We start from the raw sequence: 46,794 nt of genomic DNA on the forward strand, positions 1-46,794 counted from the left end.
CTTTTCCTGGCAAAAGATGCGCAATCCGCTCCCATTGGTCAGCCCTCAGCCCATAACGCCCCATCGATCAGCCTTTCGGAATGCTGATCTGCTATGAATCAGGAAAACGGTCGCGCCGGAATCCCCCCGGTCAAATGACGACACACCCTAGCTGCCGCTGACTCTCCCGTTCCAAGAGACGCCACCACATGCGTCCGGCCAAGAATGGGAACGATTTCGCGGGGCAACCGAACCCGGAAATAATACCTCTGTCGTCGTCTTTCGACGAAGGAACACAACGTCATCGTGGCTTCCCGTGTGTGGCACAAGCGTGTGTCACATCAGCGGGACGGCACAAAATAAATCGTGGTTTTTCAATAGGTTGTAGGTACTGGTATCCCGTAGGGGATTCGAACCCCTGTTATCGCCGTGAGAGGGCGTAAAAACTGTCCATTATCGTCCGCCCGTGTCTGCAAAAACTGTAGGAATATCACCATATGTTGCCGCCGTGTCTATGCTTGTCTAATACGAATTACCCGCGTATATTGGACAAATCATGGATGGACGGTCGGAGCCTAAGCCTTTGAATTGCGGGCGAGGTTTTCCAGCCGAACAAAGCGGTAACGGAGGCTTGGATGGCTCGCACGGTTCGCGATACGAAGCTGGAAAGCAGGACGGCACGGGGCGCACTTAAGGCTTCCGGCAAGCCCTATTGGCGAGCGATCGAGGGAGGGCTGCACCTCGGCTATCGAAAGGGCCGGACCTCCGGCAAATGGGTGCTCCGCGTGCATATGGGGGGCGCCAAGGCATACGAGACGGAGACCATCGCAACCGCCGATGACACGATAGACGCGGACGGCGACATCGTGCTGACTTTCCAGCAGGCGCAGGGCGAGGCGCGTAAGCGGTTCATCGCGCTCCGCCGGGCAGCGGCTGGTCTGCCTGCCGAGGCCGGCCCCTACACCGTCCGCTCCGCGATCGAGGATTATCTGACATGGATCGAGGCGGAAGGGCGGAAATCAGTGAAGGATGCCCGCGTTCGGGCTGCCGCGATGATCCTGCCGCGCCTCGGCGGCGTCGAGTGCGCCAAGCTCACCTCTAAGATGATCCGCGCGTGGCGGGATGCAATTGCGGCCGAGCCGGCAAGGTTGCGGACGAAGAAGGGAAAGCCACAGCAGCATCGGCAGATAATCGCCGATGACGACCCCGAAACCGTTGGCCGTCGTCGGAAGGCCACAACCAACCGCACCCTAACAGTCCTGAAAGCGGCCCTGAATCATGCTTGGCGGGAACGGCGGGTAGCATCCGATGAGGCGTGGCGGGCGGTTCAGCCGTTCCGCGAAGCCGATGCAGCGCGCTCCCGCTATCTGACGGCCGATGAGTGCCGACGCATCATCAACGCGGCTGCTGCGGAGTTCCGGCCGCTTGTCGTCGCTGCGCTCCAAACCGGCGCCCGCTTCGGCGAGCTGGGGGCTCTAACTGTGCGGGACTTCAACCCCGACAGCGGAACCCTGCATATTCGCAAGAGCAAGTCCGGCAAGGAACGCGACATCGTTCTCACCGATGAGGGCACCACGTTCTTTCGCGGATTGACTGCCGGTCGGTCCGCCGCTGATCGGCTCCTAGTAAAGGCGAACGGCGAGCGATGGGGCACATCCCATCAATCCCGCCCGATGCGTAATGCCTGCGAACACGCCCGCATTGATCCTCCGGTTTCGTTCCACACGCTTCGCCACACCTGGGCGAGCCTCGCGGTAATGGCGGGGATGTCGCTCATGGTTGTGGCCCGCAACCTCGGTCATGCCGATACGCGGATGGTCGAGAAGCACTATGGACACCTCGCGAAATCGTGGATCGCCGAGGCAGTGCGGGCTGCGGCGCCGAGGTTTGGGATTGAGGGGGGGAATGTTGCTGCGATGGCAGACCACCGGTGACACGCCCTCGCAAAAAACCACGGCAATCTCTTACCGAGAACATTTCCTTGGCCGATGTTCAGGATTTGTGGAAAGCGGCAGGATGGCGCGACGGAGGCTTAGATACAGCGGTGTGCACCGAACTCGCCGATCTGTTGAATACCCAGCGCGGGGATGCGCCCGATCCCGACGTGGAGAGGCTGCAAGCCGCCGCTCGCGCCGCTCATACCGTGCTGCTCGCCTGGTGCGCCGGCGCTTGGTATGAAGACGGCACACAACTGGCGCGGAACGGAACCATACATGAACTCGAAACTGCGCTAACTAAAGCAGCGCCTCTTCTGTGCTCCCCTTCACTGTCCCAGCAAAAGAAGCCCGACTGGTTCATTGCGGCGATCCGCATTTGGGCTGTTGCCGCTGGGCTACTGGAGCGGCATGGCCGAACCGGAGGAAAGACAGCCAATTCTGTTGCTGTTCGCTTTACCAGTGCGGCGCTCAGGTGTATCGGCTTCCCGCTTGTCACCGACAACGCGGTGTCCATCACCATCAAGAAGGCAGTCCGCAAGGTCTGACTCCCACAAGGAGGGTCAAATGCACAAGTGCAATCGACCTTCCTGACCGCCCTATCATCATAGGCCTAATCCATCGCCATCAACTTGTGCATAGGAGCACTTAGATGGACGACGAAAGAGATGCTTACGGGGTCGAGGAATTTTGCAAGCGGCACGCGATCAGCCGCGCTTACCTCTACCTATTGTGGAAGCGTGGCGATGGCCCGCGTTTCATGCAGGTTGGCGGCCGGCGCTTGATCTCGAAAGAGGCCGCGACGGACTGGCGCAAGGCAATGGAGCACGCGCCCGCTCATCAATGCGTTGCCGCCTGATACAGCAACTCCGCCGGCCGAGATGGCGCGACGGAGTTGGAAAATCTGTGAACCGCTGACACCTGTTCACTTAGCATTTTTCCGCTTCAGGTCAAGCAAATTCTTCGTCGGCGTTCCAAAAGGAACGACCCATGACCAAAGATTTCATAGCGATCCGAGATCGTATCGAAAATGCCATAATTGCCGGCATCGACCGGGCTGCTGCGAAGCGCCGGCGGCGCGATGCAATCACTTGGATCACCCCGACCGCCCGCGAATTCAATGCCGGCCCGGTAACGCCAGAAATGGCGAGGCACGCTGAATCCGTCTCGCAATTCCATTATCGGAAGCGGCTTGCCCGCGCGGCGGTGGCGCGATGACCGACACCATCACCATTCTGCGTTCACGCGGCCCTCGCCTCACGAAACTGATCCGCGCGGACGGGTCAATCGTCGGATACGACGAAGCGCGGACCTATCACGGCATCGAGCATGAAATCGAAAATCTCGACGACCTGCTCGCCGCGCTAACGTGGCTTTCATCGCGGGCAGATCGCTGCATCGTGCGCGCCGCGCTGGTCGATCCGGGCCGCACATCGCCGATCAGGCGATTGCTCTACCGTGATCCCGTCACCGGCGATGAACCGACGCTGCGGGAAGTACCGCATCACTGGTTAGCGACCGATTGGGATACGTTAGAGCGGCCTGACGACCTCGACGTAACCGATCTCCCTGGCTGCGCCGGCGTGGCACTGGCGCGGCTTCCAGCCTCGTTCCATGGCGCCGCCTGCATCGTGCAGGCCACAGGCAGCCACGGCGTCAAGCCCGGCATCCGCATCCGCATGTGGCACTGGCTGGTGCGCCCTCTCACGGGAGCCGAGGTGGGGCGCTGGCTGGACAGCGTCACGGGGATTGACCGTTCCGTCTTTCGACCGGCGCAGATCATCTACGCCGCTGCGCCCGTATTCGAGACCGGCCGCGACCATCTGCCGTACCGCATCGCCATGATCCCGGGCGTGCCGCACGTGGAACCACCATCGGCCGCAGCCCTGGCACCGCTTCCACCGAAGCCAACGGCGCCGCTCCCGCAGCCCGGAGACGCGAAAGCGGACCGATACGCCTGGGCCGCGCTCCGTAATGCCGCTGCCCGCGTCGCATCGTCCGGCGAAGGCGATCGGCACCCGACAATCTTCCGCGAGGCCCGCTCGCTGGCCCGGTTCATCGCGGCCGGCCTGCTGAGCCGGCAGGCGGTGATGCAGACACTCGAAACCGCCGCTCAGTGCGCCGGCAAGCCGCAGGGCGAAGCCTCGGCGGTGCTCGCCTGGGCAATCGCTCACCCATCGCCCGCCGACCTCAAGATTGCCTCATGATGAACGACATATCGAAGATCGAGTTGCCCGAACTGCCGCCGGTCGAGGCTTACGAAGACTTCGCGGATTACGAGATGAGCGGGGCAGACGCGCGCAAAACCGAAGCCGCAGCCCTGGCGCGCGACGCTGTGACCATCGCCCGGCTCGCGGCGATGACCGACATGGAGTTCGACCGCGCACGCAAAACCGAAGCCGCAGCCCTGGGGATCTCCGTCAACACCTTGACGAAGGAACGCAAGGCCGCCCGCAGGGCCGCTCGAAAGCCGCTCGCCGCCCCGCCCGGCTGCCAGTCGCCCCCGCTGGTCCTTCACCCCGATTCACCCCTGGAAACCGCGCGCGAATTGGTCTCGCGGCAGTTTCGGTCGGATGCAGGCCGCGCGCTCCACCATCAGCAGGGCGAGTTCTTCCGCTGGCGCGGTAGTCACTACGAGGCGGAGGGATACGAGACGATCAAGGCGAAGATCTACGAATTCCTCGATGGCGCCTCTTATGAGGTGAAGGGCGAAACGCTGCCGTTCAATCCGAACAAAACCAAGGTCGCTAACGTCCTGGAAGCCCTTGCCGCAGTGACACAGCTTCCATCCGGCACCCGCACCCCCTCCTGGCTGGACGATGCCGAACATCCGCCAGCGGCGGAAATCCTGTCATGCTCGAACGGCCTGCTGCACCTGCCAACGCGCAAGATGCTGCCGCATACCTCTCAGTTTTTTGGTCTGAACACGGTGGACTACGCCTTCGATCCCGACGCGGGAAAGCCCCTCGAATGGCTCGCTTTTCTGCACTCTCTGTGGGGGGACGATCAGGAATCAATCGACACGCTACAGGAACTTTTCGGGCTGCTACTGACGGCAGACACGTCGCACCAGAAGGCGTTTCTCGTCGTCGGACCAAAACGCAGCGGCAAGGGCACCATCGCGCGGGTTCAGACCGGCTTACTCGGCAAGGAAAACGTCGCCGGTCCAACCCTCAGCAGTCTATCGCAGAACTTCGGCCTCGCCCCGCTGATCGGCAAACCGCTCGCGATCATCTCCGACGCACGGCTAAGCGGCCGGGCGGATGCCCACACCCTGGCCGAACGTGTTCTCGCAATCACCGGCGAGGATAGCCTGACGATCGACCGTAAATTCCGCGAAGCCTGGACCGGGCACCTGCCGACGCGCTTCCTCATCCTGACGAACGAACTTCCGCGTCTGACCGACGCCAGCGGCGCCCTCGCGGGCCGCTTCATCATCCTGACGATGACCAATTCCTTCTATGGGCGCGAAGACCCCGGTCTCACGGCGCGACTGCTGCGGGAACTGCCCGCCATCTTACTGTGGGCAATGGACGGCCGCGACAGGCTCGCCGAGCGGGGGCATTTCATCCAACCGAAATCCGCAGCGGAAGCAGTCGAGGAACTCGGCAACCTCGCTAGCCCGATTGGTGCCTTCCTCCGCGACAGATGCGTCATCGACCCCTGCCGCTGCGTTGAATGCACCCGGCTTTATGAGGCTTGGGTGACATGGTGCAGCGAGCAGGGGCGCGACCATCCCGGCAACGTGCAGACTTTCGGGCGCGACCTGCGGGCAGCCGTGGCGGGGTTGAGCGTCACGCAAGTCAGAGACGATGATGGCGTTCGCTCCCGCTACTACCGCTCTCTCGATTTGGCTTGAAGGGGGGGGGCTGACACGCGCTGGCACGCGTTTCGCACCATTGCACCTCTATGTATGCGCCTATTAACGCGGATGGAAATTCGTTTCTCTCACGATATTATAAATAGTTACGGCTACAATGCAGTGGACCGCGTGTCACTGCGTGTCGGTAAGCAACCGCGACCGGCATGGACTCCCCCCCCGAAATTTTGTTACTCTCCTGTTTTTATTAAATCCATCACTGCCCGCGACGCGCCGGCCAAACTCGGCTTTTGCCGCGCCGGATGGTCACCGTCCCTCAAAAAAATCTTCGCCCATCTCCGCCACATAACGCCGCATCGCAATTGTGTGTAGCCGCTTATACACAGCGGTAAACAGCAATAAATGCTAGTAGATATAGCATTGTTTTTACACGTTTTTTTGCATTTTCCCTGCATTATGTCTAATATCTGCGAGATATCTGCTGCTGGAACAGGTCAAAACGATGCAAAACGGTTCGAAAAATACCCCAACGCTGGGCCCGCATTCGAGGCCCACTGCGCTGGCAAAACTGGACGGAAGGCGGCGCGAAGCACGCTTGATGCGCGATGCCGTGACCGCCTTGACCCGCCATGTCGGCGGCGTGCCTTCCGAGGTGCAGCGCGCGCTGATCCACCGGGCGGCCGTGCTGGCACTCCGCCTTGCGCTTATGGACGCCAAAACGGCGGACGGCATCATGCCGGAGCGCGACACACGCGAGTATCTAGCCTGGAACAATTCGTATGTGCGGACGCTCCGCCAACTCGGCCTGAAGGGCGCGGCGCAACGCGGACCCGATCTCGCCTCCTATCTGGCGTCCAAAACCGCCGCGTCGCAGCCGAGTGCCGGCGCGTGATCTATATCGGCATTGATCCTGGCGCGTCCGGTGCTATCGCCGTGCTGGACGCCGGCGGCCAGATAGTGAGCATAGCCGACATGCCGACGATCATGGTCCGCGTCGGCAAGACCGAGCGGCATCGTGTCTCACCGGCCATGCTCGCTCACCTCTTCGAGATGGATCAGCACGCCGTGCAAATGGTCGTGCTGGAAAAGGTTGGCGGGATGACCGGTCAATCCGCCAGCGCCGCCTTCACCTTCGGTTATGGGGCCGGCATCGTCGAAGGGGTGCTGGCGGCGCTGAAATTGCCCGTTGCCCTGGTCACACCGCAATCGTGGAAGCGCAGCGCCGGCATTGCCACGGACAAGGGGGCGGCGCGAGAGGCGGCGATGAGGCTATGGCCTGCACACGCAAGCCGTTTCGCCCGGGTGAAGGATGATGGACGTGCCGAGGCCGCACTAATCGCCCGCCATGGATGGCTGAGGGTGGCGAGGGTGGCGGCATGATTGCACCGGCCGTTGCCATCGATGACCCGCATTTGCTCGGTCCGTCCTTTCAGGGACCGTCATGGGACTTGTGGCGGGCAATCCTAAAGGCCGCGTTCGGCGAGCCGATGACGGACGATGAACGAGCGCGGTTTCGCGAGGTTGCCGAGCGTGATCCGCCGAAGCGCCGGGTTCGCGAGTTATGGGTGATTGCCGGGCGGCGCAGCGGCAAGGATAGCGTCGCGGCTGCCATCGCCACGGTTGCCGCCATGGGCGAGTACCGGGCGCATCTGCGCCCTGGCGAGCGGGCTTCCATCATGTGTCTGGCCAGTGATCGTGGGCAGTCGAAGATCGTTCACCGCTACATCCTGGGCAATTTTACCACAGTTCCGTTGCTTTCACCGCTGATCGAGCGATCGACCGAGGAAACCATCGAACTGAGCAACCGTGTCGAGGTCATCGTTTCGACCAATTCCTATCGAGCGGTGCGCGGTCGCAGCATCGTCTGCGCCATCTTCGATGAGGTCGCTTTCTGGCGCGATGAAGCATCCGCAACGCCGGATATCGAGACCTACAACGCGATCGAGCCGAGCCTTGTGACACTGCCGGGCTCGATGCTGATCGGCATTTCATCGCCCTATCGCCGCTCCGGTTTGCTGTTCGAGCGCTGGCAGCGGTTCTATGGCACCGATGACGATGACATTCTGGTGGTGCGTGGTCCGTCCAAGCTGTTCAACCCGACGCTTCCGCAGTCGATCATCGACCGAGCGCTGGAACGTGACCCTGAAGCGGCGGCGGCTGAATGGCTGGCCGAGTGGCGCAGCGATATTGCCGATTTCGTGAGCCGCGAGGTAGTGGACGCGGTAGTGGCGCATGGCGTGTTTGAGCGCTCGCCAGGGCCGGGCGTCACCTATTGCGGTTTCGTCGATCCGAGCGGCGGCAGTTCCGATGCCATGACCTTGGGTATCGCCCATCTCGACCGCGACGGTATCGCCATCCTCGACGCGATCCGCGAGGTGAGGCCGCCGTTTTCGCCGGAAAGCGTGGTGACTGACTTTTCGACCCTGCTGAAGGGATATGGCATCACCACGGTCTACGGCGACCGCTATGCAGGCGAGTGGCCGCGCGAGCGGTTTGCGCTTCAAGGTATCCGATACGCGACGGCGGATAAGCCCAAGAACGACCTATACCGCGATGCACTGCCGTTGCTGAACAGCGCGAAGGTGCAACTACTCGACCATACTCGCCTCGCGGCGCAACTCTGCGCTTTGGAACGTCGCACGTCGCGCGGCGGCAGGGATTCGATCGACCATCCGCCAGGCGGCCATGACGACGTCGCGAATGCCGCAATGGGCGCTTTGCTGCACGCCAAGGTGAAACCACCGCAACCGGCGCGGATGGTGCGGCTCAATATCATGGCGAGATAAGTTGTCTCTTGTCGTCTAAAGTTATCTATTGTTGTCGTCTGGTATATAGCTGAATAAATTTCACTTTTTATTGTATCCTATGCTGTTCTTTGCTATATATGGCAAAGATGAATGAGGAATAACGACTTTGGCCAAGCCGTTTTCAGAAATGACGCCAGTTGAAGCGGCCGTGAATCGCCACAGGCTTCGCCATGGATTCGACGCCGGCTGGACCGAGGATATTGGCGTGCGCCACCTGCCCGGCCGCGAGGGCGACGTGGTGCAGGCCGCCATCCTCGATCACGTCAACAAGACCATGAGCGCGACGAATGCTGCCCATGCGCGTGAGCGGGCCCTTGGCGACACACTGCGCCGGCTTGGCCTCGACACGTGAAAGGAACGGCGATGAATCTGCAAAATATTCTCAACCTTCGGGATCCCGCCGTGCCCCAGCGGGCACGCGGCGATTTCGATGAAGCTCATGGCCGTGTGCAGGCGGCACAACAGGCCGTCGCGGACGCCGAACAGGCGGTTGCCGCCGCACGCGATGCACGCTCCGCGCTGGTCCGGCGGGCCGGCGCTGGTGAGGCGGTCGAGGCCGCCGCACTGGCGGAAGCCGAGACGGCCATTCGGGATGCCGGGGACCGCGTTCTGTTCTGCCGTGACGCCGTCGCCGCTGCCGAAGCGACTAAGCGCGCCGCCGATGAAGCCCTGCGCACCGCCGAACGCCGCGCATGGGAACCAGTCCTTCGCGCGGGCATCCACTTGCGAATCGAGGGCGCCGAGATGATCGTGCAAGCCAAGAAACATCTCGCCGATGGCGAAGCGGTTTTTGGGGCCGGGCTTGAAGCTGTAGGGCGCGCGATCGCCGCGGGCGTCGAACTTAGACTTGGCTTTCACCCGTCCGCGAACCCGGAAATGTTCGCTGGCGTGCTTCGGCCCGAACACCCATTCCCGGACGCCGAGCGGCGCACCTGGGCGGCGCATCTCGACGCCCGCGGCGACGTGATCCTGCCCGAATCCGCCCGCAAGCTGCTGGAAGCCACCGAATGACCGTAGGCAGCGTCAGCCCGTTCACTCCCGCAGGAACCGTCGCGATTGCGGTTTCCCATCGGCGCGCGCTCACTGGCCCGGCGAGTTTCTCCATCGACTCGCCGGGCGCTTTTCTGAGGCAGCCCATAAATGACTCGGCTGCTCCTACACGTCCGAAACAAGGCAAGCGGTGAACTGACATGTCATCCACCCTCGGGACGCCTGTTCCGCTTTCGACCGTCGCGCAGCAGATCGCGCCGCTTCGCCTAACCAAGAAGGAGATTCCAATTTTTACGGCATCCAAAATCAGCAACGAAGTCGGTAAGCTGAATGGCATCGACCGGATTCTGCAAGCCAAACTGCTGAGCGGCAAGAACTCAGTGACAGCAATTGCCGCAGTCGTCGCCCCACACTTCCACGATCGGCGGAAGGCTGCCTGTCCGCGCATTCCGGCTCGTGAACTATCCCCTCAAGTCAAGCACAGGATCAAGGGAAAATGGCTGAAACATTGCTGAACGAAACCAAGGACGAGACGATCACGGATACGCTCGGGCGTTCGATCGTCATGCGACTGCTCGACTTCAAGGGGCGGCATAGGCTGTTCAAGGTCGTGGGACGCGCCGCGCAAGGGAATGAAGCATTCCTGGCGGACTGCATGATGTTCGCATCGGTGGTATCGATCGATGGCACCCCGGTCCCCCCGCCGACCGAAAGATCGGACGTGGAACCGATCATCGACGCCCTTGGCGAGGCTGGCGGCAATGCGGTGCAGGATTGGTTCGCCAATCGCGCGAGCGCTGAAAACGAAGTGGTCACCACCGCAAAAAACTGAGTGAAAGCCCGGACTTTACCGGGCGCTGCTACATCCTGTCGAAGGGCGTGCCTTGGGATGTGGCCTTTGAGATGGGCGAAGCTGAATTGCTCGCCTTCGTGGTGACGATGGGCGGCTTCGACGGCAATGAATGGGATTGGCGCTCCCTTCGGTGGAAGGACCGAAAGTGATGGGGTTAGTTAGTTTGGCCACGGCGATGGAGCGGATCGAGCGGTCTGCCCTGGCCATGGAAGAGATGGAGCATCGCGTTCTCACCGAAGCGGCCAAGGCGATTCAGAAGGGCGCGAAAGAGCAGATCGGTCATTATCTGACCGAGGATGACGGTAAATTCGGGTCCTGGTTACCGCTCGCGGAATCGACCGTCGAAGACAAGGAAAAGCAGGGCTATGCGCCGCCCGATAACCCACTGTTGCGCGAAGGGGATGTCCGCGAGAGCATTGAATACACCGTGTCCGGTGCTGAAGCGCAGATCGGTTCGAATTCCGACATCGCGCTTTACCAGGAGCTTGGCACGCGCGGTCCTGGCGTGGGTGCGAGCGGCTTTCACGTGCCACCCCGCTCCTTCCTCGGCTCAACCGCCTTCCGGCTGAAAGACAAGATCGGCCAGCAAGTCGGCTATTCGATAGTGTCGGCGCTGATCGAAGGAAAGCAGACAGTCGTGCACATCAAAGACTGAAAAGGAACCCAGCAGAGAATGGACGTTTACAAAATCGGAGTCTCCCTAACGCTCCGCAATGGTGTGTCCGCCGGCCTCCGGCTGCTCCGCCACGACCTCGGCGGCGTCATGAAGGCGCTGGACAAGGCGAAGAACGGCACCGGGGCTATGGCGACCAACTTCATCAAGATGGGCGCGGCGGCTACGACGGCTGGCGTTGCGATCCTCGGCGTCTACGACAAGCTTGCGACGGCCGGCGCGGCATTTGTCCATCAACAAACCCTCGCACTCGAAATGGCCGTCCGACACGCCACCCAAGCGAAGCTGACCGGGCAGGCGTGGCGCACCGCCTATGCGATCCCCGGCACGTCGGTTGCCGGAAACTACCGGCGCGGACTTGAGGCGCGCAGCGCCGTGGGCGGTTCGCGCGCCGTGGCGCTCAATCCTACGATGGGCGCGGCGCATGTCGTCATGGCGGTCGCCGGGTATCACGGCGAAAAGGCAACCAACTACCTGATGAAGTCGATCGAACTGCTCGGCGCGACAGTGGCTCGCAAGACGGGCAAGTTCTCGGTCCCGCAGACGCAAAAGGCGTTCACCCAAGCGCTTTCGGCGATGCTGCTGACCGGCTTCCGGTTCAACCCCAATGAACTATTTGCCATGCTGAAGCGGTCGAGCACCTATGCCAGGATGATGACACCGGGCGCGTTCTTCCGGTCGATGATGACGCCGGCGCAGGAAATGGGTGGCGCGGCGGCCGGTACGGCGCTAACGAGCCTGATGATGCAGCTCATGGGTGGCCGGATGAGCAAGGCGGTGGCTGACAACCTGGCGCATATCGGCATCCTGACCGCGGGCAGCTACAAGGCGATCGGGGGTGGTTATGTCGAGATCAGGAACCCGTTGAAAGACGTGAAGGGATTGCCGCTGCTAGCGAAACGCGGCGCGGCGGACTGGACCCATGATGTCCTGCGGCCGGCGCTGCTCGCGCACGGCTACAAGTCCCAGATGGAGCAGATGGTCGAACTGTCGCGCATCACGTCCGGCCGCACTCAGGCGCGTCTACTCGCCACCTATCTGACCATGTGGCCGCAATATCTGAAGGATGTTGCGCAGAAGCGCCGAATCGATGCCCTGGGGCTGATGGGTGTGCTCAGGTTCGTCGAGAAGCACGACCCCTACGCGGCGCAGCGCGGCGTCTCGAAAGCCTGGGGCAATTTCACCACCGCGCTCGGGGTTGCGGCGACCAAGACGCTGGTGCCCGTGTTGCACGACCTGACTCGCGGTTTGAACCACCTGTCGCAATGGGCGAACGCGCATCCGCACACCGTCCGCAAGATCGACACCGCTCTTGTCGATGTCGGGGCTGGGTTGGCGACGTTCGGCGCGGTGCTGGCGGGTGCCGGCCTGACAATGCTCGTGGGTCCAGAGGGACTGCTCGTCGGACTCGCATCTTCGATCTTCGCGGTTCACACCGCACTGAACCAGAACTGGGTTGCACCGGCCAAGGGCATCAAGACCGCCACCGGCGGCCTCAAGGCCCTGTTCGCCGAGATCGAGCGCATCGCCAAGTTTCTGGGCCATGCCGACGCGATCCTGAACGGGATCAACAAGAACGTGTCGGGCGCGGGCAAATGGGGATACACCCATATCACCAAGCCGATCGAGCGCCTGCCCGGCGCCGTGATGCGTTACTTTGACGGCAACGGTGGCCGGCGGGTCCATCACGGGAGCGCAATCGGCGGTTACGATACGTGGGGACCCGGCGCACCTCCATCGGCGCACAGCAGCGCCGACAACGGCCTGATCCCCACGGTGAATATTGGGAACTGGGGCGAAGGCCAGCGCGCCATCAAGCACGGCCTTGCCGCCTCCCTGAACCAAAACCAGTCCAGCACCACCGGCTTCAACGGGCGCGTCTCGCCCTACGGCACCCCGGCATTCACCGGGCCATGAGCGGTGCTTTCGTCACCGTCTTGCCGGGCCAGTTTGGCTTCATCCGGCCTGATGGCGGGACCGGAAACATCCTTGCATGCGCCGCCGCTATGGCTGCCCTGCCTGAACCGCCCTGCCGTGGCGAGCGGGTGCGCTTCCGCGTTGTTATGACACCGGACGGCAGGCGCCGGGCGATCGACCTGGTGTTGATCGAGAAGGAAACCACGCGATGAATACCCTTCACAATTCGCAGGGTAATCCCGCCGCGCAGACCGTCCTACGCGAAGGCAATGACATTATTTCGCCAATGCTTGACTGGCAGGATTTGCGGGCTTGATGTCATTCAGTTTGCAGTCTTTCATCACGGTTGCCATGGCTGCCGTTGATCCGCTGGCACCGAAATTGTCGGATTGCTTGTTCCCCAAGAAACTGACGCCAACAGAGACTATGCGGGCCGCTTTGGAGATCGCTTCTACCGCTTCGACGGTGGCATAATCGCGACCATCGACCACGAAACCGGCAAAATGATTGTTCCAAGGTCGAAGGGAGGCACCAAGCTTCATCACCTTCCCGCCATCAACTTTTAGTAGGAGATCAACCGGGATTGATGCCGCGCCGCCCGACATTTCATCCAAATCTTTGCGCGATGCCTGGAAGATATATGCCAGATCCAGCGTGTTCTTTTGGTCGCACTGGACTATAAGCCCGTCGCCAGACGGCGCGATAGATGCTGCCTCTACCGTTCGCTGGCCGAATACATCCGGTTGAGAGACATGGGCGAACCATTGTGCCGTCGCTGCAGGCGACATGGCACAAAGGATAAATGTCAGCATGGCTGCGAGATAATGGGATTTCTTCATGACAGCCTCCCTGTCTTGCCCGCAGTCTATGCCCGCGTTTGGTGGGGAGTCGAATCATTTTCACCACCGCACGAAGTCTTGGCTCTGGAAAATCGCGGAAAACCTGCACTGCGCCGAAACTTTCGCCACGCGGTCGCATAGGAGAAGGAAGGCCTAAAAGCGGCATCAACGCGGCGGTCCCCGAACTTGGCATAGACCGGACGGAAGCGCAGCACGCGATGAAGATCGCCTCCCTCACCCCGGAAGCGAAAGCGGTGGCTATTCGGCCGCGACCTGCGCCGGTGGTAGTTCCCTTACACGACTGCGGACATCCAGGATTTCGATGCCAATCACGTTTCCGTCTTTGTCGTAATCCAGCATGATGCCGGGCGCGACCTCGCGGGTATCCGCCGAAACGGCATTCTCCCGAGCAAGCCACACGAACATCGCATCCGCTGTCGGATCGTAGCTGGTCTTCAACATCATAGTGCCCTTCGCTTCAAAGCGTCGCGATCAGGATAGGCGGTCAGAACGACAATATCGTCATCCTCGGGCCAATGCACAACACGCAGTATGCGACCATCAATCTCATCAATCGCCTTGTAGGACCGGGTGCGGCTCGGCTTTGCCGGGTCTGTATCCGTCCAATCCGGGCGCTCGATCGCCGCCGCAACCCAATCACGCTTGATACCGCGCTTCGCAAGCGCTTCCTCAGCATGGGGAAGATAGCGGATCATGGGCCGGACTGACCAACACTATTTTTAGCTTGCTTCCTCAACCTCACGCCTGCCCCGCCGCCGTTTTCCGCGATGAACTCGACGCCGGCCGCTTCTAGGGCGGTGCGGATGGCTAGTAAGTTATTCTGATAAGGAGTTCGCGCCCCCCTCTCAAAATCTACAATCGTTTGCCGAGCGGTCTTAGCGAGTTTTGCCAATTCTGTTTGAGATAGGCCAAGCAACGCCCGCCCCGCCCTGCATTGCGATGGATGTAGGACGATATCAGCCAAGTTCGTTCTTTCTAATTGACGTTTGCATCATGATGTGTCAGATTAATTGAGGTTGGGCATTTATACAACCAAAATCGGCCGAGCGGAGTGGTCACGCACCACGCCCGGCCTAACCCTCAACATGGAAGGCCCATGCAGATGGCTACCGACGACCATACTCCCGTTCGCACCGCCGCGAACAGCACCCACCCCATCACCCTCGACCTGCCGGCGATTCATACGGCTGCGGCGGATATCTGGGATATCCGCCGCATCGTTCACCGCCTCGATATCGAACTGCTCGCCTTCACCGACGAACTGCCGCCCGATGAACTGGCCCGGTGCGGCGTGATGGCCCGCGAGATCGAGCGGGTATTTGACCAAGCGACCGAGAAGGAGGCACGGCCATGAACGGCCACCACCTGGCCGGCCTCGCGGCCGGCGTCGCCGCTGTCCTGGTTGCGCCGATCGCCGCGGAGGCAGCACCGAACGCCGATGCCGAACTGATTGCGTTGTGCGCCCGGTTCGATGCGCTGACACGCTATAAGGGGGCGGTAATGGCTATTCCTGGCCTCACGATCGCCGAAGAAAAGGAGCGCGACAGAACGTTGGCCCCTCTCAGGGCCGAGCAGGAACGCTTGCTCGACCAGATCACCGACACCGATATGGCGGCGAAGACGCTGGAAGGCGTCAAGGCGCGCTATCGCATGATCATGCTCTACGGGCCGGAGTGCATCGAATCGGCGTCCGACTGGGAGGAAATGATGATCGGCGCTTTCCTGCTCGACCTGGGGAAGAGTGAAATCATGGGCATGATCGGAGCCGGCACCCCCGAGAAGCCTGAGACGGCTCTAGCGTCTATCCCTGACCGGCTGCGCCCAGGCGAGGTTTCCGCGGATTCGATCGCCAGCGTTCGCGATGATCTGCATGGCTTGGCGCTGCTGGCGGTTGCCACTGCTGGACTTGATGAAGCAGGGCACCAGATCGAGGCCGAGGCGGTCCAGGGGCTTGGAGACCTCGCCCGGCAGGCGCGGGACCGGCTCGACAAGGCGCTGGCCGATGCGAAGGCGCGAACGTAAGCGCCGGCAACATGTTGACAGGTCAGTGTTCCTGGCCCAACAATCGCCCATTATCATCAAACGCTTGATACAGACCCTCGGCCCCGATCCACACCGGGGCCGTTCTTTTGTGGGGTGTCGGAATTAACGACACCCTTGAGGGTGTGCGAGTTCTGCACACCCTCAAGGGGTATATACATCTCATGCCCCCTTCACTCAATCTCTGACGGGTCCGTTTTTGGACCCGAGCGCGCATGGTCTCCGCAATTTTGCGGCGTTCAAAATCAATGGCTTAGGCATTCCGCGAATTTGCGGAATCAAGTCGCTGCAGCGGAGGGGTTGGAGATCGCCCCCGAAGCTTTCGAACCGCTGCTTGCCACCCTTACACCTCGGCGGGGTCGGGTGCAGAAGGCGCGGGGTCGGGTGCAAGCCGAATAGCACGCGGCACACCGGGAACGAGGCGCGCGGCCCTGGGGCAACCTGGGGCCGTTTTCGTTCGGGCACCGCGTTCACAACCACGTGATGGGCAATGTCCAAAAGAGGCTAGCCGCGTCTACGGCAATCCATCCCCATATATCAGCCAGACATTAGACATGGATTGGAGGGATATCGTGTAAGTGTTTGAAATCGCTGGTATCCCGTAGGGGATTCGAACCCCTGTTATCGCCGTGAGAGGGCGACGTCCTAGGCCTCTAGACGAACGGGACGGCGGAAGGTTGGGTAGCCGAGCCGGGATATCGGGTCAAGCGGGAGCCGCGTCCACCACGATAAAGCTTATGCTGGTCCTGCCATTCCAGCGATCGGCGCGGAGGTGTCCGGCGAGGTGAAGCGGCGCGCCGCCGGCGGTCAGGAGGGTCTTGGCCAAGGCGTCGTCCTTGGCGCGGAACAGCATGGCTTTCAGGCGTCCGCCGGCCTCGCCCTCGACATAGGCGCGGATGGTGGTTTCGGTTCGGCCGATGCGGTCGGATTTGACGATGCGGGCGCGGGGGATGACGAAAACCGGCTCCTCGTTGCCCGCACCGAACGGGCCGATGCGCTCGATCTGGGCGGCGATGTCGGACGTGGCACCGGCGACGGCGATCGATCCCTCGATCGGCAGTTCCGCCGTGCTGGGCAGTGAGGCCGCGGCGGCGAGGCGGTCGCACAGGAAATTGCGCAGCGCGTCGATTCCGGTTGCCTCCAGCGTAAACCCGGCCGCCATGGCATGGCCGCCACCCTTGATGAGCAGGCCAGTCTGGTGCGCGGCGATGATCGCGGCGCCGAGATCGATGCCGGGAATCGAGCGGCCGGAGCCGGTCGCGCGTCCGGCCTCGATGCCGGCGACCAGGGCAGGGCGATTGAACGCCTCCTTGATCCGGCCGGCGACGATGCCCACGACGCCGGGATGCCACCCCTCACCGGCGATGACCGCGACGGCGGCGCCGGCCGTGAATTGCGCCTCGGCAAGGCGCATCGCTTCGTCGAGCAGGCCGGCCTCGACCGTCTGACGCTGGCGGTTGATGTCATCAAGCGTGCGGGCGAATGCGGTGGCACTGGCCTGATCCTCGGCGAGCAGGGTGCGCAGACCGAGATCGGATTCGGCGATGCGTCCGGCGGCGTTGATGCGCGGGCCGAGTACGAACCCGCAGGTCATCGCCCCCGGCGGCTCGCTGATCTGGGCGACCTCGAGCAGGGCGGCGATCCCGAGGCGCGTGCGGCGGCCCATGATTTTCAGGCCCTGGGCGACGAGGGCGCGGTTCAGCCCGGTGAGCGGCATCACGTCGCACACCGTGGCCAGGGCGACGAGATCGAGCATCGCGAGCAGGTCGGGTTCCTCGCGGTTTGCGAAAAAGCCGCGTTTGCGCAGGGTTCTTTGCGTGGCGATCAAGGTAAGGAACGCGACGGTGGCGGCGCAGACCGAGCCGAGGCCGGAGCGGTCGTCGAGCCGGTTGGGGTTGACGGTGGCCAGAATGTCCGGCGGTACGCCGTCGATTTTGTGGTGATCGAGAACGATGGCGTCGGCGATGCCGGCGAGTGAAGCCAGCGCCTCGTGCGCGGCAGCACCACAATCGACGCAGATGATCAAGCTGGCGCCTTGTGCCACGAGCGCGCGCAAAGCGGGGGCGTTCGGGCCATAGCCTTCGCGGATGCGGTCCGGCACGGTGTTGATGGTGGGCACGCCGAAGGCGCCGAGACCGAGCGTCATGATTGCCCCGCTGCACGCGCCATCGACGTCGTAATCGCCGAAAATACCGATAGTTTCGCCGTTCTGCACCGCGTTGGCGATGCGTGCGGCGGCTTTGTCCATGTCGGTCAGCACCGAGGGATCGGGCAGATAGGCACGCAGGGTGGGGTCGAGGAAATCCGCCGCGCGATCGACCGGAATGTCGCGCGCGGCGAGCAGCCTTCCGATCAGTTCAGGGGCGCCGGTGTGTTCGGCGATCGCCAGAGCCAGCCGGTCTTCCGCGTGGCGCCAGACCCAACGCCGGCCGGTGAGGCTGCGCGCGATGCCGAACGCCGCCTCCGCTCCGGTCAGGACGGCGTCCACGTCTTGGTTTCGAAATTATGATGTGCCTCGATATAGCGCACCGTCCCGGATTTCGAGCGCATGACGGTTGAATGGGTGATCGCGCCGTGACCGAACCGGCGCACGCCGCGCAGCATCGGGCCGGAGGTGACGCCGGTGGCGGCGAACATCACGTCGCCGCGCGCCATATCGGTGAGGGTGAAGATGCGGTTGGGGTCGGTGATGCCCATGTCGCGGGTGCGGGCGATCTGGGCGTCGTCGTCATACAGCAGACGACCTTGCATCTGGCCGCCGATGCAGCGCAGCGCCGCCGCCGCCAGCACGCCTTCCGGCGCGCCGCCCGAACCGATATAGAGATCGATCCCGGCGTCGGGCTGCGCGGTTGCGATCACGCCGGAGACGTCGCCGTCGCCGATCAGGGTGATGCGTGCGCCTGCCTCGCGGCATTTGGCGATGATTTCATCGTGGCGCGGGCGTTCCAGGGTGCAGACCATGAGGTCGGCAATGTCCCGCTTCTTGGCGCGGGCGAGGTTGCGCAGGTTTTCGATGACCGGCGCGTCGAGGACGACCACGCCGTCGGGCAGGCCGGGGCCGACCGCGATTTTGTCCATATAAATGTCGGGCGCGTGAAGGAAATTGCCGCGCTCGGCCAGCGCGATCACCGCGATCGCGTTGGGCGCGCCCTTGGCGGCGATCACCGTGCCTTCGAGCGGATCGACCGCGATGTCCATTTCCGGGCCGCCGGCGCCGACCCGCTCGCCGATATAAAGCATCGGAGCTTCGTCCATCTCGCCTTCGCCGATCACCACAATGCCACTGATCGCCACAGCGTCGAAGGCCTGGCGCATCGCGCCCACCGCCGCGCCATCGGCGCTGTTCTTGTCGCCACGGCCGATCCAGCGCGAGGCGGCGAGGGCGGCGGCCTCGGTCACCCGCACCAATTCGAGGGCGAGGTTGCGATCGGCGAGGGCGGGGTTTTTGTCATTGGGCATGATGAATATCCATCAAAATATCATTTAGATTCAGGCGGGTTCGATGCGGATCAGCGCCGGGGCTTCCAGCACCGAATCGAGGGCGGCGAGTTGATCGAGTGCTGCGCGCATCTCGCTTTCCCGCGTAATATGGGTGACCAGCACCACGGGCACCGCCTCGCCAGGGCTGCGGCCGTGCTGGAGCATCGATTCCAGCGAAATGCCGTGGTCGCGTAGAACCGCGGTGACATCCGCGATCACGCCCGGCTGATCGACCACCATGAGCCGCAGGAAATAGGCGCCGCGATGCGCGCCCATCGGCACCGACTTGCGGTTTTCCAGCGATGCCGTCACCACGCCGAGCATCGGGGTGTCACGCCCGCGCGCCAGATCGATCAGATCGGCGACCACGGCGGATGCGGTGGGCCCGGCGCCGGCACCGCGCCCGGCGAACACGATGGCGCCGACCGGATCGGCCTCGGCCACCACGGCGTTATTCACGCCATCGACATGGGCGAGCGGCGAGGCGAGAGGAACCATAGCCGGATGCACGCGGGTTTCGATGCCGGCCTCGGTCGCCCGCGCGATGCCGAGCAGCTTGATCCGGTAGCCAAGTTCTTCGGCGAAGGCGATGTCGAGCGCGCTGACCCGCCTGATGCCCTCCACATGCACGGCGGCGAAATCGACCTGCCTGCCGAAGGCGATGGCGGCCAGAATGGCCAGCTTATGGGCGGTATCCACCCCGTCGATGTCGAAGGAGGGATCGGCCTCGGCGTAGCCATGCGCCTGGGCGTCGGCCAGGACGGCGGCGAAATCGAGTTTTTCCTGCTGCATCCGCGAGAGGATGTAGTTGCAGGTGCCGTTGAAGATGCCGGTGACGCTGGCGACGCGATTGGCGGCGAGCCCCTCGCGCAACGCCTTGATCACCGGGATGCCGCCGGCGACCGCCGCCTCGAAGCGGATTTTCGCGCCACTCCGCTCGCAACGCGCCGCAAGAGTAGCCCCGTGCTCGGCGATCAGCGCCTTGTTGGCGGTGACCACCGGCTTACCGGCGTCGAGCGCGGACTCGACCAGCGCGCGGGCCGGGCCGTTCGCGCCGCCGATCAGTTCCACCACCACGTTGATCGCCGGGTCGCGCGCGAGGGCGATCGGATCATCGACCCAGCGCAGGCCATGGAGGGTGATGCCCCGGTCGCGCGAGTGGTCCCGCGCGGAGACGGCGACGACCTCGATCGGGCGACCGGCGCGGGCCGCGATGAGTGCCGCATTGTCGCGCAGCAGGCGCAGAACGCCGGCGCCGACCGTGCCGAGACCGGCGATGCCGACCGCCAAGGGTCTGGTCATGCGGTGACAGGCTCGACGGACGAAGGCGAAGCCGTGTTTCCGGGCGCCATGAAGCCGCGAATGTTGCGCACCGCCTGGCGCAGCCGGTGGGTGTTCTCGACCAGCGCGATGCGCACATGGCCGTCGCCATATTCGCCGAAGCCGATGCCGGGGGCGACCGCGACTTTCGCGTGCTCCAGCAGCAACTTCGAAAAATCGACCGAGCCGAGATGAGCGTAGCGCTCCGGGATCGGCGCCCAGGCGAACATCGAGCCGCGCGGAGTCGGCACATGCCATCCGGCCTGGGTAAGCCCCTTGATCAGCACGTCCCGCCGTTCGCGGTACAAGGCACGCATCTGATCGACGCAATCCTGTGGTCCGTTCAGCGCCGCCGTGGCCGCGACCTGGATTGGCGTGAACGCACCGTAATCGAGATAGGATTTCATTCGAGCGAGAGCGGAAATCAGCCGAGGATTACCGGCGGCGAAGCCCATGCGCCAGCCAGGCATGGAATAGGTTTTCGACATCGAGGTGAACTCGACGGTGATGTCTTTCGCGCCCTCGACCTGAAGCACCGATGGCGGAGGCTCGCTCTCGAAGTAGATTTCGGCATAGGCAAGGTCGGAAAGAATGAAGATTTCGTGCTTGCGGGCAAATGCGACGATGTTTTTATAGAAATCGAGCGTTGCCAGATATGCCGTTGGATTTGAAGGAAAATTTACGATCAGCGCGGTGGGTTTCGGCACCGAATGGCGGACCGCGCGGTCGAGCGCCCGCAGCATCTCGTCATCCGGCGTCGCGGGAACCGAGCGCACCGAGGCACCGGCGATGATGAACCCGAACTGGTGGATCGGGTAGGACGGGTTGGGCACCAGAATGGTGTCGCCAGGGCTGGTGATGGCGTTGGCGAGGTTGGCGAGGCCTTCCTTCGAGCCGAGGGTGGCGATGACTTCGGTGTCGGGGTTGAGCTTTACGCCGAATCGCCGGTCGTAATAGGCGGCCAGCGCACGGCGCAGACCGGGAATGCCCTTGCTGGTCGAATAGCGGTGGCTGCGTGGATCGGCCACGGTTTCGATCAGCTTGGCGACGATATGCGGAGGGGTCGGGCTGTCGGGATTGCCCATGCCGAGGTCGATGATATCCTCCCGCGCGGCCCGCGCGGCTGCCTTCGCCTGATTGACCTCGGCGAACACGTAGGGGGGCAGGCGGCGGATGCGATGGAATTCCTCGGTCATGACTTGTCCTAGGTGCGGCTCTGCGCGGGTTGCGGAGCGGAAGCGTATATCAATTGTGCGGCACCACCGCGACCCATCGAGAGAGCCTCGATCCGAATCGCGGATGCGGGGACACCGGCGCGCACCAGTTCGTTCGCGATCGCGGTCGCACGCAACATGGCGAGGTTCAGGCCGGCCGGGGTCTGACGGGGCGCGAAGCCGATCGCCGCGATGTCCGCCGCACCCCGGCGCGCCGCCAGTGCCCGCAGGATAGCGCGCTGCGAGCGCGGCAGGATCGCCTTACCGGGACGGAATCTGATCAATACCGGTTTCGCCCGCGGGGTTGCCGGTGGCTGAGGCGCGGACGGATGCGCGACGCCACCGGCGGGCGCGGACAGGGCGTTCTGACTGGTGTTCGCGGCCTCCAACTGGCCGCGAATCGAGCGCTGTAGGCGTGGTGAGAGCGGTGGCGGCTTCGGCGGGACCGAGGCGAGGTTGGGGTATGGCTCGTCAAGGCCGGGTGGTGGTGGTGGATTATGGGCGATCGCGCCGCCCTCGTAGCGGTGGAACACCGTGACCGGGTTCATGCTGGCACAGCCCGACAGAGCGAGCCCCAGTGCCAGAAGTGCCTTGCCGCGCAACTGGTGTCGGGGCAGGGTTTCAACCTTCGGCGATAAGACGGTATAGATCACATCGGCTCCTCGATCAGCGGGCCTCTTAGCTTAGCGCCTGCAAGCCGGAGCCGGAAGGAGCGCCTATGGCCGATCATCATCATCACGACGGCGGCGACGTCCGCCAGCCGGACCCCGCGGCTTATACCCGCACCATGGCCGATATCGGCGCGCGATCCCAGCGTATCGTCGGCGATTGGCTGAAGCGCCAATCGGAGGCGGGAATCGAGATCGATCCGCACAATATCGGCGGCGCCTTCATGGAAATGACCGCGAGGCTGATGGCCAATCCAAGCCGGCTGATCGAGGCGCAACTGGGGTTGTGGCAGGACTACATGACGCTGTGGCAGCATTCCGCCCGGCGTATGATGGGAATCGAGACGGCGCCGGTGGTGCCTTCCGATCCCAAGGATAAGCGTTTCCGCGACGAGGGCTGGCAGGACAACGAGGTTTTCGATTTTATCCGGCAAAGCTACCTGCTCTCCGCGCGCTTCGTACAAGACGTGGTGAAGCGGGTGGATGGGCTCGACCCGAAGACCGCGCAGAAGGTCGATTTCTATGCGCGTCAGTTCGTTGATGCGATGAGCCCGTCCAATTTCGTGATGACCAATCCGCAGGTGCTGCGCAAGACGATGGAAACCGGCGGGGAGAATCTTCTTCGCGGGCTGAACAATCTGCTGCGCGATCTGGAGGCCGGGCAGGGCCGGCTGCATATCCGCATGACCGATACCGAGGCGTTCTCGGTCGGTGGCAATATCGCGGTGACGCCGGGCAAGGTGGTGTTTCGCAACGCATTGCTGGAGCTGATCCAGTATGCCCCCGCGACCGAAACCGTATCGAAGACGCCGCTGGTGATCTTCCCGCCCTGGATCAACAAATTCTACATTCTCGATCTGCGACCGAACAACAGTTTCATCCGCTGGGCGGTGGAGCAGGGTCATACCGTGTTCGTGGCGAGTTGGGTGAACCCGGACGAGCAGTTGTCAGAGAAGGATTTCGGCGATTACATGAACGAGGGCGTGTTCGCCGCGCTCGATGCGATCGAGCGGGCGACCGGCGAACGGGGCGTGAACGCGATCGGCTATTGCCTGGGCGGCACACTGCTCGCCTCGACGTTGGCGGTGATGGCGCGGCGTGGCGACAAACGCATCAAATCCGCGACGTTTCTGGTGACGCTGACCGATTTTGCCGATGCCGGCGAACTCGGCGTGTTCATCGACGAAGAACAGTTACGCAACCTGGAAGACCGAATGAACCAGCGCGGCTATCTTGAAGGCGCGGAGATGTCGGCAACCTTCAACATGCTGCGGGCGAACGATCTGATCTGGAGTTTCGTGGTCAACAACTATCTGCTCGGCAACGAGGCGTTTCCGTTCGACCTGCTCTACTGGAATTCGGACGCGACGCGGATGCCGGCGGCGATGCATTCGTTTTACTTACGAAATATGTATCAGAAGAATCTTCTGGTCCAGCCGAATGCGCTGACCCTCGACAATACCCCGGTCGATCTGCGGAACATCACGATCCCGGTCTATTTCCTGTCCTGTCGCGAGGATCACATCGCGCCCTGGGCCAGCACCTACAAGGCGACCCAGATCATGGCGGGGCCGAAGCGCTTCGTGCTTGCGGCTTCGGGGCATATCGCCGGTGTGGTCAATCCGCCCGGCGGCGGCAAATACAATCATTTCGTTAACAATTCTTTGCCGGAGACGGGGCAGGACTGGCTCGTGGGAGCGACGGAGGTTGCCGGCTCCTGGTGGCCGGACTGGCAGCATTGGATCGGGGCACGGGAGAAAAAGCAGGTTCCGGCGCGCATTCCCGGCGATGGCAACCTCACCCCGCTGGCCGACGCGCCGGGTGAGTATGTGAAAGTGCGCTCTGCTTGATTGGTCCCGGCCGGCCGGAGGGTCGGGCTGTCGTGATGGTGCTTCCCGCGCGCGAGGGGTTCGGGCCGGAGCGGGCGGGCGCGATCGCGATGGTCGTCCGCCGCCTCGCCTTAGCCAGCCATGCGCGAGTGATCGGCGGAGCGCAGGCAGATGCGACCTACCAGGACATTATTTTTGAAGCGGTCTCGGGCCGGTCGCCGCTCATTTACGGGCTCGGCGTAATCCGCCGGTTGCGGGTGCTGAGCCCCACGATTATCGAGGTGCATCAGCAACCGCGACTCGCGCGCGCGATCGCCTGGGCACTGCCGAACGCGCGGGTGCTGCTGTTCCTGCACAACGAACCGCTGACCATGCGCGGGCTGCGCAATGTCGCGGCACGGCGGCGCACCCTTGCCTCATTGCATCGCGTGGTCTGCGTGTCGGAGCATTTGCGCGCAAGCTTCGCGAGCGGGCTTTCGGAGACGAGCAATCTCGTCGTGTTGCCGAATCCGCTGACTCTCGCGGAACTGCCGCCGCGCGCGGCGATCCGTTCTCCTGAAATCCTGTTCGCTGGGCGGATCGTCGAGAACAAGGGCATTGCCGATTTCATTGCCGCCTGCGCGGCAACTCTGCCATCATTGTGTGGCTGGTCCGCGCGGATCATTGGCGGCGACCGTTTCGGGTCCGGTAGCCCGGAAACGCCCTATGTCGGTGCGATGCGCAAGGCCGCGCGCGATGCCGGCATCAGGTTCGAGGGTTATCGTCCGCACGCGGCGGTTCTGGCCGCGATGGCGGAGGTCGCGATCGTGGTGGTGCCGAGCCGCTGGCCGGAACCGTTCGGCCTGACCGCGCTGGAGGCGATGGCGAGCGGGGCGGCGTTGATCGTGAGCCGCACCGGGGGCCTGTTGGAGGTTGCCGGTGAGGCGGCGCGCTATGTTCCGCCCGGCGATGTGGCGGCGCTCGCAGCGGCGATCGGCGATCTCGCGACCCACGACGCGGCTCGCGCGGCGCTGGCCAGCGCCGGGATCGCCCGTGCCGCGCAATTTGATACGGCGATCATCAAAGCGCGATTGCAGGCGTTGCGCGGCGTCGAATCGTCGGTATGACCGCCCGATGATCCAAAAGCGCCTATCTCTAAAAAATTTGGCTCTCGCCGCCGCGTTGATCGTGCCGCTCTGCCTGCTTTATGCCCGTGCGGGCGCCGAATTCGCGATCGGTATCGTCGATATCCTGTTTTTCGCGGAGTCGGTGCGACGGCGCGACTGGGCCTGGGCGCGCGCGCCGTGGTTCGTCATCGGGCTGATCTGGTGGGCGGCGGAACTCATCTGCTCCGCGCCGATCCCGGCATTGGGGCTTGGCGCGGCGGGATGGAAGTCGTTTACCCAGGCACTCGTGCTGATCCGGCTTCTGGTTTTCGCCGTCGCCCTGGGCACCTGGGTGCTCGACACGGCCCCGGCGCGAGCGCGGTTCTGGGCGGTGATCGCCGCATGCGAGGCGTGGATTTTCCTGCAAAGCTGGCAGCAGGAAATCCTCGGCGTGAATATTTTCGGCGCCCATCGCTGGCCGGATGGCGCGTTGACCGGACCGTTCTGGGCACCGCGCGCCGGACCTCCCTATGCGCATCTGCTGTTTCTCGCCCTGTTGCCGGTGATTGCAGCACTTCTGACCCGGCGCAGCACCGCGGCACGGCTCGGCGCTGCCGTGCTGGGCGTTCTCGGCTTTGCGACCGCGCTGATTATCGGCCAGCGGATGCCGTTTCTGCTCGCGGGGCTCGGGCTTGCGGTCGCGGCGCTGATGTTCCGCCCGATCCGGCTGCCCGCGATCGCGCTCGGCGTGCTGGCGCTGCTTGCGATTCCGGCGCTGCGCGTCGTCTCAAAGCCGAGTTTCGACAAGCTTGTGGTCGAGACCAGCCATCAGGTGGGCAATTTCGCGAAAAGCCCATATGGCGAACTTTATACCCGTGCCGCCGTGATGATCGGGCGGTCGCCCTGGCACGGCTACGGGTTCAACGGGTTCCTGTATTTCTGCAAGCAGCCACGGTTCGATGGTGGCCTGCCCGCGCTCGGCATCGGCCCGACCTCGCTCAAGCGCGGCGCGTGCAATATCCATCCTCATAACTTCTATCTCCAGGCCGGAGTCGATGCCGGGATTGGCGGGATGGCGCTGTTCGCGGCCCTGAACATCGCATGGCTTCTGGCGCTGGGGCGCGGCCTGACGCGGCGCGCGGAGCCGATGCGGTTGGGCGCCTTCATCGGCGTGCTCACCTACGCATGGCCGCTCGCCTCGACCGACAATTTCGCCGTGCTGCCGATGGCCGGATGGCTGTTCGTCATGCTCGGGCTGGGGCTCGCCCTGGTAAAGTCTAGCTTGTCCGAACCGGCGTTCCTATATTCGGAGCGACAATGCGAATTTTCAGCCATAGGACCTTTTTCATGACGGATCTTGTGCCGGTTACCGTGCTCACCGGCTTTCTTGGTGCCGGAAAGACCACGCTGCTCAACCGGATTCTCACCGAACAGCACGGCAAGCGCTACGCCGTGGTGATCAATGAGTTCGGTGAACGCGGCGTCGATAACGACCTTGTGGTCGATACCGACGAGGAAGTGTTCGAAATGAACAATGGCTGCATCTGCTGCACGGTGCGCGGCGATCTGATCCGCATCATCGGCGGGCTGATGAAGCGGCGCGATAAATTCGACGGAATTATCGTGGAGACCACTGGGCTCGCCAATCCCGCGCCGGTCGCGCAAACTTTTTTCGTCGATGAGGATGTGAAGGCGAAGACGCGGCTGGACGCGATCGTTACCGTTGTGGATGCGAAGTATCTGCCCGCCCGGCTGCGCGACAGCCATGAGGCGCAGGACCAGATCGCCTTCGCCGATGTGATCGTGCTGAACAAGCTCGATCTTGTCTCGCCCGAGGAACTTGCCGAGGTCGAGGCACAGATCCGCACGATCAACCGCTTCGCTGAAATCCATCATGCGACCCGTGCTGACGTTCCAGCCGACAAACTGCTTGGCATCAATGCGTTCGACCTGAACCGGGTTCTGCAATCGGTGCCTGATTTCCTCGACGACGATGCTCACACCCATGACGAGCACATGACCAGCATCAGTCTTGCCACGAAAACCCCACTCGATGCCGAAAAATTCAACGCCTGGATCGGTGGTGTGCTGGCGACCCAGGGCCAGGACATTCTGCGCACCAAGGGTATTCTCGATTTCACCGGCGAGGATCGGCGCTTCGCCTTCCAGGCCGTTCATATGATGGCCGATGGCGATTATATCGGGAGGTGGAAACCGGACGAGGCGCGCGAAAGCCGCATCGTGTTCATCGGCCGCGACCTCAACCGCCCGCAATTGCGGCGCGGCTTCGAGAGTTGCGTCGCCGCATGAGCGGGCTGCTCGATGCTAACGAGATGCTCGACAAACGCGGCGTCAGTGCCACGTTCGACGCTTTCGTCACCGGAGCCTGCTTCGATCGGGCGGGACGATATTTTACCGCTTCGCTCGGCGACGGACGTGTCGTGGTTCGTGACGTTATCGCCGGGAGCTGGACGGATCACGCGATGCACGACGGCGCGGTGCTCGCGATCGCCCCCGACATCGATGCGCATGGTGTCCTCACCGGCGGCGATGACGGCAGGCTACGCCGCCTCGATCCGGTCAGTGGGATTGCGTTGGATATTGCATCCTACGGGATGAAATGGGTCGAGCATGTCGCGAGTATCGCCGACCGCCGCGCACCGGTCCGCGCGGCTGCCGTCGGGCGCAATATTCTGCTCCTCGACGGGCAGGGGGGATTGGTCCGAATCCTTACGCATCCGTCCACTGTTTCGGGAATTGCATTCGATACGAAAGGTCGACGCATCGCCGCATCGCACTATAACGGCGCCTCTGTCTGGTTCGTGCGCTCGGACAACGCGAAGCCGCAGGTTTTCGAATGGAAGGGCAGCCATATCGGCATCGCTCTTCACCCCGATCTTGCGGCGGTGGCGACCGCCATGCAGGAAAACGCGCTGCACGGCTGGCGTTTGCCTGACGGTCAGCACATGCGCATGAGCGGCTACCCGGCGAAGCCGGAATCGATCGGGTTCACCCGTTCGGGCAAATGGCTCGCGAGTGCTGGTGCCGAGGCGATCGTGCTCTGGCCGTTCTTCGGCGGTGGACCGATGGGCAAGGTTCCCCTCGAACTCGCCGCCGGCGAGACCATCATCAAGCGTGTCGCCTGTCATCCGCAGCACGAGGTGGTCGCAGCGGGTTACGCCGACGGTTCGGTGATTGTTGCCGATATCGCCCGCGAGCGCATCCTATCAATCGCAGCACCCGGACGTGGTGCGATTTCCGCGCTTGGTTGGAGCGCAGACGGTGCCTATCTAGGCTTCGGCACCGGGACGGGATTTATCGCGGTTGTCGATTTTTCAAGGAAGGATTGAGATGACCAAGATTGCGACGGTCGGCGCGAACGGTCTCGCGATGCCCAAGCTTGGACTCGGCACTTGGCGGATGAGCGGCAAGGAGTGCCAGACGAGCATCGCCCGCGCTTTGGCACTCGGATATCGCCATATCGATACGGCCGAAATGTATAACAACGAAGCGGCGGTGGGTGCCGGTATCGAGGCCAGCGGCATTCCCCGCGGCGAGATTTTTCTGACAACCAAGGTATGGTACGAAAATCTCGCACCGGACGCGATTCGCCGCGCCATCGAATCGAGTCTTGCCAAACTGCGCACCAGCTACGTCGATCTCTATTTGATTCACTGGCCGTCAGCCTCGATGAATCTTCCGGCGGCGCTCGAGACCATGGCGCATCTGAAATGCGAAGGCACGGTCAAACATTTTGGCGTCGCGAACTTCACCGTGGCTTTGCTGTGTCAGGCAGCCGAGATAATCGGCGCCGAAATCGCCTGCAATCAGATCGAATATCACGTCTTGCTCGATCAGAGTGCAGTACTCGACTACGCGCGGCGCCACGGCATTGTGGTGACCGCCTATTGTCCGCTGGCGCAGGGTCGCCTCAGTGATTATGATGGCCTCGCCGGGATTGCCACGAAACATGGCGTAACCCCGGCACAGATCGCACTGAAATGGCTGCTCGATCAGGACGGTGTGGCGGCAATCCCCAAGGCGACGCGGGCCGAGAGCCAGCAGGCCAATCTCGCCGCACTCGATATCGTGCTCGACGACGAGGATCGTTCGGTGATCGCGTCTTTGCCCAAGACTCAACGTTGTGTCGATCCCGGTTTCGCACCGCAATGGGATAGGGTAGCCTGATCAGGTTGAACCGGTAAGCAGAACGAGATCGTCGCGATGCACGATCTCGTCCCTGCCGCGCCAACCGAGCAGCGTTTCGATTTCATCGGTACGATGTCTTGCGATCAGCCGTGAATCGGCGCTGGAATAGGCGACGAGTCCGCGTGCTAGCACAATGGCATCCGGTCCGACTATGTCTACAGGGTCGCCGCGTTCGAAATCCCCGGTGACACCGTTAACGCCGGCGGGCAGCAAAGATGATCCGCGTGTGATCGCACGCGCCGCCCCGGCGTCAACCGCTAGCTGTCCCATCGGTGCAAGCGAGCCAGCGATCCAGCGCTTGCGCGCCGATCGGCCACCGGGTTGCGGCAGAAACCAAGTGCAACGAGCTCCAGCCTGCAAGCTGGCGAGCGGGTGTTCGACATGGCCAAGCGCGATCGCCATGGCGCAACCGGCCTGGGTCGCTATCCGCGCCGCGACCAGTTTGGTTCGCATTCCGCCCGAGGAGTAACCGGGCGGCGGCGCACCGCCCATCGCTTCGATATCCGATGTGATCGCCTCGATCACCGGCAAATGCCGCGCGGCCGGATCGCGTTTCGGATCGGCGGTGTAGAGTCCGTCGATATCCGAGAACAGTACGAGCTGATCCGCCCCGACCATCTCGGCGACGCGCCCGGCCAGCCGGTCGTTGTCGCCGAAGCGGATTTCACCGGTTGCTACTGAATCGTTCTCGTTGATCACCGGAATCGTATTGAGTTCGAGCAGGGTGCGCAGCGTTGCGCGGGCATTGAGGTAGCGGCGCCGATCCTCGGTATCGCCGAGGGTGAGCAGCAATTGCGCGGCGATCAGGCCGTGAGCCGAGAGGGCCTCACTCCATGCCTGCGCCAACCGGATCTGTCCCACCGAGGCAGCCGCCTGCTTTTCCTCAAGGCGCAGGCGTTTCTGGGTCAGGCCAAGCTGCCGGCGCGCGATCGCGATCGCTCCCGAGGATACTACGATCACTCCTACGCCACGCGCGCGCAGTGCCGCGATGTCGGCAGCCATCCCGTTCAGCCAGGAGGAGCGCGGAGTCGCCGCCTCGGGATCGACGATGAGCGTGCTGCCGATCTTCACCACCAGCAATTTTGCGCCGGCCAGAGAAGGGGACACACGCGGCGCGATCATTTCCGGTGTTCGGCGATCATGGCGAACGTTTCCCGCAACACCACGTCAACGCCTTGCCGCGCTGCCGCCGATATCACCATCACCTGCCGGCCGGAAGCGCGGGCGAGGGCGGTGCGGCGGGCGGATATTTCGCGGGGGGTCATCGCGTCCATCTTGTTGAGCACAAGCAATTCGGGTTTGGCCGAAAGGCCCGCGCCATAGGCGTCGAGCTCCGCGCGGATCGTGCGCCAGGCATCGACCACGCCGCCCGCCGCGCCATCAATCAGGTGGATCAGCGCGGCGCAGCGTTCGACGTGGCCGAGAAACCGATCACCCAGCCCGGCGCCTTCGTGCGCACCCTCGATCAGGCCGGGAATGTCGGCGAGCACGAATTCCTCGGTCATCGACAGGCGCACCACTCCGAGCTGGGGATGCAGCGTGGTGAACGGGTAATCGGCGATTTTCGGCCGAGCGGCTGAGGCAGCGGCAAGGAACGTCGATTTGCCGGCATTGGGCAGCCCGACCAGTCCGGCGTCGGCGATCAGCTTCAACCGCAGCCAAACCCAGCGTTCCTCGCCGGGCCAGCCGGGATCGGCGCGGCGCGGCGCGCGGTTGGTCGAGGTTTTGAACATCGTGTTGCCATGCCCGCCGTCGCCGCCGCGCAGCAGAACGATACGCTTGCCCGGAGCATCAAGGTCGGCGAGCAGGGTTTCGCGGTCGTCGTCGAGGATTTGGGTGCCGATCGGCACCTTGATGAGCAGGGTGGGGGCGGCAGCGCCGGTGCAATCGCGCCCCGCGCCGTTGCCACCCTTGCGAGCGCGGAAATGTTGGGTGTAGCGGAAGTCGATCAGCGTATTGAGGTTCTCGACCGCCTCGAACACGATGTCGCCGCCTCGTCCGCCATTGCCGCCATCGGGGCCGCCGAACTCGATATATTTCTCGCGCCGGAACGCGACCACGCCGTTGCCGCCGTCGCCCGAACGCAGATAGATCTTGGCCTGGTCGAGGAATTTCATGGCATTGCACAGACAAAAAAGGCCGGCGCGAGCCGGCCTTCCCTGTCCTGGTCCGGGACCGCCTTATTCGGCCGCGATCGGCATCGGCTCGACCGACACATGGACCCGACCCTCACCTTTACGCTGGAACTTCACGCGCCCATCGACCAGGGCGAAGATCGTATGATCCCGCCCGAGGCCGACATTGGTGCCTGGCTTCACCTTGGTGCCGCGCTGGCGAATGATGATGTTTCCGGCAACGACCTGTTCGTCGCCGAATTTCTTGACGCCGAGTCGGCGCCCCGCGGAATCGCGGCCGTTGCGCGATGAACCGCCGGCTTTTTTATGAGCCATTGAAAAACTCCTCTCTCAGGCCGCGTTGATGCCGGAAACGCGCAGCACGGTAATGGGCTGGCGATGGCCGTTCTTGCGGCGGCTGTTCTGCCGGCGGCGCTTCTTGAAGATGATAACCGTGTCAAGCCGGTCCTGCGCGATGACCGTTGCCGTCACGGTCGCACCATCGACGTTGGGCTTGCCAAGGGTGACACCGGCATCGCTGCCGACGGCGAGGATATCGGTGAAGGTGATGGTACTGCCCGCTTCGGCTTCGAGCTTCTCCACCTTGAGCACCGCGTCCGGCATGACGCGATATTGTTTTCCGCCGGTGCGGATCACTGCGAACATCGGTAAGGTCCAATTCTATCTGCAACGCCGCGCGGGCGGACAAAACAACACAGCGCGAGACCTTTCGGAATCGCGGCGATGTCAGGCTTATAGTCGGCCCGCCCGAACTGTCAATTGACGCAGTCCGTTCCATGCGCATGAGGTTGCCTGGCGCAAAGGCTCCGCCTATAACGCCCGCCGACGCGGAGAGGTGCCGGAGTGGTCGATCGGGACGGTCTCGAAAACCGTTGTACCTTCACGGGTACCGTGGGTTCGAATCCCACCCTCTCCGCCAGACCTGTCTTTCAAGCCATTGAAAAGATTAACAAATAAATCGTTACGGACGCGGCGGGTGACAATAGGTAGGACATTCCCGGCGCGAATTGTGCCGAATGATGGCGCAGCGAAACGGATTGCTCGCGGTTGCGTGATCGCGTGTTACAGGTCGTCGGGACGCAACCCGGTAGGCTTCGCGCCCGGTAGGCTTCGCGCCCGGTAGGCTTCGCGCCCGGTAGGCTTCGCGATCCGTTCAAAAGCGCGGAGAACGCGGCGCGCTTTCGGTGTCGGCCATGGTGTCACGCGGCGGCAAAAAAGGGCTCGGCCTCGCCATGCTCGATCCGCTCGGCCAGCACGCTGCGGGCATTGGTTGCAGCGGAGCGGTGTAACGGCAGTCGATACCGCGAAATTGGCCGCCGTGACCCTCGCTGAACCGCTCTTGCGCGACGGGCGATACCACCAATAGGATGCCCGATCCCCGCAAGCCCTATTTCCCAGACAACAGGTTGCTCAATCAGGTTATGGCGTCGTCGGTGGTACAATACCTTTATTGAGTGATGTTTCAAGATACAGCGAAATAGCAGCAGCAGAGATAGTGCTCAAAGGATGGGTCGAGCAATAGCCCATTATATAATTAGTTTGCGCTGTCACCGAATTCCCAGCCCTAGTTAGATCGATCTGACGTATGGTACCTAGTGATGTGTGTATTGGCACTCTCGCAGCATAATTAAGCGCAGTCACAAAGCCCCCAATCCAAAACTCAAGAACTATTATATTTCGTGTCGGATGTTGCAGATAGTATAAACCGAATCGTGCGCACGTCTCAACTCCGAGACCCTCAGACCCAAAACTAGGTTGATGTGGCTGACCTGCGGATGCGACCCCCTGCACCAACGTTGCTCCCAAAATAATCCCGCAAGGGACTATCGATCGGAATTTACGAAACACTGTATTGCTTCCTGCTCCTGCCCTGTCTTTCCCTCGCCTATGGCGAGCACGTCGCGAGGGTTCCGCGCCAGTGTGCGTCGCCCCTTGCACGATACGGCGAAGGGGCCGCGACGGGGACGTTCCAGTTGAAGGCCATCATCGCCAAGCCGAATACTCAGCACGTGTGCGGGAAGCCGTGGGCCAGCGCTTTCTGCCATTGCGGGCCGAGCACGCTTCGCGCCGACACGGCATTTTCCGCGCCGGGATCGGTCCGGTGAAACAGGCGCAGCACAAGGGTTTCGTCGTGGGTGCCGGCGACGATCGGCAGGCCGCCGGTATACAGCGTGGTGCTCGACCCGGAGGCCGTCGCGTAGCCCGGCGTGCCCGTGACCGTGGCGCTCCCATAGGTCTGCGCGATCGTCGGCGTGCGCATCAGAACGCGGACATCATCGGCAGCACCCGCGTCCATGACGATAAAGCGGGAATAATGCGCGCGGAGCGTTTCGACCGCTGCATCGTGAAGCGCCATCTTCTGCGCTCCCCAAGCCCCGCAGACCGGCGCCACATAAGCGGTCAGTTCGACCTCATCGGCCGCGATCGGGAGCACGGTTGTCCTGGCGCAAGCGGCCAGACTGAGAGCAGTCAATCCCAGAAGCAAGCTTGCCCGGAGTGTCATGGCCTGACTTCCTGATTCCCGAAATACCCGCTTTGCGGCAAGCCGGGGTCGCGTCGCCGGTCCGCTCCGGCAGCGGTTGTCGAAAGGAATAGTCTCGAAGCGATGCGCTGCCCGGCAGCGGGCGTGGCGGCCTGCCGTGCCATCAAGTCGGCGGTGGCCGGATCGGCGATGATGCGATCGACCATGGCGCCCAGACTGTCCATCCGGTTCACGATGAGGCTCCGCAGTAAGCCTAGCCCGGCTTCCGCAGCAATCGTGCCCATCGCGCCGTGAACCTCCCAGCCGAGCGCCCCCGCCATGATCTGCGGCGTGAGATGGCGCGCCCCATGGCCGGCGAGCGCCTCTGCCAGGCGCCCGAAGACGGATTGCCTCGACGTTGCCGCCATCCGATTGAGCACGGCCATTTGCTGCGGTGTGAGCACCTGAGCCAGTGCCGTGCGATCGCGTTTCAGCACGTCGCCCAGCCGGGCGCCCGGATTGCCGCCGTGCATTTTCTGCCCGATCCAATCGGCGACCCCTCGGCGCAGCCCGGCTTCCGCGTAGGCATCCCCCTTCACCAGCGCGGCAAGATCGCGCATCGACGTGACGGGATCATTGGTCGCGGTGCGGCCCATCGCCCGGCCGATCGCGGTTTGAGGATCGCCCTGCAGAAAGAACCGAGCCGCCGAGCGCTCAAAGGTTTCGCGCTGCGCCAGGTGGGCCGCAGTGGCGTTGTTCATGACACGCTGCGCGGCGGCGGCATCGGCGAACCGCCCGGCGATGTCTGGCACTACTGCTAGTGCCGCCCGGTGCTGCGCCGCCCATCCCTGGTAGCCGCCGGGGGACAATCGGCCAGTGCGCCCGTGCCGCGCCATCAGGTCATCGGCAATGTGGTCCTGGATCGCCTGCATCGCCTCGGGCGTGCCGCCGGTCTGCGTAATATAGTCCCGGATTGCGTCGGCGGCCGCCGGTCCGGCTTTCCAGTAGTGACGCATAACAGTGGCGTCGCTGGTTCCCGACGCGGCCCGCAATTGCTGGTCGAGGCTTTCACGCTGCGCCCGCAATTCCGTCAGCCGATCGGCGGCGTCCGCGACCGTGCCGAACCGATCGCGCAGCCCGAGCGCATCGAGTGGTTCCGCATGATCGGTGATCCATTTGCGCCATTTCACCGAATTGATCGAGCCGTTCGGATTGGTCGCCTTGGCGCGAAGATCGCGGGCGGCATGTTCGGCCAGCAGGTCGCGGGCTTCCGCATCACCCCCGGTCGCGGCGATGAAATTTCCCGCATCGCGCCCGGCGTTCGGGCCGGAATGAAAGAACCGCCGCGCGACATCCTCATCCGCGACGGCGTGACCGCCGCCGAAGGGGCCGCGTTTCAGCACTTCAGCTGCCGCCGTGCGGTCGCCGAAAATTCCCTTGTAATCCCGCCAATCCGCCCGCGCCGAGGCGTAGCGCTCCGCCGTCGAACCGGTTGTAGTCGAATCGGGCGCCCCTGCATCGGGCTCGGCCCCGTCGAGCGCCGCGAAGTCGGGCGCCTCGGTTGCCCAGGGCGGCGGCAACTCGCCGAGCATCTGCGCCTCGGTCGCCGCCACCGCTTGGCGCACAGCCTCATCAGGGTGAACATCGGAATTCAGTATTAAATCCACCGCGTGCTGATGCTCGGCAGGGGTCAACACGAAACCGTAGCCGCGCGCGCTCGCTGCAACGTCCTGGGACGCTCGTTCGCGATAATAGGGCTCAAGGTCGCCTTCGCCGGCGCGGCTCATCTGGGCGTCGGCCGCATCCTCGGGCCGGTAGACCCGATTGCCGCGCAATTCGGCGTCCACCTGGTCGAGAAGGTCCGCGATCGTGCTGCCGGGCGGCAGATAGCCGACTTCCTCGGCGGCTTCACGCGCTCGGTCGAGCGTCAGGCCGCGCCGGTTCACCAGTCCAGGACGCCCGATCCGCGCATCCATCGCTTCAAGATCACCATTCGGACGCACGCCGCCCTTTGCGACCAGAAATGAAAGCAAAGACTGAGGGCGCCCTACTGATAGCCGTGACGTGCCCGCCAGATTTTCGCCGCCTCTATAGCCTGGGGAGATGCTCCCTTGGCCCTCAGCGTCGCGTCCTGCGTCTCGTGCAGGACGTAGGACATCGCCGCCGCCGGGTTGCTGGCGTAGCTGCGGATGAACAGGTCCAGATTGTCCGCTCGTTCCTCCGCCGAGGTCGCTTGCGGTGTCGGCGGGTGGGGCGCTTCCAGAAACTCCTTCCGGGACCGAAAGGTCTGAAAATAAGGTTTGCGCGGGGTTGATTCGTCCATTGTTCACTTCCCTTTCTTCATCCACCGCGCGGTTTTCCACCGCATTCTCGATCGCGTCATCGACGCCGTCGCGCAGGGAGCCCAGGCGCCCCATGGCGCGACCGTCACTCCGCAAGTCGTTCATCGAGCCGCTGATATTGCTGCGCAGGGTTTTCAGCGTGTCGAAGTCCACGGTGCGCGGCCATTTCTGAATGAGGTCATGCAATTCCGCCTCGCGAGCCGTCAGCCGGTCGCCGCCCATCAAATTCAGCGATGCCGCCGCATCGGCCGCCGCCCGTTTGACCGGAGCCGCGTTGAACCGCAGATCGCCGTTCCGCTGCGCGAGGTTCCAAAGCTCGTTTGCCTGGCGCTCGCGTTCGGCATCGGCGCCCCGCACGAAGCCGCGCAGCCGTGCACCGATCTCGCCCCGGCCAGCCGGCGTTTCGCCGCCGATCCCGGCAACGTGCTGGTCAAGTTCCGCCTGTGCCGCCGCCTCGGCCTGATGCGCAGCCGCCAGTGCCGGGGCGTGGCGGGCCGCGATTTCGGCGCGGGCGGTCTGGCCGGCCTCTTCCGGGGAAGCGCCAATTATCTGAGCCAGAAGCTCGCTCGCCCGAGTGCGCGCAGCAGTAATCGCGGCCGAATGCGCGGCGTCGATGTCATTGAGCCGAGCCCTGAATGCGTCCGCGATCGCCGCCGGGCTTCCCTCGGTCAGTGGTATTTTCGCGCCGCGCACCAGTGATGCGACCACCCGCGCACCGCCCGGCGCCGCCCCCGCCACCCCCGCCGCGCCGATCCCGCCGACAAGCGATCCAACAACCCCGCCGATTACTGGATGACCCCATTCCGAACCGACCGACTGCCCGACATCCTGGCCGACGCCCGCGCCGGCACCCATCACCCCGAGACCGCCAAGGTCAGCCGCACGACTTGCCAACGTCGCCTCATCCGCGCCGGGGATCAGAGCGCCGACCGCGAACGGCCCCATCTCGCCGATACCTTGCACCGCTTCGCCGACCAGGGTTTTGGGGTGGGTCCGATTGGCCCACCCGGTCAGACGAGCGACCGGTTTCACCACCGAGGCGGGCAGCACGCCGGCCGCTATCTTGTTCACGGTCAAGCCGGTGCGCGGCGCGTTCACCACCGGCGCGTGTCCGAAGCGCGTTCGGTAAGGCGCCAGCACGTTCTCGGTATCGGGGTTCAATACGCTGTTCGCCACGTCCGCGATGGGCGCCGCGATGCCCTCTACTCCCTTGACCGCGCCGGCGCCGAGGTCGCGCCAGAGGCCCGGATGCGCCGGTCCGGCGTTCGCGGGTGCCGTTGATGCGGTGGGGTTCGCCGCCATCGCCTGGAGGGCGCGAAGCGCCGCCAGCCCCGCAGCGGTGGGGCGGGGGGCTGCGGATGGTGCGGCCCCCACCGGGGCAGCCAGTGCGGCGGGGGGCGTCCCACCCGAGGGGGAGCCGTACGACCTTGCCATCGCCTGCAATGCAGCCAGAGCGGCGAGACCGGCTGCGCTCGGACCAGCAGGGCCGGGAGCGGAAATCGCCCGCGCCGGTGCCACCACCCGCCCCTGATGCGGCGCCGCCGCTGCCTGATCCGGCGCTGTTGTTCGATTGCCTGATCCGGCCCGCAACGCGGCGGACGGCGCAAGCGGAGTAGCGCGGATCGGCGCGAGCGGCGGCACTGTGTGCCCACCCGAATTCCCGCTGAACACCGTCCCCATCGGGCTCGGCACGGGGCGCGGCGCCCCGATCACCGAGAGAAGATTCTCCGGCAGCGCTCCGCCGGCCGCACGCGGTTGTCGTATCGAGCGATGGGCTTCGAGCACGGCTTCATAAATCGCGCGGTTCATCACGATTTCCCTTTGCGCCAGTCAGGTCGAGCGGCCAGACAGGTCCAGACAATGAAACAATACCACAACATAAACCCCCAATTTCACTTTTCTCAACCGTCGTCCGCAAACCCGTCGATCATGCCGCCCGCCAGGCCACCCGCCGGAGTACGCGGCGCCCCGAGCTTCTCCAGCACCGCCAGTTCCGCATCCGTCAGACCGCTCAAATCCAGTTCTGGCTCCCGCTGTTCCGCGTCCATCCGCTCTCTCGGCTTCCCCCAAGCCCGATTATTTAATTCTTGAATCGCAACAATCCGGGCGCGGCTGTCCTCGCCCGGATCAGACGCAATCTTAATGAGAATACGGGTCGCCTCAGGTGAAAACTCCCGGCAGATTGCCAGAACCTCCGCCCATTTGACCCCTTGATGTCCGGCTGGATTGCCACTTTGCCCCTTCTGCCAAGGCATAATCCACCCGTTGCCGTGCCGAGGAATGCACGCACCGGCCGGCAGCGGCCGATTCAGTGGGATTACAGACTTCCGCTCCTTCCTCACGCGCGCGACCCCCCCAGAGCCGCCGTTTAAGCCATCTTTCCGGCCCTTTTCGCTCATGGCCCGACCCTTTCGGCGAGCGAGGCACGGAGACAAGTCGTATTCTCGGTGTGGGGGGTTAATCGGTATCGGGGTTCAATCAGCACCAAAGTCGTCGCCAGGATCAGTGTGCGGGTCATGTCAAGTCATTTCGATACGATTACGGAACGGGTTGCTGAATTTGCAGCGCGGATGCTCGGGGCATGGGATAGGAGTTTGAGCGCCCAGCCTAGGGGGTGGGGTGGGGGTCTGCGATCTGTGGCTACGCATCTCGGAAAATCCAGTCGAACAGGTGATAAAGGGCGCGCGCGACGGCGGCGGGATCGTTCTCGGAGCCGGGTTCGAGCAGCCGTTGCCGGACCAGGGCTGAGCGCTCGCTTTCGCGGATTTCGACGGAGACGAATAGAAGTTTATTGCGGCGTCGATCGCGGGTGCGAGCCATGCGCGCGGCCGCCGGAGTTTGGTCGTTGCGCGCAACCGGGGGGTTGGGGACGGTCATTGCAAGCCGCTCTGATGAGGATGCGCCGGGTGCGATTGGCCCGGCGGGCAGGCGATGATGAGGCAACCCATGGCGGGCTGAAGGAACGTAATCCAGGCGGGCTGGTGTGTGGAATCGGTCTCGATGAGCACGCTGCGCTGGTGCAGGGCGGCGGCGATGACGATCGTTTCGTAATGCTCGGGCTCGGCGGCGGCGGCGTGGATCATTGCGGCGCGCCCCCAAAAGCGCACGCGCCGAGCACAAGTCCATCCGGCGGGGCCGGTCGAGGTGTAGTCGTCGTCGCCGATCAGGATCACGGCGGGACGGGCCTGGTCATTGAGCAACCGGCTTGGGATGGTCGTATTGCGGCGGGGCTGGATTAGGGTGATGAGGCCGTCGCGGGCGGCGCGGATCAGGGGGAGGCGATGCGGTGCGAGTGTGGCCATGGCGGCGGCGAGGCGGTCCATCTGGTCGCGAGTATACGGCGCGCTCATGTCCGCACGTCCCACCGCCGATCGGCTGGCAGATGGTCGCCAGGATGACACCGGGCGCAGCGCCACCCTTTCGGTGCGGTCGCCTCGCACCACCATTCGTTGCCCTGGCAGTTCCGGCAGTATGCGCCGGGCGTCGGCGCAATGGTGGCATCGGCCCAAGAAACGGGCATCGGGTGTGGCACCACGACGGTGGGGTTGCCATACTCGCCCTCGGCCATGATCGCGGCGCGTTCGGCGCTGGCGTAGGCGGCTTCGTTCGGATCGAGTTCGGCGGGCGGTGGGGACGCAAAATCGTCGTTTCCCTCTCCCCTCGCCTTACAATTTTCGCGGTCGAGCAGCAGCCGGATGATATCGGCCTCATGGGCACGGAGTTCCGCCCTCACGTCATCTGGCAGGCGATCCGCGCCATCGGCCCATATGCGGGGCCGGAGCGTCACTCCGGCCTCGGCGGCGCGCCAGATCAAGGTGGCGGCGCTCATATCCATCCCCCAGGTACTATGTTTTTTTCGGAACCAGTTTGGGTAGGGATTTTTGCGTCCGCACCGTCCGCATCGCCTGCGCCGTTTGTTTTCAATGGGTTACTGCGGACGGTCTGCGGACGGTGCGGACGGTCTGCGGACGGTGCGGACGGTCTGTGGACGGTAGGGTCCGAGCTACCGTCCGCCGAAAAATGGCGGAAATCCGCCATCGCGGACGGTGCGGACGGTGCGGACGGTAATTTCCCTCTATTATCGGCGCTGGAAATTTCGAGCATACGGGTCTTGGCATGGCCTTCACGGTAGCGCTCGATTTCGATGCCGATCGAGCGCAAGAAAGTTGCGGCGCGGGTGACGCGAGCGGAAAGCGCGCGGGCTGATTCCGGCCAAGCTTTGCCCTTGGCCACATTTTCCCCGGCAATTTCCCGAAGCGCTGCAAGAAGATGCTGAGCGCTTCCCGTCCAGGCGGTCCGCGCTTCGCCATCCACCAAGCCCCGGATCGCATTGGCAACCGGATCGTTCTCGATCACGTCATTGATCGCGCTGGCCCGGTTCGCGTCGTGCGCCTCCATGAAGCCGCCGGCCGGCCATAGGGTGCCGTCACCACACGCGGTTGCCCACATGGCAAAATCGGCCATGCGCGGCAGGCGGTTGAGATTGGTTTCGGGGAGCCGCCGCAAGCCAGCCGATACCGCGTCGAGTAGCGCGCCGAGAATTGCAGGCCGGGCAGCGTCCAGATCAGTCGTGACGGCCTTGTCGGTCCGGCGTGCGGTCTCGGGAATCGCAGTCAGTGTCAGGAACAGGCCGCGTTCGGCAAGGTCCGGGCGGCTCACGATATCCTCGATGCCGTTCAAGGCGATCGGGCGCATCGCCTCGAACAAAGTTTCGTCACTGTCGCTGTAAAGCGTGCGCACCGCGAAGCCGCCGCCCGTCGCCAAGCGGCACAAGGTATCGCTGATCCATCCCGGCAGGCCGCTCACGTTGTCGAATGACAGGACGTGCCCGTTATTTGCCGCGATGAACAAGTCTCGATCCTCACGCGGTAGGGAACGGAGCGGCGACGTGTTCGGGTCGATCAGGGAGCGCAGTACGGTAATGAAGGTCGATTTCGCGCTGCCTTGTTCGCCCGCCACGATTAGCACCGGATAGGGTCCGCGCGGGCGGAATGTCGCCAGAAGCCATGCGATCGCCAGGATGAAATCCTGATCGGTGCCCACATTGACCAGTTTGCGAAGCGCATCGAGCGATCCGCCGCGCGTCGGCTCCGGCAGGGCGAGCATACCGGCGGCGCGCCGGAACCTGACCGGCGGTTCGGCAATAATGCGCCATCTATCCGCGTCAATCTCGATCGCCCGCCAGGACTCATCGCCAAGGTCGAGATAGAGCTTGCCGTCATGCTCGCCGATGCGCAGATAGATCGCGCGCTCGGGCGCGTCGTAATGCGCTTTCGCCTCGACCACCGCCAGGGCGGATTGCACGGCGTCGCCGTTCGGTGCGCCGCCGTGTTTTTCATAGAAGGCGCGGCCTAACCAGCGGCGGAATCCTTTGGATTTCACCGGCCAGGTTTCGCGATGACCGGCGATGACAATATCGGCGAACGCGGTCTTGTCGCCGGTATGAAACAAGGCGGCTTCGGCAGCGATTTCAAGCAACAGATCGGCTTGCGTCTGCCGGTCATTGTCGGTGCCGGCGGCGGCGCTGATCGCTTGATCGAGCGCGGAAACCCGGACTTTCGCCGCTTTCAGTGCGGCCCGCAGTGCCTCGAATGCCGCCCGATCATCGGTGCGAAGTTCGGCGAGGGCGTCGAGCACGTCCGGCTTGAACGGCGCGCCCGGATCGGCGGCGCACCGAACGACAAGATCGGCAAGCGGATCGGACGGCTCATAGACGCTGAATCCGCAGTCATTATGTTCCGATTCCGCACCGTTCTCACTCGCACCTTTTCTAGCAGTTTGCGCTTGTAACTCGGCCGGTTTTGCGTCCGCATCGCCGATTTCAAATGCCTCACCGGACAGGGCGGCAGCCGGCTTCTGAGCGGCAATGGCAATCTGGGTCATTGGGCGCCCCTTTTGTTCATCAGGTCCGCGAGTAGATCGGCGAAGTCGCTGCCCTCGCCGTGTGGAAGTACCAATCGCACCGCGCGCCCCTCCCTTCGCCATCTCCGGCAGGCGTCTTGCGCGGCCTCGATGCCGGGCTTGTCGTGATCGGCGGCGATAACTACCGATCGCACGTCCGGCGGTAGCACCAGACCCTTTGCCAGATTGCCGGCGGCGATCGCGGACCATGAGGGCAAATTGAGCAGGATGCCGGCGGCGAGTGCGGTTTCCGGTCCTTCGGCAATCACGACCTCGGGGCCGGTCCCGAACCTGATCGCGCCGCCCCAAATCGGCCCCTTGGCGGCTTTAGACGGCATAGTGTTCGCCTTGGTGCCGTCCGGGCGCACATAGATGCGATGAATCGCGATCAGTTCGCCTTGCACGCCATCAACGCGGCAGATCAGCGCGGGATACCGGCGGCGATCGGGATGCGGTGTATCGCGCCGATAGCGCAGCGCGGAATTGCCGATGGCGATTTCCAGGCGACGGCTCGCCAGATATCGGCCAGCCGGATCATCGTGCCGAGCCGGCACGCTGCCATTCCAGATCGTGGCGGCGGCATCGCGCGCCTTCCGCTTCGCCTCGGCCGCCCTGTGCGCCTCGGCGCCGTCATCATCGTGCCGAGCCGGAAGCTGACCGGCTCCAGCGGCCTCCAGCGTGGCGGCGAGCGCAGCGCGGTCCTGACACGCCGCACACCAAAAGAGTAGTTTTCCGTGTGTGCCGATCGTGACGCTGAAGGCGCCCGATCCGTAGCCGCAGGCCGGGCACCGTCCGCGCCATTCCCGGCCGAATCGATGGAGATTGAGGCGAGCGGCGATCGCTTTAATTTTGTCAGGCACGGGCGCCGGGCCTTTCACGGCATGCTGGCGCGGCTGGGGCGAACCGGGCGGGGTGGCCGCTTATAATTATTAGCGGGCGGTAATGAATTAACGAATGCTTTAAGCGATTCGCCCGAAACGACCACACTACCGCCGAGTCTGTGGCATTCAAAAGCGCCCGATTTCACGAGTGCCCAGAATTTAGTGTTCCGACAGCCAAGAAGGTGCATGACTTCATGACTGCGATACAAGCGATCGGGATTGATGGTGGTAGGCGTCATAGCGGTGTTCCTTTCCATTCCAAAGATTTCGCAGGAATACAAACCGCGCCAAAAGTTAGAAAATTGTTTTCTAACGCTTCGTGAAAACTGAGTGCGGCGCAGCATATTTCATAAACGCGGGGGCGTTTTGTGATGATGCCGCCGCTCGAATCGAATCAGTGAAATGAAAAAGGTGGCCGCTGCGGCGTTATTGTTTTGGTTCGCTTCGGTTCGTGGAATGAGTTTCCAAGCCTCGACCAGCACGCGGATATCTGGCCCGCCGCCTATGTTGCGTGTGTTGCGTGAAAATCGCAGCTTGCGTCCGAGTTGGTGTTCGAGTTCGGCGATCAGCGCGCGGCTGATGAGGGTTTTCCGAACATTGCGCGGCAATCCGGGAACGTGCCGGCGGCGATCCTCATAGATAAGCGGTTTTTCCCAAAGCGTGGCAGCGTCGAATGATGCTTTTGGCTGACCAAGCTTGCGGCGCGTGCGGTCGAAGCGTTCGGTGACTTTGACAAGGCGGATTTCGCTTTCTCGATGGTTCGTGCGGACCGCATCAAAAAAACGCGCGTTCCACTGAAAATCGGCATCCGCCAACTCGGCGGCGGCGATCAATGATGCAGCGATCTCCGCCCGGCGGGCGGCAGCGATGCTGTGGAGTTTCGAGAGGGCGGCAATCAACGGCGCGCGGTTTCCATGCCGGACCTTGCGCGTCATGGGCTGGCCTCATCCAGCGCCGTGGCGGCGGCATCGAGCAGGCGGCCGAGCAGCGCGAGCACTGGCGGCGCGGCTGGCCGTCCGGTGCGGGCAAGATCGGTGAGGATTGCCCCGATGGCTTGCACGTCCGCGATGGCGCTTTCCGGCGGCGGTGTGATAGGCTGACAGTCGGTCCCGGTCATGGGTTTGGACTTCTCAGGTTCCGGGATCACCGGCGGCGGGTGTGTCCACACCCGTCGCCATCCCTTTCAAGCCCGGAGCCGCCGGGCGCGGTCAGTTCGCTTCAATCCGTATCTATTCGCAGCAATGCGCGATCAGGCTTGAAGCGAGCATTTTTTGTAGCTACATTAAATCGGTGAGGATCACTTTCGATCCGGCCAAGCGCGCCGCCACGATCGAGCAACGCGGGCTTGATTTCGCCGATGCAGCCAAGCTGTTCGATGGTCGCCATGTCACGGCACCGGATGACCGGCGGGACTATGGCGAGCGGCGTTTCATCACGGCGGGATATCTCGCCGGCCGGATGGTGGTGATCGTGTGGACGCCTCGCGATGGAACGCGGCGCGTCATTTCGATGAGGTATGCCCATGCCCAGGAAGCCGAACGCTGGCAGCGAACCATGGATCGACCCGGACGCCGCGCCGGAGCTTGACGATGCGTTCTTTGAACGTGCCGCCCTGTATGACGGGCCGAAACTGATCCGGCGCGGCCGTCCGCCCGCCGCCGCACCGAAACAACAGGTCACGTTGCGGCTCGATCGCGAGGTTGTTGCCAAGCTGAAAGCCTCGGGGCCGCGCTGGCAGACGCGCGCCAATGACGCCTTGAAGCGATGGCTTGACCGGCAAGAGCATCGCCGCGCCGGGTGATCGCTCGCCACAGTGTCAACTGTGTCAACAGTGTCACTTGGGTATGGGATGGCGATAGGGCTCATGCGCGGGCCTTGCGGATCGGCGTCACGGCGCTGTCAGCCGGGCGCGCCAGGTAATCGGCCCAATCCTGCATGAGCCGGGCGCGCCGTTCGATGAGGTCCGAACGCTGATAGGCCGCTTCCACCTTGTCGCGGTTCACATGGGCGAGCGCGGCTTCGGCGATCTCTGATGCGTAGCTTGTTTGTTCGGCGCACCAATCCCTGAACGATGACCGACACCCGTGAACGGTCGCGGACCCGCCACCGGCTGCTTTCAGGGCGTTGCTCAGGCTGACATCGGACAAGGGCGAGCCGATCCTGCCACCCGGAAAAATAAAGGCGTCAGGCGCACGCTGTAGTGGCGCCACGGCCCGCAGAACCGCCAGGACGGCATTCGATAGCGGGACGCGGTGCGGCCTGCCAGCCTTCATCCGCTCGCCCGGTATGGTCCAGGTCCGGGCATCGAGGTCTATCTCATTCCATCGCGCCCCGCGCGCCTCGCCGGAGCGGGCAGCGGTCAGGATCACGAATTGCAGGGCGAGCGCGGACATGGATTGCGCCTCGGCCAGTTTTGCCAGGACGGCGGGAAGCTCCGCATACGGCACGGCGGCATGGTGCTGCACCCGCGCTACCTTGGCGCGGGCGGGCAAGAGATGGTCCAGGTTCCCCTTCCATGCGGCGGGATTCTCGCCAGAACGCCACCCTTGCGCCTTGGCGTAATCGAGCACGGATTCGATGCGGCCCCGCACCCGCGATGCGGTTTCGGGTTTTTCCGTCCATAAGCCGTCCAGCAGGTCCAGCACGTCGCCTGTCGTGATGCTGGCAACCGGCTTCCCGCCGATCGCCGGATAGGCATAGGCGGCGAGCGTCGCGGCCCATTGCGCGGCGTGCTTGGCGTTGCGCCATCCGGCGGCATGAGCGGCAATGTATTTCTCGGCAACCGCCTCGAATGTCCGATCCGCCTCGGCCTTGCGCGCGGCCTTGGCGGCTTGGCGCTCTAATCGAGGGTCAATGCCCGCCCGCACCTTCAACCGCAGTTCACGGGCCATCTCGCGGGCTTGGGCGAGGCTGATATCGCGCTCCTGCCCGATGACGAACCATGCAGGCTTGCCCGATCCGGGCATGGTGAACCGGAACACCCAGAGCCGCCGGCCATCCTCGATCCGCAGGTAGAGGCCACGCCCGTCGATGTAGAAGCCATTGGCGGTGATGCGCCTGACCGCCAATGCCGTCAGCTTGTTTTCGACAATCTTGGGCATCGGTTCATCTCCCAAACCCGAATCGATGGGCAACGGGATACGTATAATGTGCGGACCGGAGCGAACGCAAGCGAATTGATGCGGAGACAGATATCAGCCTATAGACTAAGGGATTTCAGACTGTCCCGGATGCGCTTGAACCGCCGCGAAGGTCATTAAGGCGGACACCCTATCCGCCAGACCCCGGTTGCCCCTTGTCGATCACCATCGAAAAATCCCTTGAAATCCCTTGTTTTCTGAGCCTATCGTGTGGCTGTTCATCGGCTCCGATGGGCGGCAAGCGCGATGGAAGGCG

The 46,794-nt window shown here is 63.5% G+C and carries 52 protein-coding genes and 2 tRNA genes; 27 read left to right on the plus strand and 27 right to left on the minus strand.

Features of this window, described 5'->3' with window-relative positions; genetic code table 11:
* Positions 1-98: 98 nt before the first annotated feature.
* On the minus strand, positions 99-284 hold the full coding sequence (locus L2A60_RS20915; protein ID WP_407932558.1) for a DUF6538 domain-containing protein: 186 nt from the start codon (positions 282-284) through the stop codon (positions 99-101).
* Positions 285-614: 330 nt separating this feature from the next.
* Here L2A60_RS20915 and L2A60_RS13840 point away from each other — a divergent pair, with 330 nt between their 5' ends.
* From L2A60_RS13840 to L2A60_RS13915, 16 genes are all read left to right on the plus strand, one after another.
* Complete coding sequence (locus tag L2A60_RS13840; protein ID WP_235705023.1) at positions 615-1,913, plus strand: tyrosine-type recombinase/integrase; 1,299 nt, start codon at positions 615-617, stop codon at positions 1,911-1,913.
* Between the two features lie 47 nt (positions 1,914-1,960).
* Positions 1,961-2,461, plus strand: a complete 501-nt coding sequence (locus L2A60_RS13845) for a hypothetical protein (protein WP_235705024.1) — start codon at positions 1,961-1,963, stop codon at positions 2,459-2,461.
* A 104-nt stretch (positions 2,462-2,565) separates the two neighbouring features.
* A complete protein-coding gene (locus L2A60_RS13850) occupies positions 2,566-2,772 on the plus strand; it encodes a hypothetical protein (protein WP_235705025.1) in 207 nt (68 codons plus the stop codon).
* Positions 2,773-2,903: 131 nt separating this feature from the next.
* Entirely contained in the window at positions 2,904-3,131 is a 228-nt protein-coding gene (locus L2A60_RS13855) for a hypothetical protein (RefSeq protein ID WP_235705026.1), read from the plus strand.
* Positions 3,128-4,120, plus strand: coding sequence for a hypothetical protein (locus L2A60_RS13860; RefSeq protein WP_235705027.1), 993 nt, complete (start codon positions 3,128-3,130; stop codon positions 4,118-4,120). The genes L2A60_RS13855 and L2A60_RS13860 overlap by 4 nt, the downstream gene beginning before the upstream one ends.
* On the plus strand, positions 4,117-5,772 hold the full coding sequence (locus L2A60_RS13865) for a DNA primase family protein (protein ID WP_235705028.1): 1,656 nt from the start codon (positions 4,117-4,119) through the stop codon (positions 5,770-5,772). Before L2A60_RS13860 ends, L2A60_RS13865 begins: the two co-directional genes overlap by 4 nt.
* A 559-nt stretch (positions 5,773-6,331) precedes the next feature.
* The gene (locus L2A60_RS13870; protein ID WP_235705029.1) at positions 6,332-6,625 is read left to right on the plus strand and encodes a hypothetical protein; all 294 of its coding nucleotides are present in this window, start codon (positions 6,332-6,334) and stop codon (positions 6,623-6,625) included.
* Positions 6,622-7,113 (plus strand): RuvC family protein, encoded by a 492-nt coding sequence (locus tag L2A60_RS13875; protein WP_235705030.1) that lies wholly within the window; start codon positions 6,622-6,624, stop codon positions 7,111-7,113. The genes L2A60_RS13870 and L2A60_RS13875 overlap by 4 nt, the downstream gene beginning before the upstream one ends.
* Positions 7,083-8,519 carry a terminase large subunit domain-containing protein gene (locus L2A60_RS13880; RefSeq protein ID WP_235705031.1) on the plus strand — a complete coding sequence of 479 codons (1,437 nt, stop codon included), beginning with the start codon at positions 7,083-7,085 and terminating at the stop codon, positions 8,517-8,519. Before L2A60_RS13875 ends, L2A60_RS13880 begins: the two co-directional genes overlap by 31 nt.
* Before the next feature lie 127 nt (positions 8,520-8,646).
* The gene (locus tag L2A60_RS13885; RefSeq protein WP_235705032.1) at positions 8,647-8,892 is read left to right on the plus strand and encodes a hypothetical protein; all 246 of its coding nucleotides are present in this window, start codon (positions 8,647-8,649) and stop codon (positions 8,890-8,892) included.
* A gap of 11 nt (positions 8,893-8,903) precedes the next feature.
* On the plus strand, positions 8,904-9,551 hold the full coding sequence (locus L2A60_RS13890; RefSeq protein WP_235705033.1) for a hypothetical protein: 648 nt from the start codon (positions 8,904-8,906) through the stop codon (positions 9,549-9,551).
* 179 nt (positions 9,552-9,730) lie between these two features.
* Positions 9,731-10,045: a hypothetical protein gene (locus tag L2A60_RS13895; RefSeq protein ID WP_235705034.1), complete on the plus strand. Its 315-nt coding sequence runs from the start codon at positions 9,731-9,733 to the stop codon at positions 10,043-10,045.
* Entirely contained in the window at positions 10,027-10,362 is a 336-nt protein-coding gene (locus L2A60_RS13900; RefSeq protein WP_235705035.1) for a hypothetical protein, read from the plus strand. The genes L2A60_RS13895 and L2A60_RS13900 overlap by 19 nt, the downstream gene beginning before the upstream one ends.
* 196 nt (positions 10,363-10,558) lie before the next feature.
* Positions 10,559-11,038 (plus strand): hypothetical protein, encoded by a 480-nt coding sequence (locus L2A60_RS13905; protein WP_235705036.1) that lies wholly within the window; start codon positions 10,559-10,561, stop codon positions 11,036-11,038.
* An 18-nt stretch (positions 11,039-11,056) separates the two neighbouring features.
* Positions 11,057-12,973, plus strand: a complete 1,917-nt coding sequence (locus L2A60_RS13910) for a phage tail tape measure protein (RefSeq protein ID WP_235705037.1) — start codon at positions 11,057-11,059, stop codon at positions 12,971-12,973.
* Positions 12,970-13,185 (plus strand): hypothetical protein, encoded by a 216-nt coding sequence (locus tag L2A60_RS13915; RefSeq protein WP_235705038.1) that lies wholly within the window; start codon positions 12,970-12,972, stop codon positions 13,183-13,185. Before L2A60_RS13910 ends, L2A60_RS13915 begins: the two co-directional genes overlap by 4 nt.
* Before the next feature lie 63 nt (positions 13,186-13,248).
* Here the strand turns inward: L2A60_RS13915 and L2A60_RS13920 are convergent, their stop codons facing one another.
* The 4 genes from L2A60_RS13920 to L2A60_RS13935 form a co-directional block, all read right to left on the minus strand.
* Complete coding sequence (locus L2A60_RS13920) at positions 13,249-13,812, minus strand: hypothetical protein (RefSeq protein WP_235705039.1); 564 nt, start codon at positions 13,810-13,812, stop codon at positions 13,249-13,251.
* A 258-nt stretch (positions 13,813-14,070) separates the two neighbouring features.
* Entirely contained in the window at positions 14,071-14,277 is a 207-nt protein-coding gene (locus tag L2A60_RS13925; protein ID WP_235705041.1) for a DUF2283 domain-containing protein, read from the minus strand.
* Positions 14,274-14,528, minus strand: a complete 255-nt coding sequence (locus L2A60_RS13930) for a DUF4258 domain-containing protein (protein ID WP_235705042.1) — start codon at positions 14,526-14,528, stop codon at positions 14,274-14,276. The genes L2A60_RS13925 and L2A60_RS13930 overlap by 4 nt, the downstream gene beginning before the upstream one ends.
* Complete coding sequence (locus tag L2A60_RS13935) at positions 14,525-14,797, minus strand: helix-turn-helix transcriptional regulator (protein ID WP_329603583.1); 273 nt, start codon at positions 14,795-14,797, stop codon at positions 14,525-14,527. The genes L2A60_RS13930 and L2A60_RS13935 overlap by 4 nt, the downstream gene beginning before the upstream one ends.
* A 138-nt stretch (positions 14,798-14,935) precedes the next feature.
* On the opposite strand from L2A60_RS13935, the gene L2A60_RS13940 reads away from it, so the two are divergent.
* Positions 14,936-15,187, plus strand: coding sequence for a hypothetical protein (locus L2A60_RS13940; RefSeq protein ID WP_235705044.1), 252 nt, complete (start codon positions 14,936-14,938; stop codon positions 15,185-15,187).
* Positions 15,184-15,855, plus strand: coding sequence for a hypothetical protein (locus tag L2A60_RS13945; protein WP_235705046.1), 672 nt, complete (start codon positions 15,184-15,186; stop codon positions 15,853-15,855). The genes L2A60_RS13940 and L2A60_RS13945 overlap by 4 nt, the downstream gene beginning before the upstream one ends.
* Before the next feature lie 610 nt (positions 15,856-16,465).
* On the opposite strand, the gene L2A60_RS13950 is transcribed toward L2A60_RS13945, so the two are convergent.
* The 6 genes from L2A60_RS13950 to L2A60_RS13975 all read right to left on the minus strand — a co-directional run bounded on the left by L2A60_RS13950 (position 16,466) and on the right by L2A60_RS13975 (position 22,540).
* Positions 16,466-16,541 (minus strand) — tRNA-Glu (locus L2A60_RS13950).
* 35 nt (positions 16,542-16,576) lie between these two features.
* Positions 16,577-18,361 carry a single-stranded-DNA-specific exonuclease RecJ gene (gene recJ / locus L2A60_RS13955; RefSeq protein ID WP_235705047.1) on the minus strand — a complete coding sequence of 595 codons (1,785 nt, stop codon included), beginning with the start codon at positions 18,359-18,361 and terminating at the stop codon, positions 16,577-16,579.
* On the minus strand, positions 18,346-19,332 hold the full coding sequence (gene glpX, locus L2A60_RS13960; RefSeq protein WP_235705048.1) for a class II fructose-bisphosphatase: 987 nt from the start codon (positions 19,330-19,332) through the stop codon (positions 18,346-18,348). Before glpX ends, recJ begins: the two co-directional genes overlap by 16 nt.
* Before the next feature lie 30 nt (positions 19,333-19,362).
* On the minus strand, positions 19,363-20,655 hold the full coding sequence (locus L2A60_RS13965) for a homoserine dehydrogenase (RefSeq protein ID WP_235705049.1): 1,293 nt from the start codon (positions 20,653-20,655) through the stop codon (positions 19,363-19,365).
* A complete protein-coding gene (locus L2A60_RS13970; protein WP_235705050.1) occupies positions 20,652-21,869 on the minus strand; it encodes an LL-diaminopimelate aminotransferase in 1,218 nt (405 codons plus the stop codon). Before L2A60_RS13970 ends, L2A60_RS13965 begins: the two co-directional genes overlap by 4 nt.
* Positions 21,870-21,877: 8 nt before the next feature.
* A complete protein-coding gene (locus tag L2A60_RS13975; RefSeq protein ID WP_235705051.1) occupies positions 21,878-22,540 on the minus strand; it encodes an OmpA family protein in 663 nt (220 codons plus the stop codon).
* Between the two features lie 65 nt (positions 22,541-22,605).
* Between L2A60_RS13975 and L2A60_RS13980 the strand changes: the two genes are divergently transcribed.
* Genes L2A60_RS13980 through L2A60_RS14005 form a run of 6 tightly spaced genes read left to right on the plus strand, consistent with a single transcriptional unit; the run spans position 22,606 to position 29,657 of the window.
* Positions 22,606-24,405, plus strand: a complete 1,800-nt coding sequence (locus L2A60_RS13980; RefSeq protein ID WP_235705052.1) for a PHA/PHB synthase family protein — start codon at positions 22,606-22,608, stop codon at positions 24,403-24,405.
* A 35-nt stretch (positions 24,406-24,440) separates the two neighbouring features.
* Positions 24,441-25,490: a glycosyltransferase family 4 protein gene (locus L2A60_RS13985; protein WP_235705080.1), complete on the plus strand. Its 1,050-nt coding sequence runs from the start codon at positions 24,441-24,443 to the stop codon at positions 25,488-25,490.
* A 37-nt stretch (positions 25,491-25,527) separates the two neighbouring features.
* The gene (locus L2A60_RS13990) at positions 25,528-26,820 is read left to right on the plus strand and encodes an O-antigen ligase family protein (protein ID WP_235705053.1); all 1,293 of its coding nucleotides are present in this window, start codon (positions 25,528-25,530) and stop codon (positions 26,818-26,820) included.
* Complete coding sequence (locus tag L2A60_RS13995; RefSeq protein ID WP_235705054.1) at positions 26,817-27,779, plus strand: CobW family GTP-binding protein; 963 nt, start codon at positions 26,817-26,819, stop codon at positions 27,777-27,779. The genes L2A60_RS13990 and L2A60_RS13995 overlap by 4 nt, the downstream gene beginning before the upstream one ends.
* A complete protein-coding gene (locus tag L2A60_RS14000; protein WP_235705056.1) occupies positions 27,776-28,819 on the plus strand; it encodes a WD40 repeat domain-containing protein in 1,044 nt (347 codons plus the stop codon). The genes L2A60_RS13995 and L2A60_RS14000 overlap by 4 nt, the downstream gene beginning before the upstream one ends.
* 1 nt (position 28,820) lies before the next feature.
* Positions 28,821-29,657 (plus strand): aldo/keto reductase, encoded by an 837-nt coding sequence (locus L2A60_RS14005; RefSeq protein ID WP_235705058.1) that lies wholly within the window; start codon positions 28,821-28,823, stop codon positions 29,655-29,657.
* Here L2A60_RS14005 and proB read toward each other — a convergent pair whose 3' ends face one another.
* From proB to rplU, 4 genes are all read right to left on the minus strand, one after another.
* Complete coding sequence (proB, locus tag L2A60_RS14010; protein WP_235705060.1) at positions 29,658-30,800, minus strand: glutamate 5-kinase; 1,143 nt, start codon at positions 30,798-30,800, stop codon at positions 29,658-29,660.
* Positions 30,797-31,795, minus strand: coding sequence for a GTPase ObgE (gene obgE / locus L2A60_RS14015; RefSeq protein WP_235705061.1), 999 nt, complete (start codon positions 31,793-31,795; stop codon positions 30,797-30,799). The genes proB and obgE overlap by 4 nt, the downstream gene beginning before the upstream one ends.
* Positions 31,796-31,858: 63 nt before the next feature.
* Positions 31,859-32,128 (minus strand): 50S ribosomal protein L27, encoded by a 270-nt coding sequence (rpmA, locus tag L2A60_RS14020; RefSeq protein ID WP_235705062.1) that lies wholly within the window; start codon positions 32,126-32,128, stop codon positions 31,859-31,861.
* Positions 32,129-32,143: 15 nt separating this feature from the next.
* On the minus strand, positions 32,144-32,458 hold the full coding sequence (gene rplU / locus L2A60_RS14025; protein WP_235705063.1) for a 50S ribosomal protein L21: 315 nt from the start codon (positions 32,456-32,458) through the stop codon (positions 32,144-32,146).
* Positions 32,459-32,642: 184 nt separating this feature from the next.
* Between rplU and L2A60_RS14030 the strand changes: the two genes are divergently transcribed.
* A tRNA-Ser gene (locus L2A60_RS14030) sits at positions 32,643-32,732 on the plus strand.
* A gap of 1,083 nt (positions 32,733-33,815) precedes the next feature.
* On the opposite strand, the gene L2A60_RS14035 is transcribed toward L2A60_RS14030, so the two are convergent.
* From L2A60_RS14035 to L2A60_RS14085, 11 genes are all read right to left on the minus strand, one after another.
* Positions 33,816-34,316 carry a hypothetical protein gene (locus tag L2A60_RS14035; RefSeq protein WP_235705064.1) on the minus strand — a complete coding sequence of 167 codons (501 nt, stop codon included), beginning with the start codon at positions 34,314-34,316 and terminating at the stop codon, positions 33,816-33,818.
* Positions 34,313-38,425, minus strand: coding sequence for a hypothetical protein (locus L2A60_RS14040; protein ID WP_235705065.1), 4,113 nt, complete (start codon positions 38,423-38,425; stop codon positions 34,313-34,315). Before L2A60_RS14040 ends, L2A60_RS14035 begins: the two co-directional genes overlap by 4 nt.
* 92 nt (positions 38,426-38,517) lie before the next feature.
* Positions 38,518-39,015 carry a hypothetical protein gene (locus L2A60_RS14045; RefSeq protein ID WP_235705066.1) on the minus strand — a complete coding sequence of 166 codons (498 nt, stop codon included), beginning with the start codon at positions 39,013-39,015 and terminating at the stop codon, positions 38,518-38,520.
* Positions 39,016-39,256: 241 nt separating this feature from the next.
* A complete protein-coding gene (locus L2A60_RS14050) occupies positions 39,257-39,436 on the minus strand; it encodes a hypothetical protein (RefSeq protein WP_235705067.1) in 180 nt (59 codons plus the stop codon).
* Between the two features lie 53 nt (positions 39,437-39,489).
* Positions 39,490-39,966, minus strand: coding sequence for a hypothetical protein (locus L2A60_RS14055; RefSeq protein ID WP_235705068.1), 477 nt, complete (start codon positions 39,964-39,966; stop codon positions 39,490-39,492).
* Positions 39,963-40,445, minus strand: coding sequence for a hypothetical protein (locus L2A60_RS14060; RefSeq protein ID WP_235705070.1), 483 nt, complete (start codon positions 40,443-40,445; stop codon positions 39,963-39,965). The genes L2A60_RS14055 and L2A60_RS14060 overlap by 4 nt, the downstream gene beginning before the upstream one ends.
* On the minus strand, positions 40,442-42,499 hold the full coding sequence (locus L2A60_RS14065; RefSeq protein ID WP_235705071.1) for a hypothetical protein: 2,058 nt from the start codon (positions 42,497-42,499) through the stop codon (positions 40,442-40,444). The genes L2A60_RS14060 and L2A60_RS14065 overlap by 4 nt, the downstream gene beginning before the upstream one ends.
* Complete coding sequence (locus L2A60_RS20765) at positions 42,496-43,377, minus strand: DUF7146 domain-containing protein (RefSeq protein WP_235705073.1); 882 nt, start codon at positions 43,375-43,377, stop codon at positions 42,496-42,498. The genes L2A60_RS14065 and L2A60_RS20765 overlap by 4 nt, the downstream gene beginning before the upstream one ends.
* A gap of 368 nt (positions 43,378-43,745) precedes the next feature.
* On the minus strand, positions 43,746-44,333 hold the full coding sequence (locus L2A60_RS14075) for a hypothetical protein (RefSeq protein ID WP_235705074.1): 588 nt from the start codon (positions 44,331-44,333) through the stop codon (positions 43,746-43,748).
* On the minus strand, positions 44,330-44,515 hold the full coding sequence (locus L2A60_RS14080; RefSeq protein WP_235705076.1) for a hypothetical protein: 186 nt from the start codon (positions 44,513-44,515) through the stop codon (positions 44,330-44,332). Before L2A60_RS14080 ends, L2A60_RS14075 begins: the two co-directional genes overlap by 4 nt.
* A 101-nt stretch (positions 44,516-44,616) precedes the next feature.
* Positions 44,617-44,784 (minus strand): hypothetical protein, encoded by a 168-nt coding sequence (locus L2A60_RS14085; protein WP_235705082.1) that lies wholly within the window; start codon positions 44,782-44,784, stop codon positions 44,617-44,619.
* Between L2A60_RS14085 and L2A60_RS14090 the strand changes: the two genes are divergently transcribed.
* Positions 44,728-44,985: a BrnT family toxin gene (locus tag L2A60_RS14090; protein ID WP_235705081.1), complete on the plus strand. Its 258-nt coding sequence runs from the start codon at positions 44,728-44,730 to the stop codon at positions 44,983-44,985. The genes L2A60_RS14085 and L2A60_RS14090 overlap by 57 nt on opposite strands.
* Positions 44,921-45,199, plus strand: coding sequence for a BrnA antitoxin family protein (locus L2A60_RS14095; protein WP_235705077.1), 279 nt, complete (start codon positions 44,921-44,923; stop codon positions 45,197-45,199). The genes L2A60_RS14090 and L2A60_RS14095 overlap by 65 nt, the downstream gene beginning before the upstream one ends.
* A 61-nt stretch (positions 45,200-45,260) precedes the next feature.
* On the opposite strand, the gene L2A60_RS14100 is transcribed toward L2A60_RS14095, so the two are convergent.
* The gene (locus tag L2A60_RS14100) at positions 45,261-46,499 is read right to left on the minus strand and encodes a tyrosine-type recombinase/integrase (protein ID WP_235705078.1); all 1,239 of its coding nucleotides are present in this window, start codon (positions 46,497-46,499) and stop codon (positions 45,261-45,263) included.
* Positions 46,500-46,794 lie beyond the last annotated feature (295 nt).

Origin of the sequence: Acidiphilium iwatense (assembly GCF_021556475.1) — a bacterium.
GTDB classification, from domain to species: Bacteria; Pseudomonadota; Alphaproteobacteria; order Acetobacterales; family Acetobacteraceae; genus Acidiphilium; species Acidiphilium iwatense.

Excerpts from the sequence above, each read along its gene's own strand:
- L2A60_RS20915 (WP_407932558.1), bottom strand. The coding sequence starts at position 284 with ATGACGTTGTGTTCCTTCGTCGAAAGACGACGACAGAGGTATTATTTC.
- L2A60_RS13840 (WP_235705023.1), top strand. The coding sequence starts at position 615 with ATGGCTCGCACGGTTCGCGATACGAAGCTGGAAAGCAGGACGGCACGG.
- L2A60_RS13850 (WP_235705025.1), top strand. The coding sequence starts at position 2,566 with ATGGACGACGAAAGAGATGCTTACGGGGTCGAGGAATTTTGCAAGCGG.
- L2A60_RS13855 (WP_235705026.1), top strand. The coding sequence starts at position 2,904 with ATGACCAAAGATTTCATAGCGATCCGAGATCGTATCGAAAATGCCATA.
- L2A60_RS13860 (WP_235705027.1), top strand. The coding sequence starts at position 3,128 with ATGACCGACACCATCACCATTCTGCGTTCACGCGGCCCTCGCCTCACG.
- L2A60_RS13865 (WP_235705028.1), top strand. The coding sequence starts at position 4,117 with ATGATGAACGACATATCGAAGATCGAGTTGCCCGAACTGCCGCCGGTC.
- L2A60_RS13870 (WP_235705029.1), top strand. The coding sequence starts at position 6,332 with ATGCGCGATGCCGTGACCGCCTTGACCCGCCATGTCGGCGGCGTGCCT.
- L2A60_RS13880 (WP_235705031.1), top strand. The coding sequence starts at position 7,083 with ATGGCTGAGGGTGGCGAGGGTGGCGGCATGATTGCACCGGCCGTTGCC.
- L2A60_RS13890 (WP_235705033.1), top strand. The coding sequence starts at position 8,904 with ATGAATCTGCAAAATATTCTCAACCTTCGGGATCCCGCCGTGCCCCAG.
- L2A60_RS13895 (WP_235705034.1), top strand. The coding sequence starts at position 9,731 with ATGTCATCCACCCTCGGGACGCCTGTTCCGCTTTCGACCGTCGCGCAG.
- L2A60_RS13900 (WP_235705035.1), top strand. The coding sequence starts at position 10,027 with ATGGCTGAAACATTGCTGAACGAAACCAAGGACGAGACGATCACGGAT.
- L2A60_RS13905 (WP_235705036.1), top strand. The coding sequence starts at position 10,559 with ATGGAGCGGATCGAGCGGTCTGCCCTGGCCATGGAAGAGATGGAGCAT.
- L2A60_RS13910 (WP_235705037.1), top strand. The coding sequence starts at position 11,057 with ATGGACGTTTACAAAATCGGAGTCTCCCTAACGCTCCGCAATGGTGTG.
- L2A60_RS13915 (WP_235705038.1), top strand. The coding sequence starts at position 12,970 with ATGAGCGGTGCTTTCGTCACCGTCTTGCCGGGCCAGTTTGGCTTCATC.
- L2A60_RS13920 (WP_235705039.1), bottom strand. The coding sequence starts at position 13,812 with ATGAAGAAATCCCATTATCTCGCAGCCATGCTGACATTTATCCTTTGT.
- L2A60_RS13925 (WP_235705041.1), bottom strand. The coding sequence starts at position 14,277 with ATGATGTTGAAGACCAGCTACGATCCGACAGCGGATGCGATGTTCGTG.
- L2A60_RS13930 (WP_235705042.1), bottom strand. The coding sequence starts at position 14,528 with ATGATCCGCTATCTTCCCCATGCTGAGGAAGCGCTTGCGAAGCGCGGT.
- L2A60_RS13940 (WP_235705044.1), top strand. The coding sequence starts at position 14,936 with ATGGCTACCGACGACCATACTCCCGTTCGCACCGCCGCGAACAGCACC.
- L2A60_RS13945 (WP_235705046.1), top strand. The coding sequence starts at position 15,184 with ATGAACGGCCACCACCTGGCCGGCCTCGCGGCCGGCGTCGCCGCTGTC.
- glpX (WP_235705048.1), bottom strand. The coding sequence starts at position 19,332 with ATGCCCAATGACAAAAACCCCGCCCTCGCCGATCGCAACCTCGCCCTC.
- L2A60_RS13965 (WP_235705049.1), bottom strand. The coding sequence starts at position 20,655 with ATGACCAGACCCTTGGCGGTCGGCATCGCCGGTCTCGGCACGGTCGGC.
- L2A60_RS13970 (WP_235705050.1), bottom strand. The coding sequence starts at position 21,869 with ATGACCGAGGAATTCCATCGCATCCGCCGCCTGCCCCCCTACGTGTTC.
- L2A60_RS13980 (WP_235705052.1), top strand. The coding sequence starts at position 22,606 with ATGGCCGATCATCATCATCACGACGGCGGCGACGTCCGCCAGCCGGAC.
- L2A60_RS13985 (WP_235705080.1), top strand. The coding sequence starts at position 24,441 with ATGGTGCTTCCCGCGCGCGAGGGGTTCGGGCCGGAGCGGGCGGGCGCG.
- L2A60_RS13995 (WP_235705054.1), top strand. The coding sequence starts at position 26,817 with ATGACGGATCTTGTGCCGGTTACCGTGCTCACCGGCTTTCTTGGTGCC.
- L2A60_RS14000 (WP_235705056.1), top strand. The coding sequence starts at position 27,776 with ATGAGCGGGCTGCTCGATGCTAACGAGATGCTCGACAAACGCGGCGTC.
- L2A60_RS14005 (WP_235705058.1), top strand. The coding sequence starts at position 28,821 with ATGACCAAGATTGCGACGGTCGGCGCGAACGGTCTCGCGATGCCCAAG.
- proB (WP_235705060.1), bottom strand. The coding sequence starts at position 30,800 with ATGATCGCGCCGCGTGTGTCCCCTTCTCTGGCCGGCGCAAAATTGCTG.
- obgE (WP_235705061.1), bottom strand. The coding sequence starts at position 31,795 with ATGAAATTCCTCGACCAGGCCAAGATCTATCTGCGTTCGGGCGACGGC.
- rpmA (WP_235705062.1), bottom strand. The coding sequence starts at position 32,128 with ATGGCTCATAAAAAAGCCGGCGGTTCATCGCGCAACGGCCGCGATTCC.
- rplU (WP_235705063.1), bottom strand. The coding sequence starts at position 32,458 with ATGTTCGCAGTGATCCGCACCGGCGGAAAACAATATCGCGTCATGCCG.
- L2A60_RS14035 (WP_235705064.1), bottom strand. The coding sequence starts at position 34,316 with ATGACACTCCGGGCAAGCTTGCTTCTGGGATTGACTGCTCTCAGTCTG.
- L2A60_RS14040 (WP_235705065.1), bottom strand. The coding sequence starts at position 38,425 with ATGAACCGCGCGATTTATGAAGCCGTGCTCGAAGCCCATCGCTCGATA.
- L2A60_RS14045 (WP_235705066.1), bottom strand. The coding sequence starts at position 39,015 with ATGAGCGAAAAGGGCCGGAAAGATGGCTTAAACGGCGGCTCTGGGGGG.
- L2A60_RS14050 (WP_235705067.1), bottom strand. The coding sequence starts at position 39,436 with ATGGCTCGCACCCGCGATCGACGCCGCAATAAACTTCTATTCGTCTCC.
- L2A60_RS14055 (WP_235705068.1), bottom strand. The coding sequence starts at position 39,966 with ATGAGCGCGCCGTATACTCGCGACCAGATGGACCGCCTCGCCGCCGCC.
- L2A60_RS14060 (WP_235705070.1), bottom strand. The coding sequence starts at position 40,445 with ATGAGCGCCGCCACCTTGATCTGGCGCGCCGCCGAGGCCGGAGTGACG.
- L2A60_RS14065 (WP_235705071.1), bottom strand. The coding sequence starts at position 42,499 with ATGACCCAGATTGCCATTGCCGCTCAGAAGCCGGCTGCCGCCCTGTCC.
- L2A60_RS14075 (WP_235705074.1), bottom strand. The coding sequence starts at position 44,333 with ATGACGCGCAAGGTCCGGCATGGAAACCGCGCGCCGTTGATTGCCGCC.
- L2A60_RS14080 (WP_235705076.1), bottom strand. The coding sequence starts at position 44,515 with ATGACCGGGACCGACTGTCAGCCTATCACACCGCCGCCGGAAAGCGCC.
- L2A60_RS14085 (WP_235705082.1), bottom strand. The coding sequence starts at position 44,784 with ATGGCGACCATCGAACAGCTTGGCTGCATCGGCGAAATCAAGCCCGCG.
- L2A60_RS14095 (WP_235705077.1), top strand. The coding sequence starts at position 44,921 with ATGCCCAGGAAGCCGAACGCTGGCAGCGAACCATGGATCGACCCGGAC.
- L2A60_RS14100 (WP_235705078.1), bottom strand. The coding sequence starts at position 46,499 with ATGCCCAAGATTGTCGAAAACAAGCTGACGGCATTGGCGGTCAGGCGC.